Source organism: Shinella sp. JR1-6 (assembly GCF_004284735.1).
Lineage (GTDB): Bacteria > Pseudomonadota > Alphaproteobacteria > Rhizobiales > Rhizobiaceae > Shinella.
The window spans coordinates 164,882-220,953 of record NZ_SHMI01000003.1 but is presented as its reverse complement, the minus strand read 5'-3'; the positions used below and the strand labels follow the sequence as shown (position 1 = coordinate 220,953).

General features: G+C 63.8%; 51 protein-coding genes, 1 tRNA gene and 1 pseudogene (1 of these 53 cut by a window edge). 35 read left to right on the top strand and 18 right to left on the bottom strand.

The window, feature by feature from the left end; translation table 11 throughout:
• Nucleotides 1-46: 46 nt before the first annotated feature.
• Nucleotides 47-451, bottom strand: coding sequence for a DNA-directed RNA polymerase subunit omega (gene rpoZ / locus EXZ48_RS06295; protein ID WP_024269988.1), 405 nt, complete (start codon nt 449-451; stop codon nt 47-49).
• A gap of 411 nt (nt 452-862) precedes the next feature.
• Here rpoZ and EXZ48_RS06290 point away from each other — a divergent pair, with 411 nt between their 5' ends.
• Both EXZ48_RS06290 and EXZ48_RS06285 read left to right on the top strand, forming a co-directional pair.
• A complete protein-coding gene (locus EXZ48_RS06290) occupies nt 863-1,438 on the top strand; it encodes an NYN domain-containing protein (RefSeq protein ID WP_024269987.1) in 576 nt (191 codons plus the stop codon).
• Between the two features lie 255 nt (nt 1,439-1,693).
• Complete coding sequence (locus tag EXZ48_RS06285; protein WP_130514891.1) at nt 1,694-2,170, top strand: hypothetical protein; 477 nt, start codon at nt 1,694-1,696, stop codon at nt 2,168-2,170.
• 29 nt (nt 2,171-2,199) lie between these two features.
• Here EXZ48_RS06285 and smpB read toward each other — a convergent pair whose 3' ends face one another.
• On the bottom strand, nt 2,200-2,679 hold the full coding sequence (smpB, locus tag EXZ48_RS06280; protein ID WP_023515412.1) for an SsrA-binding protein SmpB: 480 nt from the start codon (nt 2,677-2,679) through the stop codon (nt 2,200-2,202).
• 1 nt (nt 2,680) lies between these two features.
• Nucleotides 2,681-3,565, bottom strand: coding sequence for a 4-hydroxy-tetrahydrodipicolinate synthase (gene dapA / locus EXZ48_RS06275; RefSeq protein WP_130514889.1), 885 nt, complete (start codon nt 3,563-3,565; stop codon nt 2,681-2,683).
• Between the two features lie 324 nt (nt 3,566-3,889).
• Here dapA and EXZ48_RS06270 point away from each other — a divergent pair, with 324 nt between their 5' ends.
• Nucleotides 3,890-5,959: a lytic transglycosylase domain-containing protein gene (locus EXZ48_RS06270; RefSeq protein WP_130514887.1), complete on the top strand. Its 2,070-nt coding sequence runs from the start codon at nt 3,890-3,892 to the stop codon at nt 5,957-5,959.
• 376 nt (nt 5,960-6,335) lie between these two features.
• Nucleotides 6,336-7,211, top strand: a complete 876-nt coding sequence (locus EXZ48_RS06265; RefSeq protein ID WP_130514885.1) for an alpha/beta fold hydrolase — start codon at nt 6,336-6,338, stop codon at nt 7,209-7,211.
• Between the two features lie 139 nt (nt 7,212-7,350).
• Here the strand turns inward: EXZ48_RS06265 and EXZ48_RS06260 are convergent, their stop codons facing one another.
• Nucleotides 7,351-8,406 (bottom strand): porin, encoded by a 1,056-nt coding sequence (locus EXZ48_RS06260; protein ID WP_024269985.1) that lies wholly within the window; start codon nt 8,404-8,406, stop codon nt 7,351-7,353.
• Nucleotides 8,407-9,187: 781 nt separating this feature from the next.
• On the opposite strand from EXZ48_RS06260, the gene EXZ48_RS06255 reads away from it, so the two are divergent.
• Together EXZ48_RS06255 and EXZ48_RS06250 are read left to right on the top strand one after the other, a co-directional pair.
• A tRNA-Ser gene (locus EXZ48_RS06255) sits at nt 9,188-9,277 on the top strand.
• A 310-nt stretch (nt 9,278-9,587) separates the two neighbouring features.
• On the top strand, nt 9,588-10,700 hold the full coding sequence (locus EXZ48_RS06250; RefSeq protein WP_130514883.1) for a calcium-binding protein: 1,113 nt from the start codon (nt 9,588-9,590) through the stop codon (nt 10,698-10,700).
• Between the two features lie 76 nt (nt 10,701-10,776).
• Here EXZ48_RS06250 and EXZ48_RS06245 read toward each other — a convergent pair whose 3' ends face one another.
• The 3 genes from EXZ48_RS06245 to EXZ48_RS06235 all read right to left on the bottom strand — a co-directional run bounded on the left by EXZ48_RS06245 (nt 10,777) and on the right by EXZ48_RS06235 (nt 16,415).
• Nucleotides 10,777-11,712 (bottom strand): MerR family transcriptional regulator, encoded by a 936-nt coding sequence (locus EXZ48_RS06245; RefSeq protein WP_130514881.1) that lies wholly within the window; start codon nt 11,710-11,712, stop codon nt 10,777-10,779.
• A 136-nt stretch (nt 11,713-11,848) separates the two neighbouring features.
• Nucleotides 11,849-15,196 carry a caspase family protein gene (locus tag EXZ48_RS06240; protein ID WP_165909291.1) on the bottom strand — a complete coding sequence of 1,116 codons (3,348 nt, stop codon included), beginning with the start codon at nt 15,194-15,196 and terminating at the stop codon, nt 11,849-11,851.
• A 97-nt stretch (nt 15,197-15,293) separates the two neighbouring features.
• Nucleotides 15,294-16,415, bottom strand: a complete 1,122-nt coding sequence (locus EXZ48_RS06235) for a Gfo/Idh/MocA family protein (RefSeq protein ID WP_130514877.1) — start codon at nt 16,413-16,415, stop codon at nt 15,294-15,296.
• A 212-nt stretch (nt 16,416-16,627) separates the two neighbouring features.
• On the opposite strand from EXZ48_RS06235, the gene EXZ48_RS06230 reads away from it, so the two are divergent.
• From EXZ48_RS06230 to iolB, 5 genes are all read left to right on the top strand, one after another.
• Nucleotides 16,628-17,485: a MurR/RpiR family transcriptional regulator gene (locus tag EXZ48_RS06230; RefSeq protein WP_023513771.1), complete on the top strand. Its 858-nt coding sequence runs from the start codon at nt 16,628-16,630 to the stop codon at nt 17,483-17,485.
• Nucleotides 17,486-17,606: 121 nt separating this feature from the next.
• Nucleotides 17,607-19,541 carry a 5-dehydro-2-deoxygluconokinase gene (iolC, locus tag EXZ48_RS06225; RefSeq protein ID WP_130514875.1) on the top strand — a complete coding sequence of 645 codons (1,935 nt, stop codon included), beginning with the start codon at nt 17,607-17,609 and terminating at the stop codon, nt 19,539-19,541.
• An 80-nt stretch (nt 19,542-19,621) separates the two neighbouring features.
• Entirely contained in the window at nt 19,622-21,472 is a 1,851-nt protein-coding gene (gene iolD, locus EXZ48_RS06220) for a 3D-(3,5/4)-trihydroxycyclohexane-1,2-dione acylhydrolase (decyclizing) (RefSeq protein WP_130514873.1), read from the top strand.
• 116 nt (nt 21,473-21,588) lie between these two features.
• Nucleotides 21,589-22,506, top strand: coding sequence for a myo-inosose-2 dehydratase (gene iolE / locus EXZ48_RS06215; protein WP_130514871.1), 918 nt, complete (start codon nt 21,589-21,591; stop codon nt 22,504-22,506).
• 35 nt (nt 22,507-22,541) lie between these two features.
• Complete coding sequence (gene iolB / locus EXZ48_RS06210; protein ID WP_130514869.1) at nt 22,542-23,336, top strand: 5-deoxy-glucuronate isomerase; 795 nt, start codon at nt 22,542-22,544, stop codon at nt 23,334-23,336.
• A gap of 7 nt (nt 23,337-23,343) precedes the next feature.
• On the opposite strand, the gene EXZ48_RS06205 is transcribed toward iolB, so the two are convergent.
• Complete coding sequence (locus tag EXZ48_RS06205) at nt 23,344-24,372, bottom strand: PHB depolymerase family esterase (protein WP_165909290.1); 1,029 nt, start codon at nt 24,370-24,372, stop codon at nt 23,344-23,346.
• A gap of 229 nt (nt 24,373-24,601) precedes the next feature.
• Between EXZ48_RS06205 and EXZ48_RS06200 the strand changes: the two genes are divergently transcribed.
• From EXZ48_RS06200 to EXZ48_RS06185, 4 genes are all read left to right on the top strand, one after another.
• Nucleotides 24,602-25,825 carry an acyl-CoA dehydrogenase gene (locus EXZ48_RS06200; protein WP_023513777.1) on the top strand — a complete coding sequence of 408 codons (1,224 nt, stop codon included), beginning with the start codon at nt 24,602-24,604 and terminating at the stop codon, nt 25,823-25,825.
• 118 nt (nt 25,826-25,943) lie between these two features.
• Nucleotides 25,944-26,300, top strand: a complete 357-nt coding sequence (locus EXZ48_RS06195) for a hypothetical protein (RefSeq protein WP_024270735.1) — start codon at nt 25,944-25,946, stop codon at nt 26,298-26,300.
• A 127-nt stretch (nt 26,301-26,427) separates the two neighbouring features.
• The gene (locus tag EXZ48_RS06190; protein WP_023512392.1) at nt 26,428-26,859 is read left to right on the top strand and encodes a PilZ domain-containing protein; all 432 of its coding nucleotides are present in this window, start codon (nt 26,428-26,430) and stop codon (nt 26,857-26,859) included.
• 121 nt (nt 26,860-26,980) lie between these two features.
• Nucleotides 26,981-28,102, top strand: a complete 1,122-nt coding sequence (locus EXZ48_RS06185) for a pyridoxal phosphate-dependent aminotransferase (protein ID WP_130514865.1) — start codon at nt 26,981-26,983, stop codon at nt 28,100-28,102.
• A gap of 75 nt (nt 28,103-28,177) precedes the next feature.
• Here EXZ48_RS06185 and EXZ48_RS06180 read toward each other — a convergent pair whose 3' ends face one another.
• A complete protein-coding gene (locus EXZ48_RS06180) occupies nt 28,178-28,447 on the bottom strand; it encodes a sel1 repeat family protein (protein ID WP_024270734.1) in 270 nt (89 codons plus the stop codon).
• A 466-nt stretch (nt 28,448-28,913) separates the two neighbouring features.
• On the opposite strand from EXZ48_RS06180, the gene EXZ48_RS06175 reads away from it, so the two are divergent.
• The 7 genes from EXZ48_RS06175 to EXZ48_RS06155 all read left to right on the top strand — a co-directional run bounded on the left by EXZ48_RS06175 (nt 28,914) and on the right by EXZ48_RS06155 (nt 32,725).
• Complete coding sequence (locus EXZ48_RS06175; protein WP_130514863.1) at nt 28,914-29,252, top strand: DUF2147 domain-containing protein; 339 nt, start codon at nt 28,914-28,916, stop codon at nt 29,250-29,252.
• 355 nt (nt 29,253-29,607) lie between these two features.
• Nucleotides 29,608-29,772: a hypothetical protein gene (locus EXZ48_RS34790; protein WP_023516590.1), complete on the top strand. Its 165-nt coding sequence runs from the start codon at nt 29,608-29,610 to the stop codon at nt 29,770-29,772.
• 31 nt (nt 29,773-29,803) lie between these two features.
• The gene (locus EXZ48_RS34785; protein WP_023516589.1) at nt 29,804-29,980 is read left to right on the top strand and encodes a hypothetical protein; all 177 of its coding nucleotides are present in this window, start codon (nt 29,804-29,806) and stop codon (nt 29,978-29,980) included.
• A gap of 115 nt (nt 29,981-30,095) precedes the next feature.
• Nucleotides 30,096-30,416, top strand: coding sequence for a YnfA family protein (locus tag EXZ48_RS06170; RefSeq protein ID WP_023516588.1), 321 nt, complete (start codon nt 30,096-30,098; stop codon nt 30,414-30,416).
• Between the two features lie 125 nt (nt 30,417-30,541).
• On the top strand, nt 30,542-32,044 hold the full coding sequence (locus EXZ48_RS06165; protein ID WP_023516597.1) for an AMP nucleosidase: 1,503 nt from the start codon (nt 30,542-30,544) through the stop codon (nt 32,042-32,044).
• 64 nt (nt 32,045-32,108) lie between these two features.
• Nucleotides 32,109-32,339 (top strand): type II toxin-antitoxin system VapB family antitoxin, encoded by a 231-nt coding sequence (locus EXZ48_RS06160; RefSeq protein WP_130514861.1) that lies wholly within the window; start codon nt 32,109-32,111, stop codon nt 32,337-32,339.
• Nucleotides 32,336-32,725, top strand: coding sequence for a PIN domain nuclease (locus EXZ48_RS06155; protein WP_130514859.1), 390 nt, complete (start codon nt 32,336-32,338; stop codon nt 32,723-32,725). The genes EXZ48_RS06160 and EXZ48_RS06155 overlap by 4 nt, the downstream gene beginning before the upstream one ends.
• A 9-nt stretch (nt 32,726-32,734) precedes the next feature.
• Here the strand turns inward: EXZ48_RS06155 and EXZ48_RS06150 are convergent, their stop codons facing one another.
• Entirely contained in the window at nt 32,735-34,108 is a 1,374-nt protein-coding gene (locus EXZ48_RS06150; RefSeq protein WP_130514857.1) for an aspartate aminotransferase family protein, read from the bottom strand.
• A gap of 149 nt (nt 34,109-34,257) precedes the next feature.
• Between EXZ48_RS06150 and EXZ48_RS06145 the strand changes: the two genes are divergently transcribed.
• Entirely contained in the window at nt 34,258-35,616 is a 1,359-nt protein-coding gene (locus tag EXZ48_RS06145) for a glutamine synthetase family protein (protein WP_130514855.1), read from the top strand.
• Between the two features lie 165 nt (nt 35,617-35,781).
• Here EXZ48_RS06145 and EXZ48_RS06140 read toward each other — a convergent pair whose 3' ends face one another.
• A complete protein-coding gene (locus EXZ48_RS06140; RefSeq protein WP_050746572.1) occupies nt 35,782-36,720 on the bottom strand; it encodes a diacylglycerol kinase family protein in 939 nt (312 codons plus the stop codon).
• A gap of 353 nt (nt 36,721-37,073) precedes the next feature.
• Here EXZ48_RS06140 and EXZ48_RS06135 point away from each other — a divergent pair, with 353 nt between their 5' ends.
• The gene (locus tag EXZ48_RS06135) at nt 37,074-38,312 is read left to right on the top strand and encodes an MFS transporter (RefSeq protein ID WP_245461961.1); all 1,239 of its coding nucleotides are present in this window, start codon (nt 37,074-37,076) and stop codon (nt 38,310-38,312) included.
• 20 nt (nt 38,313-38,332) lie between these two features.
• On the opposite strand, the gene EXZ48_RS06130 is transcribed toward EXZ48_RS06135, so the two are convergent.
• Nucleotides 38,333-38,737, bottom strand: coding sequence for a helix-turn-helix domain-containing protein (locus EXZ48_RS06130; RefSeq protein WP_130514853.1), 405 nt, complete (start codon nt 38,735-38,737; stop codon nt 38,333-38,335).
• A 101-nt stretch (nt 38,738-38,838) separates the two neighbouring features.
• Between EXZ48_RS06130 and EXZ48_RS06125 the strand changes: the two are divergent.
• A pseudogene (locus EXZ48_RS06125) lies at nt 38,839-39,851 on the top strand (zinc-binding alcohol dehydrogenase family protein).
• A 193-nt stretch (nt 39,852-40,044) separates the two neighbouring features.
• Complete coding sequence (locus EXZ48_RS06120; protein ID WP_130514851.1) at nt 40,045-40,461, top strand: DoxX family protein; 417 nt, start codon at nt 40,045-40,047, stop codon at nt 40,459-40,461.
• Between the two features lie 108 nt (nt 40,462-40,569).
• Here EXZ48_RS06120 and EXZ48_RS06115 read toward each other — a convergent pair whose 3' ends face one another.
• Nucleotides 40,570-41,040, bottom strand: coding sequence for an Lrp/AsnC family transcriptional regulator (locus EXZ48_RS06115; RefSeq protein WP_130514849.1), 471 nt, complete (start codon nt 41,038-41,040; stop codon nt 40,570-40,572).
• A 140-nt stretch (nt 41,041-41,180) separates the two neighbouring features.
• Between EXZ48_RS06115 and EXZ48_RS06110 the strand changes: the two genes are divergently transcribed.
• On the top strand, nt 41,181-42,089 hold the full coding sequence (locus tag EXZ48_RS06110) for a DMT family transporter (RefSeq protein ID WP_023517248.1): 909 nt from the start codon (nt 41,181-41,183) through the stop codon (nt 42,087-42,089).
• A gap of 63 nt (nt 42,090-42,152) precedes the next feature.
• Here EXZ48_RS06110 and EXZ48_RS06105 read toward each other — a convergent pair whose 3' ends face one another.
• The 4 genes from EXZ48_RS06105 to EXZ48_RS06090 form a co-directional block, all read right to left on the bottom strand.
• A complete protein-coding gene (locus EXZ48_RS06105) occupies nt 42,153-43,040 on the bottom strand; it encodes a proline/glycine betaine ABC transporter permease (protein WP_130514847.1) in 888 nt (295 codons plus the stop codon).
• 157 nt (nt 43,041-43,197) lie between these two features.
• Complete coding sequence (locus EXZ48_RS06100) at nt 43,198-44,196, bottom strand: ABC transporter substrate-binding protein (RefSeq protein WP_023512014.1); 999 nt, start codon at nt 44,194-44,196, stop codon at nt 43,198-43,200.
• 374 nt (nt 44,197-44,570) lie between these two features.
• A complete protein-coding gene (locus EXZ48_RS06095; protein WP_130514845.1) occupies nt 44,571-45,200 on the bottom strand; it encodes a L,D-transpeptidase in 630 nt (209 codons plus the stop codon).
• A gap of 239 nt (nt 45,201-45,439) precedes the next feature.
• Nucleotides 45,440-47,104, bottom strand: coding sequence for an electron transfer flavoprotein-ubiquinone oxidoreductase (locus tag EXZ48_RS06090; RefSeq protein ID WP_130514843.1), 1,665 nt, complete (start codon nt 47,102-47,104; stop codon nt 45,440-45,442).
• Nucleotides 47,105-47,367: 263 nt separating this feature from the next.
• Here EXZ48_RS06090 and EXZ48_RS06085 point away from each other — a divergent pair, with 263 nt between their 5' ends.
• The 7 genes from EXZ48_RS06085 to EXZ48_RS06065 all read left to right on the top strand — a co-directional run bounded on the left by EXZ48_RS06085 (nt 47,368) and on the right by EXZ48_RS06065 (nt 54,338).
• On the top strand, nt 47,368-48,783 hold the full coding sequence (locus tag EXZ48_RS06085; RefSeq protein WP_130514841.1) for an FAD-binding oxidoreductase: 1,416 nt from the start codon (nt 47,368-47,370) through the stop codon (nt 48,781-48,783).
• 11 nt (nt 48,784-48,794) lie between these two features.
• A complete protein-coding gene (locus EXZ48_RS06080; RefSeq protein ID WP_023513477.1) occupies nt 48,795-49,583 on the top strand; it encodes an SDR family oxidoreductase in 789 nt (262 codons plus the stop codon).
• A 290-nt stretch (nt 49,584-49,873) separates the two neighbouring features.
• A complete protein-coding gene (locus EXZ48_RS06075; RefSeq protein ID WP_023513476.1) occupies nt 49,874-51,166 on the top strand; it encodes an Hsp70 family protein in 1,293 nt (430 codons plus the stop codon).
• Nucleotides 51,167-51,216: 50 nt separating this feature from the next.
• Entirely contained in the window at nt 51,217-52,089 is an 873-nt protein-coding gene (locus tag EXZ48_RS06070) for a uracil-DNA glycosylase family protein (protein ID WP_024270729.1), read from the top strand.
• A gap of 213 nt (nt 52,090-52,302) precedes the next feature.
• Nucleotides 52,303-52,479, top strand: a complete 177-nt coding sequence (locus EXZ48_RS34780; protein WP_023517454.1) for a hypothetical protein — start codon at nt 52,303-52,305, stop codon at nt 52,477-52,479.
• Between the two features lie 58 nt (nt 52,480-52,537).
• Nucleotides 52,538-52,681: a hypothetical protein gene (locus EXZ48_RS34775; RefSeq protein WP_023517455.1), complete on the top strand. Its 144-nt coding sequence runs from the start codon at nt 52,538-52,540 to the stop codon at nt 52,679-52,681.
• 376 nt (nt 52,682-53,057) lie between these two features.
• Nucleotides 53,058-54,338: an MFS transporter gene (locus EXZ48_RS06065; RefSeq protein ID WP_130514838.1), complete on the top strand. Its 1,281-nt coding sequence runs from the start codon at nt 53,058-53,060 to the stop codon at nt 54,336-54,338.
• Between the two features lie 66 nt (nt 54,339-54,404).
• Here the strand turns inward: EXZ48_RS06065 and EXZ48_RS06060 are convergent, their stop codons facing one another.
• Nucleotides 54,405-55,337 carry a DMT family transporter gene (locus EXZ48_RS06060; RefSeq protein ID WP_165909289.1) on the bottom strand — a complete coding sequence of 311 codons (933 nt, stop codon included), beginning with the start codon at nt 55,335-55,337 and terminating at the stop codon, nt 54,405-54,407.
• Nucleotides 55,338-55,665: 328 nt separating this feature from the next.
• Between EXZ48_RS06060 and pepN the strand changes: the two genes are divergently transcribed.
• Nucleotides 55,666-56,072: the 5' end (the start) of an aminopeptidase N gene (gene pepN / locus EXZ48_RS06055; protein ID WP_130514835.1), read on the top strand. Its footprint extends 2,242 nt past the window's final position; only the first 407 of its 2,649 coding nucleotides appear in the window; it begins with the start codon at nt 55,666-55,668; its stop codon lies off the right edge, out of view.

The following is a 56,072-nucleotide window of genomic DNA, read 5'->3' as shown; positions in this document are numbered from 1 at the left end:
CGCACCGACATTCGCAATATCAAAGGCTTCGGTAAAGTAACCGAAATCAGTAATCGTCGCTCTTTTCCGGCGGCACGAGGCCTTCGATGCCGGCCAGCAGCTCTTCTTCCGACATGCGGTCGAAGGCGATGGTTTCCGGCTGGTCCTCGTCCTCTTCGATCGCAACCGTACCGGTGGCGGCATCGACGACCATGCTGGCCGGATCGGGCTCGGGCTCGTCCACTTCAACATGCTTCTGCAGCGAATGGATCAGGTCTTCCTTGAGGTCATCAGGCGAAAGGGTTTCGTCGGCGATCTCGCGCAGCGCGACGACGGGGTTCTTGTCGTTGTCGCGGTCGATGGTGATGGCGGCGCCCTGCGAGATGAGGCGGGCACGATGGCTTGCAAGAAGAACCAGCTCGAAGCGGTTGTCTACCTTGTCAATGCAATCTTCAACGGTGACACGGGCCATTGCCTGTCCTTTGTGATCGAGAATTTCATGAGTTTGCATGCCCGATACAGGCAATGGACGGCAAATTCAAGTTTTTCCTTCCCCAAGGCGCTGTGGCGCGTGTCGTAAGGCTGCCCATGTAACTTCTGATTTAGCCCTCACGTTACGGAAAGTAAAAAGCCGAAAGATCGGACAAATAGGGTAAAGCGCGGGAACTATTCCCCAATTCCGACGCCTTTGATTTTTCTGAAACGATGCCGGGGGGAAAAATGGCCTTCGCAACCTAGGTTTGCTTGGAAAGCCGGGCCCTCTGCCCTAAATGAAGATTATATGAAAAAGAGTTAATTCAACCGGATAGTGCATCCGGCCACCTCGGCACTCGGCCAAAACTCAACCGTTTGTATCCACTTCTATTTAAAAGGATTGCACAGTATGTTCGACCCCCGCGAGAAAATCGCCCTCTTCATCGACGGTGCAAATCTCTATGCGGCTTCCAGGACACTCGGGTTCGACATCGACTACAGAAAGCTCCTGAAGGCCTTCCAGAAGCGTGGTTATCTGCTGCGCGCCTATTACTACACGGCTCTGATCGAAGACCAGGAATACTCTTCGATCCGCCCGCTGATCGACTGGCTCGACTACAACGGCTACAAGGTCGTCACGAAGCCTGCCAAGGAATTCACCGACTCGCTCGGCCGCCGCAAGATCAAGGGCAACATGGACATCGAACTCGCCATCGACGCGATGGAGCAGTCCGAGACCGTGGACCACCTTGTCATCTTCTCAGGCGACGGCGATTTCACCACGCTCGTCGAGGCGCTGCAGCGCCGCGGCCGCAAGGTTTCCGTCGTCTCGACCATGCAGACACAACCCCCGATGATTGCCGACGACCTGCGCCGCCAGGCCGACTACTTCATCGACCTCGGCTCACTGAAGGCCGAAATCGGCCGCGATCCTTCTGAACGCCCGCAGCGCGTCGTCGAGCCAGTGGAAACCGTTGGCGAATAAGGCAGCCCTCCGCCCTTGTTCCAGGTGCAGATGTCAATCCCCGGCACAGGGCCGGGGATGACGGCAACGAGCGGGGCGATGCTCACCTGACAAGGATTTCGTCTGTGGCCGCACGAGGGAGAAGTGCCGAAATCCGGCCTTTTCAAGCTTTCCTTAAACATTGAATCAAATACCCTTGCCGGGTCTTAAGGTTCTTCAAGACTCCCCTGCTATTCCCGATATCGGACAGTCATTTCGCATTGGGACATCGGGACGATGGTGGACGCAGTATCGCTTTCGGCAAACAGCTACCGGGGAGCATCGAGCACGCTGGACGCGCGCGCACCGGCCATGGCGGCGGAAACCCGCCCGGCGGTCTCGGCCCTTGCCGCGCTTGCAGCGCCGCAGCCGGTCACCCAGGTATCGACCCCGTCCGACATCGCCGAGGAGATTGGCGATCTCAGCTTCCTCTATACGTCGAACGGGCTACCGGGCATCTCCGCCCTGCCCTCCTACGCCGTCCCACCGTCGCAGGCGGCGGCGGATGAGCGTGTTGCCAACGGCCGCAACCCGACCGCACGCCTTGCCATCGAGAGCAACGATCTCAACAGCCTGATGGCAAGCTTCCTGACCGCCCGCACGCCGAGCGCCAACCCGGCCGCGTCGCCGGACGTGCCTGCGGATACCGGCAACCAGCAGGCCGCCCGCAGCGCGCACCAGTCGGTCATCGCACAGCTCTACAGCCAGTTCTAAGGAAAAGACGTCGAAGAAGAAGGGTCGCCTCAGCCGCGTTCGCGCAGCAGGCGGCCCTTCTGGCGATTCCAGTCGCGTTCCTTCTCGGTCTCGCGCTTGTCGTGCAGCTTCTTGCCCTTGGCAAGCGCGAGTTCGAGCTTGGCCCGGCCGACATCGTTGAAGTAGACCTTCAAAGGCACCAGCGTCATGCCCTCTCGGTTGATCGCGATGCGCAGGCGATGGATCTCACGCTTCGAAAGCAGGAGCTTGCGCCGCCGGCGGGTCTCGTGGTTGAAGCGATTGGCCTGCAGATATTCCGGCAGATAGGAATTGATCAGCCAGATCTCGCCGCCCTCGTCCGAGGCGTAGGATTCCGCGATGTTCGCCTTGCCTTCGCGCAGCGACTTGACCTCCGTGCCGGTCAGGACAAGACCGGCCTCGTAGGTGTCGATGATCTCGTAGTTGAAGCGGGCCTTTCGGTTCTCCGCTACAATCTTCTTGACCGTCGTCGGGCGGGCTTTCGTCGCCATGTCAGTTCAAGAGGCCGGCGTGGCGAAGCGCCGCGTCGATGGCCGCCTCCGTCGCCGGCTCCAGCGAGGACAGCAGCGGCGAACGGACGAACCGGTTCATGCCGCGCGTGCGGTTCAGCGCATATTTCGCACCGCAAAGGCCGGGCTCGAGGAAGATCGCCTTGTGCAGCGGCATCAGCTTGTCCTGGTATTCCAGCGCCGTTGCATAGTCGCCGGCAAGCGTCGCCTGCTGGAACTCCGCGCACAGGCGCGGGGCGACATTGGCCGTCACCGAGATGCACCCCGTCCCGCCATGGGCGTTGAAGCCGAGCGCGGTCGCGTCCTCACCGGAGAACTGGATGAAATCCTTGCCGCAGGTGATGCGCTGTTCGGACACACGCTCGATCTTGCCGGTTGCGTCCTTGACGCCGACGATCGAGGGATAGGCCTTGTGCAGCGCGCCCATCGTCTCCGGCGACATATCGACCACCGAGCGGCCGGGAATGTTGTAGATGACGATCGGCAGCTTCACGCTTTCGGCAATCGCCGCGAAATGCGCGAAGAGCCCCTTCTGCGTCGGCTTGTTGTAATAGGGCGTGACGACGAGAATCGCATTCGCGCCCGCCTTTTCGGCGTGCTGGGCGAGGTCGACCGCTTCCTTCGTGTTGTTCGAGCCTGCGCCGGCGATCACGGGCACGCGGCCGGCCGAGACCTTGATGCAGAGTTCCACCACCCGTTTGTGCTCGTCATGCGACAGCGTCGGCGATTCGCCGGTCGTGCCGACCGGGACGAGGCCATGGCTGCCTTCGCCGATCTGCCATTCGACATGCGCGGCAAAGGCGTCTTCATCGACGGCGCCGGCATCGGTGAACGGGGTGACGAGAGCGGGAAAGGATCCCTTGAGCATCGAGAACTCCTGAGGCCAGAGCCGCCCGTGGGCTTACATGCTTTGGCCGTATTCCGTGGTTAAAAACGCCCGCACAATAATCATGTGACAGTCATGCGGCAAGCGGCGCGAGGGGCGTTTTTCATGCATGATCAAGGCGGAAGGGCGGCGGATGCGCGAATATTCGCGTCCCCTGATCCGTCGCCTGGAAAGCGGACGCCTTCACGGCTTAGTGAGCGCGGCGCTTAAGGTTTCGTTAAGGCAACAAAGGGTTAACTGATTGTCAAGGATCTGGCGGAAAATGACGGTCGAAATGCACCGCCGGTCAGGCACCCGGGATGTGACATGATCTCGCGAAACAGTTTTGCCCTTTGCGCCTTGCTCCTAGCCGGTGTGGCCGGCTTTGCGCTGCGCTCTTCGCCTGTCGAGGCCGACAACGCCGGCGTGCCGGCGGTGAAGCCGCTCGGCTTTGCTGCGGATATGCCCTCGAAGGACATCATCACCAATGCCATTCCGCGCACCGACAGCGTGCAGCCGGCAAGCATGGAACTGCGCGAAGGGCTCGATGCGCTCTCCAACCGTGACGCGGCCACCGCCATTGCCGCCCGCAACCGCCTGCCGAAGGACAACCTCGACCGGCATATCCTGACCTGGGCGATCGCCGTTTCCGGCCAGCGCGGCGTCCCCTCCTGGGAAATCGCCGCGGCCCAGAACGAACTGAAAGGCTGGCCGGGCCTGAAGGCGCTGCGCGCCAACTCCGAGCGGGCGCTTTCCCGTGAGAACCCGCCGACCGCTGACGTCATCGCCGCCTTCGGCACGACACGCCCGGAAACGGTGGACGGCGCCATCGTGCTCAGCCGCGCGCTCGTCGCGAGCGGCAATGCCGCGCGCGCCGGCGAGGTGCTGCGTTCCTTCTGGCAGAAGGAAACACTTTCCAAGGATGTCGAGACGAAGATCCTCGACGAGTTCGGCACGCTCCTGACGGCGGGCGATCATAAGATGCGCATGGAGATGCTGCTCTATCGCGACCGCGCCGACCAGGCGCAGCGTTTCGGCGATCTCGGCAAGGCGCAGTCGCTCTACCGCGCCTGGGCGGCGGTCATCCGCAAGAACAAGACGGCGGGCACGCTGATCAAGACCGTCGATGCGAGCTGGCAGAAGGACCCGGCCTACACGTTCCTGCGCATCCGCCACCTGCGCAACAACGAAGAATACCGCGCGGCCGGCAAGCTCTTTTCCGCCATGCCGGAGGACCCGGCACGACTGGTCAATCCCGGCGCCTGGTGGAACGAGCAGCGCATCGTCAGCCGCGGCCTCGCCGATCTCGGCGACGCCCGCGATGCCTATCGCGTGGCGGCACGACACGGTGCGGACGATCCGGCCGATATCGTCGAGGCGGAATTCCATGCCGGCTGGTATGCGCTGCGCGACCTCGACGATCCCAAGACCGCGGCCGGCCATTTCCAGCGCATCCTGCAGGTCTCCGACCGGCCGCTCTCCGTCTCCCGCGCCTGGTACTGGCTGGGGCGGACGGCGGAGAAGGGCGATGCGAAGGCGGCGAAGGACTATTTCGCCAAGGCGGCAAATTTCCCCGGCACCTTCTATGGCCAGCTTGCCGCCGCACGGCTCGGCCGCACGGCACTGAACGTCGCCTATCCGAAGCCGAGCGCCGAGGAGCGCACCCGCTTCAACCAGCGCGAGGCGGTGCAGGCGATCGCCCGCCTGCAGGCCGCCGGCCACGGTTGGCGCGGCGACAGCCTCTATCGGGCGCTCGCCGGCGAGCTGATGAGCCCGGGCGAACTCGCCCTGCTTGCGGCGCAGGCGGAGAAGGGCAGCAATCATCAGCTTTCCCTGCAGATCGGCAAGATTGCCTTCGGGCGCGGCATCGATGTGGCCGCGCTCGCCTTCCCGATCGGCGTCATCCCCGAAAGCGCCAACATTGCCGGTTCCGGCAAGGCGCTGGCCTACGCCATCGCCCGGCAGGAGAGCGCCTTCAACCCGGCGGCCGTTTCTCCCGCCAATGCCCAGGGCCTGCTGCAGCTGATGCCCGGCACGGCGCAGGGCGTGGCGAAACGCTATGGCCTTGCCTATTCCAAGGAGCGGCTGACGACGGATGCCGCCTACAACGCCACGCTCGGCGCTCACTATCTCGGTGAGCAGATCAGCGATTTCGGCGGCTCCTACGTGCTGACCTTCATCGCCTACAATGCCGGTCCCCGCCGCGTGCCGCAGTGGATCGCCCGCTACGGCGACCCGCGCGGCAAGCCGATCGATGAGGTCGTCGACTGGATCGAGCGCATCCCCTTCTCCGAAACCCGCGGCTATGTGCAGCGCGTGATGGAGAACTACCAGGTCTACAAAACCCGGCTCGGCCAAAAGGCCGATATCGTCCACGATCTGAGTGTCGGTCGCTGAGGCGGCCGGCCGATCGCGCACCTGCCTTTGTCGGTCCGCTCCCGCATGCGTGCGCTGCCGCTCGGATCGTTAAAGCGCTTCGCCCGTTTGCGTATGGCTCAGACGCGGTTCATGCCCCCGCAGCGGCGGGAGCTGCCGCCGCAACGCATCTTTTCCAAAGTTATCCAAAGCCACGGCGATCCCGTTTCGCCTGGAACTAGGGTCTGTCAACTTCATACTCAATCTGGCAGACTCCAACGTTCTTTGTTTTCGTTTGTTTTTTCAGGAAAACCGGGTTTCACTTTTCCCTAACAAACTCTAGGCTTCCCTTCCCTCACCCGTTCGACGCGCACCACGCTCGAACGCCCCTCCCTGACCGCAAGGCGAGTGCATAGCGATGGATGGATTTGAGAGCCGCTTCTTTTCAGCTGAAGACGGACTGCGGCTGCATGCGCGCGACTATGCACCGGTAGAGGCGGGCGACCGGCTGCCGCTCGTCTGCCTGCCCGGCCTCAGCCGCAACGGGCGCGACTTCCATCCGCTCGCCCTGCGCCTTGCGCGGGATGCCGAGCGGTCCCGCCGGGTCATCACCCTCGACTATCGCGGGCGTGGCCAGTCCGGCCGTGACAGCGATCCTGCCAACTACAACGTGGTGATGGAGTGTCGGGACGTCCTGACGGTCCTCTCCGCTCTCAATCTCCCCTGCGCACTCTTTGCCGGGACCTCGCGCGGCGGCCTCATCCTGCATGTCATGGCGGCCGCGCAGCCCGATCGCATTGCGGGTGCTGTTCTCAACGATATCGGGCCGGAAATCGAGGCCGATGGACTAAGGGACATTCGCGACTATCTCGTGCGCGCGACGGCTCCCGCCAGCTTCGACGCGGCGGCCATGGACCTGAAGGCGATTCACGGCTCCACTTTCCCCGCTTTGTCCGATGGCGACTGGCGCGACATGGCCGACGCGATCTATGCCGAGCGCGAGGGGCGGGTCGTTGCAGACTTCGACCCCAGGCTGACCGAACAGTTGCAGGCGATCGACTTTTCCAAGCCGCTGCCGACGCTCTGGCCGCAATTCGAGCTTCTGGCGAAGACACCGCTGCTCGTGGTGCGCGGCGAGCATTCCCGCCTGTTCTCCCGCGAGACGCTTGCCCGCATGGCTGCCCAGGCGACGACCGTGCAGACGATCACCGCGCCCGGTCAGGGCCATGCCCCGCTGCTGCATCACGCCGATGTCTTCCCATCGGTCAGGGCATTCCTCGCCGGCCTCGGCTGACCCCTTCCCGATTTCCCGGATCCATCCACCTTACGCAAGGCGCAGAAGAGCTGTGCACATTTTTCAATCACGTATTCCAAAACGAAAAAAACCCGGCTCGAAAGCCGGGTCTCCCGTCACTGACAGAGGTCAGATCAGATTAGAACGAACGCTGCAGACGGACGAAGCCGCCCCAGTTGTCGTCGCCAGCGCCCTTGTTGCCAGCGCCGTTGTCGATGTCCGTGTACTGCAGGCTGACCTTGGTGGTCAGGTCCGTAACGATCGTGTAGTCGAGCGTCAGGCCAGCGCGCCATGCATCGCGGCTGCCGCGGTAGTCGCCAGCTGCGTCATAGTCGATCGTGCCCCAGTACTGGAAGCCGGGGGTGATTGCCAGCTTGTCGGTCAGGTTAGCCTTGTACGAGGCAGCAACCGACCACTCGGAAGCGTCCCAGTAACGGCTTGCGCCCGACGACCAAACAACTGCGCCCTGCAGGGTGCCCGGACCGACGTCAGCGGAAACGAGACCGCGGATCGCGCCGTTTTCGTTGTCGAAGTCGTAGGAGCCGAGCAGGTCAACGCTGACAGCGCCGAACGAGCCGGTGACAACACCAGAGATGCCGAGGCCGTCTTCGAAGCGAACGAAGCCAGCATTGGCGTTGGTGAAGGACTCGAGAGCGACCGTAGCGGAGAAGGCGCCGCCTTCATACTTGTACGATACAGCGTTCAGGAGGCTTTCGCCGCCGATGACATTCAGGAAACCGCTGTCGAGAGCGTCGGTTTCGCCGTTGATGCCCTTATCCCACTCGGTGTAGAAGTAACCAGCCTTGAAGCCGCCGAGCTGGATCCATGCGCCGTCGAGGAAGACGTCCTGGTGGGAGTCAGCCTGGAGGTCGATGTGACCGGTCAGCGTGCCGAGCTCGGTGTCGCTCTTGGCGTCAAGCGAGAGGTAACCACGGGTACGAGCGCGGTAGCCCCAGTCGTCGCCACGCGTGCCGGCCGAGTCTTCTTCGAAGTTAACCTGGAAACGGACGTAGCCGCTGATCTGCAGGCAGGTTTCGGTGCCCGGAATGTAGAAGTAACCCGTGCCGAATGCGTCGCAAACGCGAACGTATTCCATCGGCTCCGGCTCGGCGGCAACGATAGCGTCGGCGGCCTGAGCGCCGGAGACTGCTGCGAGAGCAGCAGCGGAGCCGATGAGAAGGCTCTTGATGTTCATTTTCTGACCTCCAGTCAAAAAGTTTCAAACGGGTCTGGGTTTTTTGCTGAAGGACAGCGTTCCCTGCCCCATCCCCAAGTTCAGGAAGCGGACGATCAACCGCCCCTGCTTCCGAAAGTGAAAATACAAGACGCGCTTCCGTAAGCAATCTCCAAACTGAAAGGAGGCAGGGTTTGTGTCAGCCTTCGCCCAGCGCTGTTGCGGAAAGGACACAAAATGGCGGGGCAGATCGCTAAAAGTTTATGGATCATTAACAAAAGGCCTTATGAAGCGGGCACTTAGCAAAGAGGCACCCTGCAATTGCCCTGCCACAGACCGGGCAAAACAGGGGCAAGGACCGCTCTTTCGCATGGCATTTGGGCGATTTCCGCGCTGTCCCTTCCCTGCCGGGGACGCGGCGGCAGCCCGAACCGGAGGGCGAGGCGCTCGCTTTTCCCACGTCGATTCGGGGAATCACGCGACGGGATTTCCGGCCATGGCCGCGAGCCCAAAACAAGTCCTCCTCTGCAAGGCCCTATATATAGAGTACGCCAGCCACGTCCCCACCGAGTTGGAAAACGCAATCTGCCGGCCTTGCTCTCATCGGGAATCACGCGCTCGCGACCGCCACCATCGATCCGCCTTGCACCGTTTTTACAAACGGCATCACGAGGAGAAGCTCGAATTCGGCTGCAGCATCACACGGCTTTCAACCCGAAGGCCCGGTCCTGTCATCAAAATGTGGGCGAAAAACAAAAAGCCCTTGCAATCGCAAGCTCTGCCGCATAGTGAAACCGCGAGCGGAGAGGTGGCCGAGTGGTCGAAGGCGCTCCCCTGCTAAGGGAGTATACCGGAAACGGTATCGAGGGTTCGAATCCCTTCTTCTCCGCCAGTTTCCCCCACAGGAATAGGACCTTGCGGCACGAGACGCACCAGACGGTGTGCCCGCGCCTCTTCCCGGAAGCCGCGCCACACCAGCGGCCTCCCAAAAAGCGAAATTCCCTGAATATGCCGGCTGCCCCGATTCCCCGGGAATTTGCCGATTCGCACACCGTTTGATGGGCCTTTGCCGGCTTGCGCCCTCAATTTTTTTTCGGCCGGCCTCGAAAATGCCTTCTGCCTCCCCATTTTGTTCAACGGCGGTTCAGCTTGCCGGCGCTAAAAGTCGGACAACAGCACGTGGTACAGAAAGGAACGAGGACATGGCCTATGTATACAAGGGCACGAATGGAGATGATTACGTCGTCCAGAACTCCCGCACCGAGGTGGAAATCTACACCTATGGCGGCGATGACGAAATCGTTCTGAACCGTACCGACAGCCGGGGCGGCCTCAACTATGTGGAAGCCGGCAGCGGCAACGATCTCGTGCGCAACAGCTTCGAAGGCGGCAACGATATCTTCCTCGGCTCGGGCGACGACGTCTACAAGCACAGCGGCGCGGCCAAGGCCAGCGGCGAGTATGACAAGGTCAGCGGCGGCGACGGCAACGATCGGTTCGAAGTGAAGACCCTGTCCAGCGACTACTGGGGCGATAGCGGCAACGACACCTTCTACTCGGTCGGCTACCGCAACGCGTTCAACGGCGGCTCCGGCACCGACACGGTCAACTATTCGCTGCAGGATTCCTCCAGCGAGAAGGGCCTTGGCATCTATGTCGATCTGGACAAGGGCTTCGCGAAGGCCGTCGATGGACGCAACGAGGAACTGACGAGCATCGAAAACGCCACGGGCACCCGCTCCAATGACACGCTGATCGGCACCGGCGGCAACAACACGCTGCGCGGCGGCAACGGCAACGACCGGCTGGAAGGCCTCGGCGGCAACGACCGGCTCTATGGCGGCTCCGGCAAGGACATCCTCTACGGCGACAGCGGCAATGATGACCTTTACGGCGACAGCGGCAATGACCGGCTCTACGGCGGTTCGGGCAATGACGACCTTCTGGGCGGTTCGGGCAATGACCTGCTCGTCGGCGACAGCGGCAACGACTTCCTCGTCGGCGGCACCGGCGCCGATACGTTCCGCTTCATCAAGACATCCGACAGCAAGGTCGGCTCGCAGCGCGACGTGATCGACGACTTCAAGCCGGAGAGCGAAGACGACGTCATCGACCTCAAGAGCATCGACGCCGACACCGGCCGAAGCGGCAACAACGCCTTCCACTTCATCGGAAAGAGTGCGTTTTCCGGTGAAGCGGGCGAGCTGCGTTATTCGGGCACGATCATCTCCGGTGACGTCAATGGCGACGGGCGGGCTGATTTCGAGATTGACGCCGGCCTCACACGCTACTATTCGAGCGACTTCCTGCTCTAAGCTCCGCCCCTGGCACAGGGGGCGCTCCCGAGCTTGTCATGCCGCACGCGCCAGCAACGCGTGCGGCATTTCTGTTTCAGGGCCGCGCGGACGGCAGCGCATGCAGCGCCGCGTTCAACCAGCTCCATGCCTTGTCCGATGCAGCCGTATCGACGTCCCCGCGCAGGACGGCGAGCAGCTGCCGGTAGCGGCCCATGCGGCCAGACTGGTTGTCATACTGGGCAAAGTGCCAGTCGAGAAACGCCCCGTCGGGTACGCGGCCCATTGCCCGCGCCGATTCGATGAGCCAGGCGGACGCGATCGCCTGCCCTTCCCTGCCGGTTGGCGACTGATTCGCGGCGATCGCCGCCTGGACGGCCTCATAGGCGCGCAGCGAAGCCTCCCGGTATGCATCCGAATCAAGGGCGCCGTCCCAGAACGCAGCCATCTGCGCCTGCAACTGGTGACCGAAATCCTCGTCTTCGAGCATGCCCGCAAGATCCGTCCAGGCCACGACCTGCTCCGGCGTCGGATCGTCGGGCAGTTCCGGAACGCTCGTTTCGATCATGCGCTGGCGCCATTGCGCATCCATCTTCGCGCCGTCGGCGATTCGATCGACGAATCGCTCGACAAGGGCCTGCATCTGTCTGTTGCTCACATTCGCCATGGTCCAAAGCCTCCTCAGGTCATCATCGGCGGGATTGGGCAGACGAAGTGTTGCACGAAACACGGCGGCCATGCGCCGTTTGGCTGATATCTCCGCCTCGAGAACATCGAGCCGGGCGCTCAGCACATCCGACAGGGTCAGCCGGCGGGCAAGCAACCGCGCGATGGCGGCAAGGCCGACGCCCGCTTCGCGCAGGGCGCGAATGAGGTCGAGCCGGGCGACATCCGCCTCGCTGTAGATCCGGTAATTGCCAGCCGAGCGATCGCTTGGCGGCAGGAGACCCTTGTCGGAATAGTAGCGGATGCGGCGGACGGATTGCCCCGAAAGCCGCGCCAGTTCACCGATCGTGTAAAACTTCGTTCCCATGGCAGTCCTATTGCGGCCTCCACCCGGTGGAGGGTCAACGGCGTTTCCTTAAGTGATTTTTCCCGCCAAACGAAAACCGCCAGCGCCCTTTCGGGCACTGGCGGTTTTCTTTCCGGATGCTGGGCCGGCGCTGTGTTTACGTGCGGGCGGCCAGACGGTCGATCGCGTTCTGCGTCGAGGTGCCGAAGTCGCCGTCGATCGGGCCGCTATAGTAGCCGCGATCCCTGAGGATCTGCTGGAACTCCTTGCGGAACTGCGGCGTGAAGTTCGCCGGCGAGCCCTTGAGTTCCTGCAGCTTGCCCTGGTCGCCGCCCTCGACGCTGGCGGCGGCCCAGCGGGCGGCCTCCTTGGCGTTGGCGCGGGTGCCGAGGCCCTGGTCGTAGAGGCGGGAGAGATTGCCCATGGCATAGGTGTTGCCGCCATTGGCCGCCTTCTCGTACCAGTCGCGTGCCTGGACGTAGTCCTGCTTCACGCCGTTGCCGACGTCGTAGAGCCAGCCGATCGAGGCCATCGAATAGTAGTCGTTGAAGGCCGCGGCCTTCTCGTACCACTTGCGCGCCTCGGCATAGTCGACCGCGACGCCGAGGCCGGACTGATAGGCATAACCGACGGAAGACATCGCGTTGACGTCACCGCCCTCGGCACCCTTCACGTACCAGTCGAGCGAAGCGTTGTAGTCGCGCGCCGTACCGAGGCCTTCGCGGTAGAACCAGCCCATGGTGGCCTGTGCATTGGCATAACCCTGTTCGGCCGCCTTGCGATACCACTTGATGGCCTCTTCATAGTCCTTGCGCGTGCCGTTGTAGCCTTCGCGGTAGAGCCAGCCGAGCGAGGCCTGGGCATAGGGGTTGCCGGCATTCGAGGCCTGCTCGAACATGCGCGTGCCCTTGGCCATGTCGACCGGGCCGTCCGTGCCGTAGATCGAATACCAGGCAAGATTGGTCAGCGCATAGAGGTTCCCCTCGTCGGCAGCCTTCTGGTAGTGCTCGCGCGCCTTCGGGAAGTTCTTTGCCGCGTCGTGGGCACGACCCAGCATGTTGCGGATCGAGTTGTCCGACGGGGAGGCATTGAGCGCCGCCTCGCAGACCGGAATCGCACGGCCGTAGTCGATCTGTGCGAAGAGCTTTCCGAGGAAGCCCGGGCGCAGGTTCGGTTCGCCGGCAAGTTCATAGCACTGGTCGGCGTCCGAACCGCTGAGGGTCACCGTCGACTGGCTGTTGTCGGTGGTGGTCGTGTTGGTGTTCGTCAGCGAGCTGCTGTCGTTGCGGCCGGTGGCCAGCTTGTCGATGGCAGCGAGCGTCGCGGCGCCGAACTCACCATCGGAGGAACCGCTGTAGTAGCCGCGCTCCTTCAGGAGGTTCTGCATTTCCTTGCGGAAGGCGACCGTGAAGTTGCCCGGGTTGTCCTTCAGCTCCTTCAGCTTGTTGGCGTCGCCGCTTTCGACCGAGGCAGCGGCCCAGCGGACGGCCTCCTTGGCATCGGCCGGTGTGCCGAGGCCCTGGTCGTAGAGGCGAGACAGGTTGCCCATGGCATAGGCGCTGCCGGCATTGGCGGCCTTTTCATACCAGTAGCGGGCTTCGACATAGTCCTGCTTCACGCCGTTGCCGACGTCATAGAGCCAGGCGAGCGAGGCCATCGAGTAGGAATCGCCGATATTGGCGGCCTTCTCGTACCAGACCTTGGCTTCGGCATAGTCCTGCGACGTGCCGAGGCCGTTCTGGTAGGCCCAGCCGAGCGAGGACATGGCGTTGGCGTCGCCGGCGTCCGCCGCCTTGCGATACCAGTTGAGCGACTGGACGTAATCCTGCGAGACGCCGAGGCCCTCGCGGTAGAACCAGCCCATGGTGGCCATGGCGTTGGCATAGCCCTGGTTGGCCGACTGCTGGTACCACTTCACCGCCTCGTTATAGTCCTGGCGGGTGCCGCCATAACCTTCGCGGTAGAGCCAGCCGAGCGACGCCTGGGCATAGGAATTGCCGGCCGTCGAAGCCTTTTCGAACATCGACAGGCCCTTGGCGACATCGACCGGGCCATCCGTGCCGTAGACCGAGAACCAGGCGAGGTTCGTCAGGGCATACATGTTGCCGAGCTCGATCGCCTTCTCGTAGTTGCGGCGGGCTTCGACATAGTTGCGGTCGGCGTCATGCGCGCGGCCGAGCAGGTTGACGAGCATGCCGTCGGACGGGTTCTCGTTGACGGCCTGCGCGCAGGCGGCGAGTGCCCGCTTGGCATCGATCTTCAGGAAGTTGACACCCATGAAGCCGGGCAGCGACTGCGGCTCGCCGGCAAGAAGGAAACAGTCGCGCGAGGCGGGTGTTTCCTTGCCGGCCACGTTGACGCTCAGGCCTTTTTTGGGCTCCAGCGCGGCAATCAGCGTTTCGGCGTCGCTGCGATGGCGGCTATCGGGATAGCGCTCGATGAAGCGCTGCAGGGCGGCCGCGTCCGTTGATTCCTTCAGGGCCTCCCATGCGATGCCGGCCGCATCCTGCCCATCGTTCTGGGTGGCCTCCTTGAGGCTGGCGAGCTTCTTTTCCGCCAGCATCTTGTAGACCGGATCCTTGCCGTGCTTTTCGATGAAGGCGTTGATCAGGTCTTCGTCGGCGAGGTCGCGGATGTTCTGCCAGTCGGCAGCCGCTTCGGACTGGCCGTTGGGCGAGATCTCCTGCGTGTTGCCGCTGTTGGTGACGTTGATGTTCACTTCCTTGATGTTCAGGAAGATCTGCGCGCCGCCGAGAGAACCATAGACGAAGGGTTCCTGCTCGCGGTTGGTGGCTTCCACCACCTCGTCGCGCACCTTGCCGAGCGCGATGCGCACGTCGAGGCCCGGTTCCGTCAGGTATTTCGAAAGCGCGGTGGCAAACGGGCTGTTCTTGCCCTCGCCGTCCAGCGCCACCGTGCCGGCCTTGGAGGCGAAGGCGATCAGCGTGTCGGCCGATTCGGGCTCGACCCGGGCAAGGCCGCGCGTGACGGCGCGGGTGCCGATCGAGCGCGTCATCGAGGCGGAGAACGGATTGTTGCGGCAAGCATCGAGGATGAAGAGCTTGAGCTTCTTGGCGCCCTCCAGCGAGCGCTGCACGCGGTCGATGGCGACGCTCTCGTCCTCGACGTCGCGGTCGCTCTTCAGCGCTGCATCGACGGGGATCAGGTAGTTGATCCCGTTCATCTCCATGGCGTGGCCGGAGTAGTAGACCACGGCCATGTCCGCATCGACGGACTCGTCCTCGAACTCGCGCAGCGCCTTCACCATGGCGGAGCGGTCGAGATCCAGAACGGTCTTGACGTAATCGAAGCCTGCGCTCTCGAACGAGGCGCGCATCAGCTCCACATCGTTCGCAGGATTGTTGAGCTGGGCGGTCTCTTCGTATTTCTGATTGCCTATCAGCAGTGCAACGCGCTTCGCCTCTGCGGCGTTCGCGTTGAAAACGACGACAGCAATCGAGACGAAGAGGACCGGCGCCCAGCGTCTCTGTATTTGCTTTCTCATGCCCTTCCCTCCGGCATTATTGCCGAGAGTATTACGTATGGCCCCCACCGTTTCAATGTGCGGGCGGCCGGATTTTTTTGGTCCGGCCGCCGAAAGGTCACGCTGCGGCGATCTCGACCCAGCGGCTTTCGCGGAAAGATTGCGCCATGGCATGCACCGACTTCTCGATGCGCAGGCCGTGGTTGAAGTCGATGGAATGCGAGGCCATGCCCGCGATGGCGGCAACCAGCTCGCGGCACTCGATGATCTTGAGATCGTTGAAGCCAAGGCCATGGCCGGGGGCCGGAATGAACCGGTCATAGGGCTTGTGGTGCGGGGCCGTCAGGATTGTGGAAAAGCCCTGCTCGGTGGCACGACCGTCCACCGTATAGAGCTGGAACTCGTTCATGCGCTCCTGGTCGAAAAGGATCGACCCCTTCGAACCGTAGATCTGCAGCGCGATGCGGCCCTTGCGTCCCCAGGCCGAGCGGTTGGCCATCAGCACGCCGGAAATGCCGCCGGGAAGGCGCATCAGCACGCTGGCGATATCGTGGTTCTCCACGGCGCGGCGGCCGCCCTCCTTGAGCGGACGGTCGGCATAGGGCTTTGCCAGCGAGGCGATCACCGCCTCGACATGGCCGAACAGGCTCCAGAGCAGCGAAAGCGGGTGCACGGAAAAATCGTCGAGCGCGCCATACCCGGACGAAGCCTCGCTTTTCCAGTAGAACGGCGCCTCGGGATCCGCCATGAAATCCTCGTCCATCTCGACGCGGACATGGTTCACCGTGCCGATCACGCCCTCGTCGATGAGCGAGCGGATGTGCCGCAGGACCGGGTTCTGGATATAGTTGTAGCCCATGACCGCGACCTTGCCGGAAGAACGCTGGGCGGCAAGCATGCGCTCGGCATCGGCCAGCGCCGGCGCCATCGGCTTTTCGCACCAGACGTGTTTTCCCGCTTCCAGCGCGGCGATCGCCATCTCTGCGTGGAACTGGTTCGGCGTCGTCACCGAGATCACGTCGACGTCGGGATCGGCAAGCAGCGCGCGCCAGTCGGCAGTGGATTTCGCAAAGCCGAATTCGCGGGCGCGGCTGGCGGCAAGCTCCGCATTGGCTTCCGCCAGATGCACGAGACGCGGGCGCTCAACATCGCCGAAGACCGCGCTGACATTGTTCCAGGCGAGCGCATGGCACTTGCCCATGTAGCCGGTACCGATCAGTCCTATTCCCAAGGCCTTCATGCCGTCTCCTCCACCTGCCAGGGTTGCCTTTCCACGCGAATGCGGCCGCAAAACCGTTACGCATTCGCGCCGGATTTGCTCTATATCTCGCCGCATGGCGTCTTCGGCTCCATGCATAGCGGGAAAGATTTGGAACGAAAACTATCTTTTCTAAAAATATGGAATATTTATTTCGTTTGTCGCAGAATGGCCGCACGAGGGAGGATAGAACCATGAACAGCACCGAAGCGGCCCTTGCGCGTGTACCGCGCGATTTCGACAGCCTGCGCAGCGTCATCATCGAGCGCAAGGTGAGCATGCCCAAGCGCCTGGCGCAGGTGGCGGCCTATGCGCTTTCCAACCCGGACGAGATGGCCTTCGGCACTGCGGCAAGCATCGCGACGGCGGCCGACGTGCAACCTTCCACGCTGGTACGTCTCGCCCACCATCTCGGCTATGAAGGCTTTTCCGACCTGCAGAACGTCTTTCGCGCCCGGCTGCGAGACCGTACGCTCTCCTACGAAGAGCGCCTGCTCTCTCTCGAGGCGGGGCCGGCATCCAACAGCGACACGGAGCTGCTTTCCGGCTTCCTGACCGCCGCCAGCCAGTCCGTCGCGCGGCTTGCCAGCACCATCGACGGCGAAACCTTTTCGAGATCGGTCGATCTCCTGGCGCGGGCCGAGACAATCTATCTCGTTGCCAAGCGCCGCTCCTATCCGCTGACGGCGCATATCGCCTATGCTCTCGGCAAGCTCGGCATCCGCCATCAGATCATCGCCTCGCCGAACGGCATCGATGCCGAGATGGCGCAATTCGCTACCGGCAAGGATGCGGTGATCGCCGCGAGCTTCGCCCCCTATGCCGCCGAAAGCCTGACGCAGGCACAGGAACTGGCCGCCCGTGGCGTGCCGATCGTCGCCATCACCGACTCGGTCTTCTCCCCCCTCGCCGCGTCGGCCACCCACTGGTTCGAGGTTTCCGAGGCGGACTATGCCGGCTTCCGTTCGCTCTCGGCCTCCATGGCGCTTGCCATGGCGCTGCCGGTCGCCATTGCCGAGAAGCGGCGCAGCCTCATGCGATCCTCGAAGTGAAATGCTGCAGAATGGAAACGGAATGAATATTCCGAATTGACATAATAATGGAATTCATGTTTCATTTTCTTCACGGACCGCCGCACTCCGAATGACGGCGCCGCGAGACCGGGAGGAAGACATGCCGCACACTGACCGCGACCAGGGCCAGGACAAGACGCTCGACGTCATCACGATCGGCCGCTCGTCCGTCGATCTCTACGGCCAGCAGCTCGGCACGCGCCTGGAGGATACCGCCTCCTTCGCCAAATCCGTCGGCGGCTGCCCTGCCAACATCGCCATCGGCACTGCCCGCCTCGGCCTAAAGTCCGCACTCATCACCCGCGTCGGCGACGAGCAGATGGGCCGCTTCATCCGCGAACAGTCCGCCCGCGAAGGCGTCGATGTCGGTGGCATCAAGACCGACAAGGCGCGGCTGACGGCGCTCGTGCTGCTCGCCATCGAGGCCGAAGGCGTCTCGCCGATGATCTTCGTGCGCACCGACTGTGCCGACATGGCCCTCGACGAGGGCGACGTCGACGAAGCCTTCGTACGCTCCTCCCGCGCGGTTCTCGTTTCGGGCACGCATTTTTCCCGCCCCAACACCGAGGCTGCCCAGCGCAAGGCGATCCGCATCGCCAAGGAGAGCGGCGGCAAGGTCATCTTCGACATCGACTACCGCCCGAACCTCTGGGGCCTTGCCGGCCATGCAGAAGGCTTCGAGCGCTATGTGAAGTCCGATCGTGTCTCCGCCATCATGAAATCCGTGCTGCCGGATTGCGATCTCATCGTCGGCACCGAGGAAGAGATCATGATCGCGTCGGGCGCCGACGACGTGCTTTCGTCACTGAAAGCCATCCGTGCCGTCTCGGCCGCGACGATCGTGCTGAAGCGCGGCGCCATGGGCTGCATCGTCTATGACGGCCCGATCTCCGACGATCTGGAGGACGGCATCGTCGGCCAGGGTTTTCCCATCGAGGTCTACAACGTGCTCGGCGCGGGCGATGCCTTCATGTCGGGCTTCCTGCGCGGCTGGCTGAAGGGCGAGGATCACAAGACCTCCGCCACCTGGGCCAATGCCTGCGGTGCCTTTGCCGTCTCGCGCCTGCTCTGCTCGCCGGAATATCCAAGCTGGGATGAGCTGACCTACTTCCTGGAAAACGGCAGCAAACACCGGGCGCTGCGCAAGGACGAGGCGATCAACCACATCCACTGGGCGACCAACCGCAAGCAGGACGACATACCGCTGCTGATGGCGCTTGCCTGCGACCATCGCATGCAGCTCGTCGACGTCGCCGACGAACTCGGCGTGCCGCACGAGAAGATTTCCGAATTCAAGCGCCTGACCGTCCAGGCCGCCGCACGGGTCGCCGACGGCCGCCCCGGCTACGGCATGCTGATCGACGAGCGCTTCGGCCGCGACGCCTTCTTCGACGCGGCGACCCAGAACTTCTCGTGGCTCGGCCGGCCGGTGGAACTGCCGGGCTCCAAGCCGCTGCGCTTCGAGTTCAGCCAGGATATCGGCTCGCAGCTCGTCGAATGGCCGCTCGACCATTGCATCAAGTGCCTGTGCTTCTATCATCCCGACGATCCGGCCGCGCTCAAGACGGAACAGCAGGAGAAGCTGCGCACGCTTTTCGAAGCCGCGCGCCGCGTCGGGCGTGAACTGTTGATCGAGATCATCGCGGGCAAGAACGGGCCGCTCAAGGATGATACAGTGTCGAGGGCGATGCAGGAGCTCTACGATCTCGGCATCAAGCCGGACTGGTGGAAGCTGGAACCGCAGGCGTCCAGCCGCGCCTGGGAGAACATCGAGACCGTCATCGCCGAAAACGACAGCTATTGCCGCGGCATCGTGCTGCTCGGTCTCGAGGCGCCGACGGAAGAGCTGGTGAAGGCCTTCGAGGCGACCAAGGTGGCGCCGGCCGTCAAGGGTTTTGCCGTCGGCCGCACGATCTTCGTCGATGCCGCCCGCGCCTGGATGGCGGGAAAGATCGACGACGAGGCGGCGGTGTCGGATATGGCCGACCGCTTCCGCGCGCTGACCGACGCCTGGCTGCGGACCCGCGGCCTTTAAAGACAGGGCAATCCCGGAAGACCCGAGGCGGTTCGCCCGGTCAGGGATTGCGGCAAGCAAGAGAATTCGGGAGGAACACCATGGCAAAGACGATCCGGCTGACGATGGCGCAGGCCATCGCACATTTCCTGAAGGCGCAGATGACGGTCGTGGACGGCAAGACGGTACCGATCTTCGCCGGCGTCTGGGGCATTTTCGGCCACGGCAACGTCGCCGGCATGGGCGAGGCGCTGTACCAGGTGCGCGAAGACCTGCCGACGCTGCGCGCCCACAACGAACAGGGCATGGCGCATGCCGCGGTCGCCTTCGCCAAGGCGAGCTTCCGCCAGCGCTTCATGGCCTGCACGACCTCGATCGGTCCCGGCGCCCTGAACATGATCACCGCTGCCGGCGTCGCCCATGTCAACCGCCTGCCGGTTCTGTTCCTGCCCGGCGATGTCTTCGCCAACCGCATTCCCGATCCCGTCCTCCAGCAGATCGAGAACTTCGGCGACGGCACCGTCTCCGTCAACGATGCCTTCCGCTGCGTCTCGCGCTATTTCGACCGCATCACCCGGCCGGAGCAGATCATCCCCGCGCTGAAGCGCACCATGCAGGTCCTCACCGATCCGGTCGATTGCGGCCCGGTGACGCTTTCGCTCTGCCAGGACGTGCAGGCCGAAGCCTATGACTATCCGGCAAGCCTCTTTGCGCAGAAGGTCTGGACGCAGCGCCGGCCGCGACCGGACAGCGACGAGCTAGCCGCCGCCATCGCCACGCTGCGCAAGGCGGAAAAGCCGCTGATCATCGCCGGCGGCGGTGTGCTCTATTCGCAGGCGACCGCCGAGCTGAAGGCCTTTGCCGGCATGCACGGCATTCCGGTCGCCGTCACCCAAGCTGGCAAGTCGGCGCTGCCGGACGACCATCCGCTCTGCATGGGTTCGGTCGGCGTCACCGGCACCTCGGCCGCCAATGCCTTTGCCGAAGAGGCGGACGTCATCCTCGCCGTCGGCACCCGTATGCAGGACTTCACCACCGGCTCCTGGGCGCTGTTCAAGAACGATGCCGTGACGATGATCGGCCTCAACACCACCGCCTTCGACGCCGCCAAGCACAACAGCCAGCCGCTCGTCGCCGATGCGCGCGAGGGCCTAACGCTGCTCTCCGAGGCGCTCGGCGGCTGGAAGGCCCCGGCAGCGGTGGAGGCGGCCGCAAAATCCCGCAAGGCGGAATGGATGGCCGCCGCCAACCGGGCAACCGCCGCCACCAATGCGGCCCTGCCCTCCGATGCGCAGGTCATCGGCGCGGTGCAGCGGTCGATCGGCGGGGAGAATTCGGTTCTCGTCTGCGCGGCCGGCGGCCTGCCGGGCGAATTGCACAAGCTGTGGCAGGCCGTGAAACCGGGCGGCTACCACATGGAATACGGCTTCTCCTGCATGGGCTACGAGATTGCCGGCGGCCTCGGCGTCAAGCTGGCACGGCCGGAGGCCGATGTCGTCGTCATGGTCGGCGACGGCTCCTACATGATGATGAACTCCGAGCTGTCGACCTCCATCATGCTCGGCCAGAAACTGACGATCGTCGTACTCGACAACCGCGGCTATGGCTGCATCAACCGGCTGCAGATGGCGACCGGCGGCGCGAACTTCAACAACCTCCTGAAGGACTCGATGATCGAGATGATGCCGGATATCGACTTCCGGGCGCATGCCGAAAGCATGGGCGCGGTCGCCGTCAAGGTCTCCTCCATCGCCGATCTCGAGACGGCCATCCAGCAAAGCAAGGGCAACGACCGCACCTCCGTCATCGTCATCGACACCGACCCGCTGATCACCACAAAGGACGGCGGCCACTGGTGGGATGTCGCGGTTCCCGAGGTGAGCGCGCGCGACGAGGTCAACACTGCACGCGAGGCCTATGTGAAGGCGCTCGAAGCCCAGCGGATCGGATAGGACAGACAACGCCCTCCCTCGCTTCGGTCATCCTCGGGTCAAATCCGGGGATGACCGAAGCGAGGGAGGGAGCAACAAGGACAAGGGAGGCCGTTGCCTCCTGCAAGGAGACGATAATGAAAGCCAAACTCGGCATGTCGCCCATCGCCTGGTGGAACGACGACCTTCCGGAGCTCAGCGACGACGTATCCCTGGAAGAATGCCTGCGGCAGTCGCGCAGCGCCGGCTTCACGGGCATGGAGAAGGGCCGCCGCTTCCCCGAGGACCCGGCCGTCATGCTGCCCATCCTGCGTGCGGCCGACGTGACGCTGTGCGGCGGCTGGTTCTCCGGCACGCTGGTCGACGAGGCGCTTTCGGCCAACAAGGATCGCATCCTGCCGATGATCGACCTGTTCAAAGCGGTCAATGCGCCCTGCATCGTCTATGGCGAAGTCGGCCGCTCCATCCAGGGCGACCGCTCCAAGCCGCTCGCCACCAAGCCAAAACTCTCCGACGACGAGATGAAGGCCTATGGCCGCCGCCTCACCGAATTCGGCGAATGGTGCGCTGACCAGGGCATGCCGCTGTCCTATCACCACCACATGGCCGCCGTCGTCGAGACCGAACCGGAACTCGACGCCTTCATGAAGAATTCGGGCGAAGGCATTCCGCTGCTGCTCGATGCCGGCCATCTCGCCTTTGCCGGCGGCGATGTGCTGCGCGCCATCGACAACCACCATGCCCGCATCAACCATGTGCATGTCAAGGATATCCGCCGTTCCGTCGTCGACGGGCTCGACCGCACGAAACAGTCCTTCCTCGATGCCGTGGCGCTGGGCGCCTTCACCGTTCCGGGCGACGGCTCGCTCGATTTCGGCGCCATCGTGCAGCGTTTCGCCGACTATGGTTATGAAGGCTGGTTCGTCGTCGAAGCCGAGCAGGACCCGCGCACGGCACCGCCGCAGAATATGGCCGAGGTCGGGTACGCGGAATTGATGCGCGTCATGACGGCGGCAGGTTATACCGTGGAGACGGAAGGGTTTCCGAAAGGATAACCCTTCCCCCGATGCCGACTGAAAGGAAGAAGCCCATGTCGACCCTGCTCATCAAACCCGAAGGCTACCATGGCCGCGTCAGCCATGTGACACCCGAAAGCGCCGGCTGGACCTATGTCGGCTTCGACGTGCACCGCATGAAGCCGGGTGAAATCCTGGCCGCCGAGACGGGAAGCCGCGAGGTCTGCCTCGTGTGGATATCCGGCAAGGGCAAGGCGACGGCGGCGGGCCAGGATTTCGGCATCCTCGGCGAGCGCACGAGCCCGTTCGAGGGCGCGCCGCATGCACTCTACATCCCGGCAGATTCCAACTGGTCGGTGACGGCGGAAACGGATCTCGAACTTGCCGTCTGCTCGGCCCCGGGCGGCGGCAACCACAAGGCCAAGGCCATTCCGCCGGGCACGCATCCAAAGGTCAGCCGCGGCAAGGGCTCGAATGTCAGGCATGTCCACAACATTATGCCGGAAGACGACAATTCGGCCCATTCGCTGCTCGTCGTGGAGGTGATCACGCCGAGCGGCAACACCTCGTCCTACCCTTCGCACAAGCACGACCAGGACAATCTTCCGCACGAAAGCTTCCTGGAGGAAACCTATTACCACCGCCTCAACCCGCCGCAGGGTTTCGCGTTCCAGCGCGTCTATACGGACGACCGTTCGCTCGACGTGGCGATGGCGGTGGAGGATGGCGACGTGACGCTGGTGCCGAAAGGCTACCATCCCTGCGCCACCATCCACGGCTATGACCTCTATTATCTCAACGTGATGGCCGGGCCGAAGCGCGTGTGGAAGTTCCACAACGCCAAGGAGCACGAGTGGCTGCTGGCGTAGGTGCCGCCTACCGCTTCCACTTGCGCGTCAGGCCCCAGGCTTTCGCAATCTCCAGCGTCGAGGAAAAGCCGGTTTCCAGCATGAAGGGTTCGATGGCAGCGGCGTAACCGCCGCCCTCGCCGCGCTCCACCGGCGTGCCGTGCCCCATGCCGTCGATCTCGTGGAAGGTGACGAGCGGCTTGCCCTCCTTGTCGGGCCAGATGCGCGTGCGACGGCCCTTCATGCGCTTTTCCACGAAGGCCTCCTTCGGCAGGCGGTAGAGGTCGCGCCATTGCTCGACCAGCGCGAGGCCGTTCGACAGCGCGACGGTTTCGTCCGCCGTGCCGTGCCAGATCGAGATGGCCGGCTTGCGCGCCATGCGCGGGGAGACGGCACGCACCAGATCGCTCCATTCGCGCGGGCTCCTTTCCGGCGCCTCGCCCATGGCGTCGAAGGCGCGGGTGGCGTCGCGCGCGGCACCGAAGGGCAGTCCGGCGATGATCGCACCGCCGGCAAAGAGCTCGGGATAGTTGGCGAGCATCGCCGCCGTCATCGCGCCGCCGGCGGAAAGACCGGTGATGAAGATGCGCTCCGGATCGCTTGTCGCGCGTTCGGCCGTATGGGCCACCATCTGGCGGATCGACATCAGCTCGCCGCGGTCGCGCGTCACCTCGCTCGGCCGGAACCAGGTGAAACAGAGCCGCGGGTTGTTCGCCTCGCGCTGCTGGGCATAGACGACCGAAAAGCCGCGCTCTTCGGCAAGCGACGCCCAGCCGGCTGCCCGATCATAACTTTCGGCATCCTGCCGGCAGCCGTGCAGCACCAGAACGAGCGGCCGGCCGGCCGGAAGCCCCTCCGGAATATGCTCGAACATCAGAAGGCAACCCGGATTGCTGCCGAAGCCGGTGACTTCGACGAGCCCGGAGGAGCCGGCCGGACGGCGACGGGTGGCGGGCGCCTTGCGCTCCGGACTGCGCTGGAACGGCCAGAACAGGTCACCCAGCCGCGCTTCGGTCGGCAGCAGCCGTTCGACCGATCGCTTGAAGCGGTCCCGCATGCTTGGCCTCTCTTTCGTGGAATTGCTCATCGTCAGGTTACTTGCTCATCCGGCGCGGCAGGATCAAGGCAAAACGGGAAAAATGCGGGGGACGGCTCATTCTCCAGGCTCATGAGGGCATTCATAAATAGCCAAAGCGTTTGCCGATCCGGTTCGTTCCCGGCCTTTCGGAGAGGGGCAAGCTGATGTAGCACTTCTGCAACGACAAAACCGCGACAGGAGGACATCCATGAGCGAGCATCACAGCGCCACCCCACAGCAGGCCCGCGCCAAGATGGCGCCCTTCGACTGGGCAGACCCCTTCCTCCTGGAGGACCAGCTCACCGACGAAGAGCGCATGATCCGCGACACGGCCCGCGCCTATTGCCAGGACAAGCTCGCTTCGCGCGTCACCGAAGCCAACCGCCACGAGATCTTCCACCGCGAGATCATGAGCGAGATGGGCGAACTCGGCCTGCTCGGCCCGACGGTTCCGGAAGAATATGGCGGCGTCGGCGCCAACTACGTCTCCTACGGCCTCGTCGCGCGCGAAGTCGAGCGCGTCGATTCGGGCTACCGCTCGGCCATGTCCGTGCAGTCCTCGCTCGTCATGCATCCGATCTTCGCCTTTGGCACGGAAGAGACCCGCAAGAAGTACCTGCCGAAGCTCGCCTCCGGCGAATGGGTCGGCTGCTTCGGCCTCACCGAGCCCGACCACGGCTCGGACCCCTCCTCCATGATCACCCGCGCCAAGAAGGTCGACGGCGGTTACCTCATCTCGGGTGCCAAGAACTGGATCACCAATTCGCCGATCGCCGATGTCGCCGTCGTCTGGGCGAAGTCCGACGCGCATGACAACAAGATCAAGGGCTTCGTGCTGGAGCGCGGCATGAAGGGCTTCGAGACGCCGAAGATCGAGGGCAAGTTCTCGCTGCGCGCCTCGGCGACGGGCATGATCATGATGCAGGACGTCTTCGTGCCCGAGGAAAACCTGCTGCCCGAGGTCGCCGGCCTTGCCGGTCCCTTCGGTTGCCTCAACCGTGCCCGCTACGGTATCGCCTGGGGCGCCATGGGCGCCGCCGAATTCTGCTGGCATGCCGCGCGCCAGTACACGCTCGACCGCAAGCAGTTCGGCAAGCCGCTCGCCGCCACCCAGCTCATCCAGAAGAAGCTCGCCGACATGGAGACCGAGATCGCTCTCGGCCTGCAGGGCGCGCTTCGCCTCGGCCGCCTCTTCGACGAGCACCGCGCCCCGGCCGAACTCATCTCGCTGATGAAGCGCAACAATTGCGGCAAGGCGCTCGACATCGCCCGCGTCGCGCGCGACATGCACGGCGGCAACGGCGTTTCGGACGAATACGGCGTCATCCGCCACGTCATGAACCTCGAGGCGGTCAACACCTACGAGGGCACCCACGACATCCACGCCCTCATCCTCGGCCGTGCCCAGACGGGTCTCCAGGCCTTCCAGTAAGCCATTCCGGCTTTTCCGGCTCCGACGGCCGCTTGCTCGAATGCAAGCGGCCGTCTTCACGTTTTGTCCATCCCGTTTCGGTACACTCGGTCACGAGCCACAGGAGCGGGAGGGAGCCATGCCCCTCGAACACATCCACGACCAGCTTCGCCTGCGCCACCCCAAGCGCAGCTTCGTCCAGTATCGCATCGACAGGCCGGGCTTCGTCACGCCGATCGGCCATCACCTCAGCACGGCGATGCGTTACACCTGCCTCATCCGCAGCATTTCCAGCGCCGGCGCGGTGCTTTCGATCAACAAGGCGCTGACCCTGCCGGAGAACTTCTATCTGGAGATCCACGGCATCCGCGACGAGATCCCCTGCACGGAGTTCAAGCGCGACGGCGAGGAGCTGGTGGTGCGCTTCAACATGTTCCTCGATGCGGATTTTCTCGACCTCGTGCTCGGCCGGACGCCCCAGGACCACGACGCCTGAGCGGCGGCTGTGCCGAAAAGCGGAACACTTAAACTTTTAAGCATTTGTTTTAACGAAACAAAATAATCGCCTGCGACACTCTGCCCGTCTCTGTCGGACATGACGTCCTCTTTGGGAGAAAGCGGCAATGAGTGACGACGCAAAGCAGCGCATAGGCGCAGGCCTCTACGAACGGAAATGGGAACGGTTCGCGGTCAACCGGCAAGGCATGCTGATGACGGTCGGTTTCGACCTGATGGCGCCCAAGACACGCACATGCAAGCTGATCGACATATCACTCGGCGGCGCGAGTTTCATCGTCAACACGACGATCGGCCTGCCGCTGCACTATTACCTTTCCATCGTCGGTGTCACCTCACGCATCGGCTGCGCGGAAGTCTACCGCAACGACAACCGCATCGGCGTGCAGTTCATCAAGGAGATCGACGAAGAACTCCTGCGCATGATCGTGCGGTCGGATTACTTCACCGGCGGCATTACCGGCCGCCTCAAGCAGCCGGAGCGGCGTTACATGACAGGCGTGGAGAAGAAGGCCGGCATCGGCTCGGCAGCCAACTGAGCGTTTCCCCGCCCCGCATTATTGGCTAGGCTGCCGCCGGGAAACCGATTCCGGCGGCGTGGTCTTGCGGCGCATCGGCAGCGGCCTCCCGCATCCGTGTCGATCGATCCCAGCAGGTCCCATGTCCGCATTCTCCCGCTTCACCGCCCTCGCCCAGTCCCTGCCCGCAACGGTGCCCTTCGTCGGGCCGGAAGCCATCGAGCGCAACCGCGGCCTTGCCGTGCGCGCCCGCATCGGCGCCAACGAGAGCGGCTTCGGCCCGGCACCGTCCGTGCTGGAGGCGATGAGCGCCGCCGCCGGCACCACCTGGATGTATGCCGACCCGGAGAATTTCGAGCTGCGGGAGGCGCTTGCCCTGCATCACGGCATTTCGCGCGACAACATCGCCATCGGCGGCGGCATCGACGGGCTGCTCGGCGAGATCGCACGGCTGGTCATCGAGCCGGGCACGCCGGTCGTCACCTCGCTCGGCGGCTATCCCACCTTTAACTATCATGTGAACGGGTTCGGCGGGCGGCTCGTCACCGTGCCCTATGTCAACGACCGGGAGGACCTCGACGGCCTGCTCGAAGCCGTGCAGCGGGAAAACGCGCCGCTGGTCTATTTCGCCAATCCGGACAATCCGATGGGAAGCTGGTGGGACGCCGACAGCGTCGTCTCCTTCGCGCGGGCGCTGCCGGAAACGACGCTGCTCATTCTCGACGAAGCCTATGGCGAGACGGCACCGATGGGCACCATTCCGGCGATCAGTGCACTGATCGGCCAGCCGAACATCCTGCGCATGCGCACGTTCTCAAAGGCCTACGGCCTTGCCGGCGCGCGGATCGGCTACGCGATCGGCACGCTCGGCAATGCGCAGGCCTTCGACAAGATCCGAAATCATTTCGGCATGGCCCGGATTTCGATCGAGGCGGCACTCGCCGCGCTGAAGGATCAGGCCTACCTTGCGGACGTCATCGCCCGTATCGCCGCGTCCCGCGAACGCATCTCGCAGATCGCGCGGTCCAACGGCCTCTCTCCCCTCGCCTCCGCCACCAATTTCGTCACCATCGATTGCCGCCGGGACGGCACCCACGCCCGGGCCATTGTCGATGGTCTGATGGAACATGGCGTCTTCATCCGCATGCCGGGCGTTGCCCCTCTCAACCGATGCATCCGCATCAGCGTCGGGCCGGAAAACGATATGGCGTTGCTCGAGGAAGCGTTGCCGCAGGTTTTGAAGCAAATAGCGAACAGTGAATAGCAAATTGGGGCGTTGCCGTTTCCACGGTCTTCTTGACGCTTGCCTATTCGCTGCTCCCTGTTCGCCAGTCGCCTGTCAATGAACTGTCATCCACTCGCGGGCGGCGCGCAGCGCCAGGGCGAGGTCGGTCTTCGTCATCGTCGCGGCAAGGTCGGCGCGCAGCTCCGCGGCGCGTTCGCAACCCTTGATAGCGGCGATGTTGAGCCATTTGTGCGCCTGTACCACATCGACGGCGCAGCCGCGGCCGGTGGCATACATGAGGCCCATGTCGCAGAAGATTTCGGCGCGGTTCTCGCCGCCCGTCATGGCGGCCGTTTCGGTGTTCTGAAAGTCAAAGCGTGCCATTTCGATTGTCCCTGTCTACCTGGTTTTCTGCTCGTATTGTCCTGTTTTACCTGCCCTTTCGGGCCTCTTCCGGCGCCTGCCGTCTTGTGCGGCCTTGGTCTTCCGTCAGAGTTTTGCCGGCGGGTTTTCCCTGCTCGTCTTATGGCTCCACTATGCCGCGGGCCTTTCAAAATGCGCTTAAAATGCATGCTTAATTTGAGACAAACAAAGTCCAAACGCTTGGTAAAATTGGGTTTTCGTTAAACATCGAAAGCGCTGGAAACCGCGGCATTTGCTTCAAAATTTACCGATTGTTCAACCGCCGATTTCAACCTTTCGCTAACCACGCAAACCGGTCGGATTTTTCCAGGGCGCATTTTTCCACACCGCCAGCATCAAAGACCGCGCACGAATCCGCCTTTCCAGCATGTTTACTTTTACGTTCGCGTAAGACAATATTCCCACCGCATTCTGGAGGAGGAAGCACATGAACCTGAAGACATGGATCGCCGCGGCATTGCTCGCCGTTCCCGGCACGGCCCTCGCCGCCGAGCCGATCGAGGGCAACTGGAAGACCGCCAGCGGCGAGACCGCGGCAATCGCCAAATGCGGCGGCAGCTTCTGCATCACATTGAAAACCGGGAAATTCGCCGGCAAGCGCATCGGCAAGCTGGACGGCGCCGGCGTGGACTATTCCGGTTCGATCACCGACCCGGCCGCGGACAAGACCTATAGCGGCTCCGGCGCGGTCAGCGGCAATTCGCTGAAGATGAAGGGCTGCGTCCTGAAGGTGCTCTGCAAGTCGCAGACCTGGTCGCGGCTTTGAACGGACAGGGGTGAAGAAACCGGCCGGCGCCCCGGCGCCGGTATACCCGCCCGACTGCGGCTCTGTGCAGAGGCCCTCCGCCCTTGCCGCTGCCGATTTGCATTCCCAGATGAAAACAGCGGCCTTTCAGGCCGAACACGGGCTTCAGAACCGCTCGGTGTATGCCAATCGCCTCGCGTGATGGGCGACGGCATTCTGGACATGCGCCGCGCCTGCCGCCGCTCCGCGCGGCCTGCCCCCCCTTTTGGCGCGATCACAGCTTTCCTGAACGGGAGATGAACCGACCTCTCAGGGAGCGTTCAGTCCCGCAATGCGACAAGGGCCACACTGAAACATTTCACTGAGGGACGACACCATGGACATCCTCGCACGCCGCCTGACGATCATCACCCTGCTGATGGCCATTTTCGCGATCATGCTCGCCGCCGCTGTCGAAACCGACTACCGCCGCAGCACGCACAACACCACGGGCAAGCTCGTCGCCTGCATGGCGCCGGACATGTGCCGCGCCTCGCTCTGATCCTTTCCCCAAGACGCCGGAACACGCCGCGATGACGACCGCCCTGACCCATACCTGCGCCACGGCCCTGCGCATTCTCGCCCTCTCGGCGATGCTGATCACCCCGGTCGGCGCGCTCGCCTGGAGCAATGCCGGCGGCCTCGGCATCGAAAAGCAGGGCGCAGGCCTCGTGCTCTTCGTCACGCTCCAGCGCCAGTCGATGAGCTGAGAATACGCTTTCCCCTTCTGCCGTCCGTGCTAAACCGGTCAGGCCAGCGCACAGCCTTTCGGTAAAATCCGGGAGCGAGCCGAGCGCAGACCGAATGCCTGTCCCTGGAGCCCGGATGAAATCCCTTCTCGTCTTTTCCCTTGCGGCCCTCGCCGAGATCGCCGGATGTTTCGCCTTCTGGGCGTGGTGGCGGCTCGACAAGTCCATTCTGTGGCTCGTGCCCGGCATGGTCTCGCTCGCGCTTTTCGGCTGGCTGCTGACGCAGGTCGACAGCGCCTTTGCCGGCCGCGCCTATGCGGCCTATGGCGGCGTCTATATCGCCGCCTCGCTCCTCTGGCTCTGGCTTGCCGAGGGGCTTCGCCCCGACCGCTTCGATGCGGCGGGCGCGGCGCTGGCGCTGGTCGGTGCCGGCATCATTCTGGCAGCCCCGCGCTAGGACCGATCGACATTCAGCCCGTACCGGCCTGCAAACGGCACGGGTTGAATGTCGATCGGTCCTGAGGCTTGCGGGCGCGCTGAAGTTGTCGTTTGCTTGTCAAACAACAACACTTATAGTGATTCATGAGCAAACGAATCTTCTCCCCCAGGCCCCTTTCCTTCGCAACGCCCGAGCCCTATGAGCCCCGTTCCTTCGAGGATCCGGTGGCCGCGGTCGATGCCCTTCAGGCCCTTTACGACCGCAACACGACCTTTCTGACGAATGCCTTCGTCTCGCTCGGCAAGAACGGTACGCCCGACAAGCGGTTCCGCGCCTGCTACCCGCAGGTCTCCATCGAGACGACCAGCTTCGGCCATGTCGATTCCCGGCTCTCATACGGCTATGTCGCCTCGCCCGGCGTCTACACGACCACCATCACCCGTCCGAAGCTCTTCCGGCACTATCTCAAGGAACAGCTCGGCCTCCTGATGCGCAACCACGGCGTTCGCGTCGTGGTATCGGAATCGACGACGCCGATCCCGCTGCATTTCGCCTTCGGCGAAGGTGCCTATGTCGAGGCGGAGATCGCCGAGGGCATCGAGCTGCCATTGCGTGATCTCTTCGACGCGCCGGACCTCACCACCACCGACGACGAAATCGCCAACGGCGCCTATGAGCCCGGTCCCGGCGAGCCCTCGCCGCTCGGGCCGTTCACCGCGCAGCGCATCGATTATTCGCTCGCCCGTCTCAGCCACTATACGGCGACGAGCGCCAACCATTTCCAGAACTTCGTGCTCTTCACGAACTACCAGTTCTATGTCGACGAGTTCTGCGCCTGGGCACGCCTGCAGATGGCCGAAGGTGGCAACGGCTACACGGCCTTCGTCGAGCCCGGCAACATCGTCACGCCCGCCGGCGCCGACAAGCCGGAGACCGATCTGACGCTCGCCCGCCTGCCGCAGATGCCGGCCTACCATATCAAGAAGAAGGGCCATGGCGGCATCACGCTCGTCAATATCGGCGTCGGCCCCTCCAATGCCAAGACGATCACAGATCACATCGCCGTGCTGCGTCCGCATGCCTGGCTGATGCTCGGCCATTGCGCAGGCCTCAGGAACAGCCAAACGCTCGGCGACTACGTGCTCGCCCATGCCTATGTGCGCGAGGACCACGTTCTCGACGACGACCTGCCGGTCTGGGTGCCGATCCCGGCGCTGGCGGAGGTGCAGGTTGCGCTGGAAAGCGCCGTGGAAGAGGTGACGGGCCTTGAGGGCTATGACCTCAAGCGCATCATGCGCACCGGCACCGTGGCGACGATCGACAACCGCAACTGGGAACTGCGCGACCAGCGCGGCCCCGTCAAACGCCTCTCCCAGTCCCGCGCCATCGCGCTCGACATGGAATCCGCGACCATCGCCGCCAACGGCTTCCGCTTCCGCGTGCCCTACGGCACCCTGCTCTGCGTGTCCGACAAGCCGCTGCACGGCGAACTGAAGTTGCCCGGCATGGCGACGGCATTTTACCGGACGCAGGTGAACCAGCATCTGCGGATCGGCATCCGGGCGCTGGAGAAGCTCGCAGGCATGCCGACGGAGAAGCTGCATTCACGCAAGCTCAGGAGCTTCTTCGAGACGGCGTTTCAGTGATTTTATTGTAAGCGACCTCGCCATGGTGTATGATTTTCGTGTTTCATACACATGCGAGGTTGCCGTGCGCACGAACATCGATCTCGATGATGCCTTGATCGCTGAAGCGATGGAACTCAGCGGCTTGTCGACAAAGAAGGCAACCATCGAACTGGCACTTCGCGAGCTTGTCGAGGAAGGCCGTCGCCGCAAGGCTCTGGAAGAGCTTTGGGGAATGGGCTGGGAAGGCGATCTCGATGCAATGCGCACAGATTGGGGACCGCCTGAAACGCTGCGGGATGACACTGCCGAATGATCGTCGTCGATAGCTCGGTGTGGATTGCGGCATTCCGGGGGATCGTCACACCGCAATCCATGCGGCTCAAGACGATATCGCGAGCGAGGGACATCCTGCTCGGCGATATTGTCCTTCTGGAAATTCTGCAAGGCGCTCAGAGCAACGGGAATGCCGCCAGCCTTCAAAAGCGGCTGGCCCCATTCCAGGTCGTTCCGATGCTGTCTCCCGACATTGCAATCAAAGCCGCCGCGAATTTCCGCCTTCTTCGCTCAAAAGGCATCACCATCCGCAAGACCGCCGATCTCATCATCGGCACCTATTGCATGGAGCATGGCCACAGCCTGCTCCATGCCGACAGGGATTTTAATCCGATGGCCGAGCATCTCGGCCTTCGGATCGCGTGATGAGGCCGATCAGGCCGTCATCACCTTCCAGGCGTGCTCCAGTCCCTTGCGGGTGATGTCGATCATCTGGTCGACTTCCGCATGGGTGATGACGAGCGGCGGGGAGAAGAGCATGCGGTCGCCGGTGGCGCGCAGCACCAGGCCGTTTTCCAGGCAATGGTTGCGCACGGTGACGCCGGCCTTTTCCTTGTCCTCGAAGCGCTTGCGGCTCGACTTATCCTCGGCAAGCTGGACGGCGGCCATCAGGCCGACCTGCTGGACCTGGCCGACAATCGGCAGGTCTTCGAGCGACTTGAGACCCGCAGCGAGATAGGGGCCGATGTCGTCGTGAACGCGCTCGACGAGCTTCTCATCCTCGATGATGCGCAGGTTTTCCAGCGCCGCGGCCGCGCAGACAGGGTGGCCGGAATAGGTGAAGCCGTGGTTGAAATCGCCGACTTCTTCGACCAGCACGTTGCCGACGCGGTCGGACACCATGACGCCGCCGATCGGCAGGTAGCCGGAGGACAGGCCCTTGGCGATGGGCGCAAGGTCAGGCTCAACGCCGAAATGCTGATGGCCGAACCAGTGGCCGGTGCGGCCGAAGCCGCAGATCACTTCGTCGGTCACGAGTAGGATGTTGCGCGCCTTGCAGATGCGAGCGATTTCCGGCCAGTAGGTGGCCGGCGGCACGATGACGCCACCCGCGCCCTGGATCGGCTCGGCGATAAAGGCGGCAACGTTGTCCTCACCGAGCTCGTCGATCTTCTCTTCGAGCTGGCGGGCCATCTTCAGGCCGAACTCGTCCGAGGTGAGATCGCCACCCTCGGCATACCAGAAAGGCTGGTCGATATGGTGGATGCCCTCGATCGGCAGGTCACCCTGTTCATGCATCCATTTCATGCCGCCGAGCGACGCGCCGGCAACCGTCGAGCCGTGATAGCCGTTCTTGCGGGCGATGATCGCCTTCTTGGTCGGCTTGCCCATGGCGCCCCAGTAGACGCGGGCCATGCGGAACCACGTATCGTTGGCCTCCGAACCGGAGCCGGTGAAGAAGACGCGGTTGATGTTCGGGCCGGCATGCGACGTGATCTTCTGGGCGAGCAGCACGGCCGGCGGCGTCGTGGTGCCGAAGAAGGTGTTGTAATAGGGCAGCTCGTTCATCTGGCGCACGACGGCGTCCGCGATTTCCTTGCGGCCATAGCCGATGTTGACGCACCAGAGGCCGGCAAAGCCGTCGAGATAGCGCTTGCCGTGGTTGTCGAAGATGTAGCAGCCCTCGCCTCGTTCGATGATGCGGGTGCCGGTCGCGTTCAGCTTCTTCATGTCCGAGAAGGGGTGAAGATGATGGGCGGCGTCGAGGGCTCCGAGGTTGGAAACGGCTGCTGCACTGCTGTTCGACATTTGACTACATCCTTGGGGGTAGATCCCGCCTTATTGAACGGCGGGACAGAATGGGTTACGAAAATGCCCATACAACAGGCATTTGGCAAGAGATCGAGCGAAAGCAAATTTTCTTGTCCATGCTTCCCGCCAAACCAAAAGCAGGCACCATGACAAACCACAAGACGGCAGCCGGTTCGCCGCCCGCCAATGCCCCACCCCGTATCGAAATCCTCCTCGTCGGCATGAACGGGGACCTCCGCGGCAAGCAGGTTCCGCCCGAAGGCGAGAAGAAAATCTGGGATGGTTCGGTGCGCCTGCCCTCCTCCACCCAGTCGCTCGACATCTGGGGCGACGACAATGACGACATCACGGGCCTCTCGCTTTCCGTCGGCGATCCCGATGGCGTGTGCATTCCCGACCGCCGTTCGCTGACCGCCATGCCCTGGGCGCCCGAGGGATCGCGCCAGGTGCTCGCCACCATGCACGAATTCGACGGCACGCCCACCTTCATGGACCCGCGCGCCATTCTCGCCCGCATGCTGAAGCGGTTCGAAGACAGGGGGTTGACGCCCGTCGTCGCGACGGAACTGGAGTTCTACCTGGTCGAGGACGATTTTCGCGTGACCGGCAAGCCGCGTCCGCCGGCGGCGTTGATGTACCGCGACGAGCCGAACGGTTTCCAGCTCTACGACATGCGGGCGACGGACGCGCTCGACGACTATCTCCAGACCGTGCGGACCTGGGCGAAGGAAATGGACCTGCCGGCGGATGCGACGACGGCGGAGTTCGGCCCCGGCCAGTTCGAGATCAATCTCCTGCACCGGCCGGACGCGCTCGCCGCCGCCGACGACTGCATCTACTTGAAGCGCATTGCCGAACAGGCTGCACGCCGCTTCGGTCTCAAGTCCACCTGCATGGCAAAACCCTATGCCGACCAGGCAGGCTCCGGCTTGCACGTCCATTGCAGCGTCATCGACAAGGACGGCAAGAACATTCTGGATGCCAAGGGCGGCGATCCGGTGAAGCTGAAATCGGTTTGCGCCGGCATGTTGCAGACGATGCGCGATGCGCAGCTCGTCTTCGCGCCCTTCGCCAATTCCTACCGCCGCTTCCAGCCGGGTTCGTTCGCGCCAGTCGATCTGACCTGGGGTTTCGGCCACCGCGGCACCGCCATCCGCATTCCGGACAAGGATGGTCCGGCGGCGCGCGTCGAGCATCGTGTGGCGGGGGCGGATGTGAACCCCTACCTGCTGCTGACCGCGATCCTCGGCGGCATCCTGCTCGGGCTCGACGAGACGCTCGATCCGGGTCCGGTAACCGAGCCGGGCAAGGACGCGCCGGACGCCAAGCGCCTGACGCACGACTTCCTGACGGCTGTCGAGGAGTTTTCCGCTTCGCCCTTCATCAAGGATGCGTTCGGGGCGGAGTACCAGAAGCTCTACGGCGACACGAAGCGCAAGGAGGCAATCGTCTACCTGCGCACGGTGTCGGATTTCGACTACCAGACCTATCTGCCGCGGATTTAGCGATCCACCCCTCATCCGGCCTGCCGGCCACCTTCCCCCCGCAAGCGGGGCAAGGGATAGGCCGATCCGCTTTCCTCAACCAACAGCCCGCCCGTGGGGCAAGTCCCCTCTCCCCGCTTGCGGGGAGAGGGTTAGAGTGAGGGGCAAACGCCGCGCATCCCGCGCTCAGGCCGCCGCCGGCTCCGTCGTGGCCATGGCCTTCGCCTGGACTTTCGGCACCATCACCTTCAGTTCGCCCGGATGCAGCCGGATCGAGACGTCGCGGTCCATCGGCAGCAGCTCGCCGTCGATGACGCAGTTGATCGCCCGGTCGACCTTCGGAAAATGCAGGTCGACGGCCGTGCCGGTCATTTCGGTAACGTCGGCATTTTCCCGCAGTTTTCCGCGCAGGATATCGAAGGCGAGCTTGGCCACGCCCGTCGGCTTCAGCGGCTTCGTCGTGTAGAAACCGAGATGGCCGCCGGTGAGGTCCTCGGCATAGAGCAGGCCGTTTTCGCCAAACCGGTTGTTCGAGACATTGATGGCGGAGACCATGCGATGCTCCTCGACGCCGTCGACATTGAACTCCACCTCGAATTCCGGCGGATCGAAGATGACGCCGACGGCCGCCCGGGTGTTGGCCGCGATCTTGCCCATGCGCGAGCGGTAGGTCATGGCATTGCGCAGGCGCACCATGCGGGCGTGCAGGCCGGCGGAAAACTGGTGCACGAAGGCCCGGTCGTCCGCCGTGCCGATGTCGGCCGCCGCGATGTCGCCGTCCGCCAGCGCATCGATCGCCTGCCAGATGTCGAGCGGAATGTTCAGCGAGCGGGCAAAGAGGTTCATGGTGCCGGCAGGGACGATGCCGAGCGGCATCCTGCTCTGCCAGGCAAGCCCGGCCGCGGCTGAGACCGTGCCATCGCCGCCGCCGGCCAGCATGGCGTCGAGATCCGTCCGGTCGGAACAACGCCGCAGCGCCATTTCGATATCGGCCCCTTCGACGATATCGCAGTCGAGGTGGTGCCCTGCCTCGTAGAAAACCCTCTCCGCGTGGCGGGCAAAGGCCTCCATGTCGGTGGTGCGGAACGTCCCCCCGTCCCTGTTGAATATCGCCTGTACTCTCATTCGCATACTCCGCGTCTAGGCCGAGAACGCCTGAAGGGTGATGATCGATCCATTAGATAAGAGAGAAAGCGGCGATTAACAGGCGCCCGTGAAATACGGCGCAAGAATTCGTGCGCGCCGGCCCCGCGGCCAAATGCGGGATGGGTGAAAAATCGCAGTAGGCAGAGCGCCCTTCTTTGATATATTGCCGCCCGGTCGCCTGCGTCGGGAGTACGCATGCTGGCCGCATTGTACCTTCCCCATCGTGGCCTTTCCGGCCGGACCATACCGCATCAGCAGCCAGGAGGAGTGGCCGCCCGTGCAGGGTCTGTCGCCGATTGTCCGCGTGTGGACCATTCCTGCGGAGCCATCCCGTGTCCGAACATGCCTTGCCCCATGCCGCCCTCTCCTCCGGGCAGCCGCCGCTTTCGGCGCTCACCGTCACCCTGATCATCCTGGCGCTCGCCGTCGGCAGTTTTGGCATCGGCACCGGCGAATTCGCCATCATGGGCCTCTTGCCGGACGTCGGCACCACTTTCGGCGTGACGACGGCCGAGGCCGGCTATGTCATCAGCGCCTATGCCCTCGGTGTGGTGGTCGGTGCCCCGATCATCGCGGTCGTCGGCGCCCGGTTCCGCCGGCGCGACCTGCTCCTCGTGCTGATGGGCCTCTTTGCCGCCGGCAATCTCGCCAGCGCGGTCGCGCCCACCTTCGAAAGCTTCATCCTCTTCCGGTTCCTCTCCGGCCTGCCGCACGGCGCTTACTTCGGTGTCGCCGCGCTCGTCGCCGCCTCCATGGTGCCGGTCAACAAGCGCACGCAGGCGGTCGGCAAGGTCATGCTGGGCCTCACCGTCGCCACGCTGATCGGCACGCCGCTCGCCGCCTTCTTCGGCCAGCTGTTCGACTGGCAGTTCATGTTCGTCGCTGTCGGCATCACCGGCCTGCTGACGGTCGCACTCATCGCCGTCTTTCTGCCGCGCGACAGCGTGCCGAAGGGCATCAATGCCCTCACAGAACTCGGCGCGCTGAAGCGCAAGCAGGTCTGGCTGACGCTCGGCATCGCCGCCAGCGGCTTCTGCGGCATGTTCGCCGTCTTCTCCTATATCTCGCCGATCGTTACCGAGGTCGCCGGGCTCCATGTCGGCATGGTACCGGTCATCATGGCGATCTTCGGCTGCGGCATGATCGTCGGCAACATCTTCGGCGCCAAGCTCGCCGACCTCTCGCTGATGCGCACCATCGGCTGGTCGCTGGTGCTCTATTTCTTCGTGCTGATCAGCCTGTCGCTGACGGCGGCAAACCCGATCCTGCTCGGTATCTGCTGTTTCCTCATCGGCTGCAGCTTCGTCGTCGGCCCGGCGCTCCAGACACGCCTGATGGACGTGGCCGGTGATGCGCAGACGCTCGCCGCCGCCCTCAACCACTCGGCCTTCAACGTCGCCAACGCGCTCGGCGCACTCTTCGGCGGCATGGCGATCAGCGCCGGCTACGGCTACGGCTCGATGGGCTTTGTGGGGGCGGCAACCGCCGTCGTCGGCTTCGGTGTCTTCCTCGTCTCCCTGGCGCTCGAAAAGACCGAGCGTGCGGCAACGCCGGCCTGCCCGGCCGAGTGATCCCCCTAAGGCTCAACCGATCAGACGGCGTCCTCTTCCGGGGGCGCCGTTTTCGTTTCATGAGCCAGGCGGATGACCGTTTGTCCATCTTCGCGGGTGACGTTTTTCGAACCCCAGGCAGCAAGCACGCTGATCACCGGCTCCAGGCTGCGGCCCGCGGCCGTCAGCTCATAATCGACACGGGGCGGCACGACGGGAAATACCGTGCGTGACAGGATGCCCGCATCCTCCAGCTCGCGCAGCTGCTTCGTCAGCATGCGCTGCGTGACGCTCGGCAATTTGCGGCGCAGTTCGTTGAAGCGCAGCTTTCCCTCCAGCAGATGAAACAGGATCACGCCCTTCCATTTGCCGTCGAGGAAACACAGCGTCGATTCCACCGGGCAGCCCGGGAAATCCTTCGTGAGCTTGGCGCGCGGGCGGGACATTCACGGTATCCTTTTCGACACTATGGGCATTAAATGTGCATTCTTGCGGATGGTGAGATTACTATTCATCTAGGCTCCATTCAACGCGAAAGGAGACCCAGATGCGCGCCATCGCCTACCAGACCTCGCAGGAAATCACCTCCGAAACGGCCCTCGTGATATCGAGCAACCCGTGCCCGAGCCGAAAGGCCGCGACCTCCTCGTCGAGATCAAGGCCGTCTCCGTCAACCCCGTCGACACCAAGCTTCGCCGCAACGCCGCGCCGGCCGGCGGCGAATGGCGCGTGCTCGGCTTCGATGCGGCCGGCATCGTGAAAGCCGTCGGGCCGGAGGTCACGCTGTTCAAGGCGGGCGACGCCGTGTTCTATGCCGGCGCCATCGACCGGCCCGGCACGAATTCCGAGTTTCACCTGGTGGACGAGCGCATCGTCGGCAGCAAGCCCGCCTCGCTCGATTTCGCCGCCGCTGCCGCGCTGCCGCTGACGGCGATCACCGCCTGGGAAATGCTGTTCGATCGGCTGAAGGTTCGCGATGCCGTGCCGGGTGCGGCAAACGCCATCCTCATCGTCGGCGGTGCCGGCGGCGTCGGCTCGATCGCCGTGCAGCTCGCCCGAACCCTGACGGACCTTACCGTCATCGCAACGGCCTCGCGGCCGGAAACGGCGGACTGGGTCAAGAGCCTCGGCGCGCACCATGTCGTCGACCACAGCAAGCCGCTTGCCGCCGAGGTCGCGGCGCTCGGCATCGGCGCACCGGCCTTCATCTTCTCGACGACCAATTCGGTGGACCATCTGGCGGAGATCGCCGAGGCCATCGCGCCGCAGGGCCGCTTCGGCCTCATAGACGATCCGAAGGCGCTGGATGTGCTGCCCCTCAAGCGCAAGTCCGTTTCAACGCATTGGGAGATGATGTTCACCCGCTCGCTTCTCCAGACGTCGGACATGATCGAGCAGCACAAGCTGCTGAACGCCGTCGCCCGTCTCGTCGATGACGGAAAAATCCGCACGACGCTGGCCGAGGTCGTCGGTCCGATCAATGCCAAAAACCTCAGGAAGGCCCATGCGATGATCGAAAGCGGGCGCACGCGCGGCAAGCTGGTGCTCGACGGTTTTTGAGCCCGCGCACGCCCTTCGTCGCCCCCGAAAATGGGCGGCGAAGGGTGTTACCAGGGTGACACGGCCGCACCCGAACTCTGATAGACATAAGCCATCGCAGCACGCCGGACAGGGACAGAACAACCGGCGGGCGGCAGGCGGGGACAGCCTGAAAGACGCCCCGCGGGTCCATGTCATCTATCGGAGACTATCCATGTCCGCCCTCGTCGAAAGCATCACCGGCAGCCGCGTCTTCGGCTTCCTCGCCCGCACGATCCTCACCTCGATGTTCTGGCTCTCCGGCATCGCGAAACTGGCCGATTTCAACGCCGGCGTGGCCGAGATGGCGCATTTCGGCCTGGAGCCGGCGACGGGTTTCAACATCGCCGTCGCCATCACCCAGCTTGTCGGCTCGGCGCTGATCATCGCCAACCGCTGGACCTGGCTCGGCGCCGGCATGCTTGCCGTCTTCACGGCGCTGACCATCCCGATCGCGCATAATTTCTGGACCATGCAGGAGCCGATCCGCACGATCGAATTCTACGTGGTGATGGAGCACATCACCGTCATCGGCGCGCTCATGGTCGTCGCCTGGAAATCCGCGAAAGCGCCTGTCGCCTCTGCGCATTGACGACAGGCCGGACGTCGTCCCTCTCTCCGGGGGTGGCGTCCCCGGACGGCCCCGCCTCTCCGGCCGTCCCAACCGCCCCGACGCCTCTCGTCGGGGCGGTTTTCCACGTCAGAGCGACGGCAGCTTCAGGGGGCCGCCGGTCTTGATGCTGCGGATCGCGAAATTGGAGCGGATATCGGTGACGCCGGGCATGGCGAGCAGCGTCTCGGTCAGGAGCCGCTCGTAGGCCGAGAGGTCCTCGACCACCACCTCCGCCAGGAAATCGGCATTGCCGGAAATCAGGAAGCAGGACACCACTTCGGGAATGGCGAGCAGCGCCTCCTGCTGGGCCATGGCATTTTCCTTGCTGTGCCGCCCCACCTTGATCTCGACGAAAACGGTGAGGCCGAGGCCGACCTCCTTGCGGTCGATATCGGCGCGGTAGCCGCGAAGCACGCCGGATTTTTCCAGGTTGCGGATACGGCGCAGGCACGGCGACGGCGAAAGGTTCACCCGCTCGGCGATTTCGACATTCGTCGCGCGCGCATCCTCCTGGAGCACCTTCAGGATGGCGATATCGAATTTATCAATATTTGGCATTTTCCGAAACTTTCCCCGCCTATTTTGGCATAATCCTGCGCATTCTACATTTCAAGGGGCATAAGTCGCAAGGACATGCCTCGACCTCCGGCGCTAGAGTCTGGCCATGAATTGCGCCAACGCCGGGAAGGAACATCGCCATGGCCATGATCTCGCTTTCGTCCGAAGGGAAATCCAATCCGCAGGTCGCCGGCTATGCCGGCGCGGTCGTCACGGTGCTGATCTGGGCGACCTGGGTGCTGGCGACGCGGCACACCGCGGCAACGCCGCTCGGCACCATCGATATCGGCCTCATTCGCTACGGCGTGCCGGCCATCCTGCTGGCGCCGATCTGGCTGAAGACCGGGCTGCTGCCGAAGGGCGTGCCGCTGAAACTCGTCGTCGTCATGGTGGCGGGCGCTGGGGCGCTGTTCTTCCAGGTCACGGCCGCGGCCCTGCATGTGACGCCCGCCGCACCCGGCGGCATCCTGCTCGGCGGCTCCATGCCACTGGCGACCGCCGTCATCGGCATCGTGCTCTTCGGCGAGCGGCCGGACCGCATGCGCCTTGCCGGCCTCGCCGCCATCGTCGCGGGTGTCGTCATCCTTTTGGCCGCCAGCCTGCAGAAGAGCGGTATGACGATGACCGGCTTCCTGCTCCTGCCGCTCGGCGCCGTTCTCTGGGCCGGCTTCACCCATGCCTTCCGTCGCTCGGGGCTGAGCGCGCTGGAAGGGGCTGCCCTCATCGCCGTCTGGTCGTTCCTGATCCATCTCGTGCTCGCCGCCATCTATGGCACGCATCTCGGCCAGGCCTCGCTGTCCGACCTCGCCCTTCAGGTCACCAGCCAGGGCATCCTCTCCGGCCTCATCGCTACCTTCGCCTATGGCACCGCCATCCGCGCGCTCGGCGGCAGTCAGGCCGCCGCCTTCACCGCCATCACGCCGGTGCTGGCGACACTCGGCGGCGCGGTCTTCCTCGGTGAAAGCTTTGGTGCGGCGGAAATCACCGCGGCGCTGGTCGTCGGCGCGGGCGTGGTGCTTTCGACCGGATTGTTCTCGCGCAAGCACTAAGATCCAAACAAAAGGGGCGCCCGCGGCTTGTCGCCGGGGCGCCCTTTTTCACGTCCGCGCGAATCAACCGTGAATGATCTCGCGGTGTTTCTGCAGGCGCTTGCCGAAGGCCTGGCTGACGCGGTCGAAGATGATCGCGATGCCGACGATGGCGAGGCCGTTGAAGATGCCGAGTGTGAAATACTGGTTGGAGATGGCCTTCAGCACCGGCTGGCCGAGACCTTGCACGCCGATCATCGAGGCGATGACCACCATGGCGAGCGCCATCATGATGGTCTGGTTGATGCCCGCCATGATGGTGGGCAGTGCCAGCGGCATCTGCACGTTCTTCAGCTTCTGCCAGCTCGAAGAGCCGAAGGCGTCCGCCGCTTCCAGCACATCCTTGTCGACGAGGCGAATACCGAGATTGGTGAGGCGGATCATCGGCGGGATGGCATAGATGACGACGGCGATGAGCCCCGGCACCTTGCCGATGCCGAGCAGCATGACGACGGGGATGAGGTAGACGAAGCTCGGCATGGTCTGCATGACGTCGAGAACCGGGTTGATGACGTTCTGCACCCGGTCCGAGCGCGACATGAGAATACCGATCGGAATGCCGATGACGATGGACAGGACGGTACAGACGAAGATCATCGAGACGGTCTTCATCGTGTCGTCCCACATGTCGAAATAGCCGATGAGAAGCAGCGTGCCGACAGCACCGGCGACGATCTTCCAGTTGCGGCTGGCGAACCAGGCGACGAGCGCGATCAACACAAGGATGATGGGCCAGGGCGTCTTCGTCATGAAGCGCTCGGACCAGATGAGAAAGTGCTGCAGCGGCTCGAAGATCGATTCGATGCCATCACCATAGGCGCGGGTGAAGGTACGGAAGCCCTCATCGATCGTCTTCTTGAGATCGCGCAAGGTATCCGCGTCCATCGTCGGAAATTTCGTGAACCATTCCATATCGATCCCCTTCCGGCTCTGACCAATCTGCGCCGGTCTTCAAGCCAACCCTGATAGATGTTGCGCTGATATGCGCAGCGATTTGCGCCAGCGACATGCGATAAAACGAAGGCAGGACGGCGCGCCCGAAGACGCGCCGCCCGTTTCGATCAGCCGCTCAGAGCGCAGCCTTGATCTTCTCGGCCGCTTCCGGCGAGACCCAGTCCTTCCAGAGGGCTTCGTTCTCTTCCAGGAAGTGCTTGGCACCATCGTCGCCGCTCGCCTGGTTGTCGGTCATCCATGCCATCAGCTTGTTGACCGTGTCGTTGCTCCACGAACGCTTGTTCAGGTAGCCCATGACATCGGCACCGGCGCGCTCGGAGAAGGTCTTGGTCACCAGCGTCTGGACCTTGTCCTTCGGCCAGTCGTTCTTCTTCGGATCCGGGCAATCGGCAACCGTGTTGCAGCGCTTCCATTCGGCGGCGTCATAGGGAACGCCGTGCTCGAGCTTCACCATCTCGTACTTGCCGAGAAGGGCCGTCGGTGCCCAGTAGTAGCCGACCCAGCCTTCCTTGCGCTCGTAGGCCTTGGCGATCGAGCCGTCGAGGCCGGCGGCCGAGCCGGTGTCGACCAGCGTGAAGTTCGCCGCTTCGCCGCCATAGGCCTTGTAGAGCTGGCCGGTCACAACCGTGCCGCCCCAGCCCTGCGGGCCGTTGTGCACGGCGCCCTTCGACTTGTCTTCCGGATCCGGGAACAGTTCCGGATGCTTCAGCGCGTCGTCGATCGTCTTGATGTCCGGATTGGCGTCGGCGATGTATTTCGGGATCCACCAGCCCTGCACGGCGGCGTCGGAAAGGGCAACGGCAGCACCGATCAGCTTGCCTTCCTCGATGCCGCGGTTGACGACGTCCGGCAGCAGGTCGACCCAGCCTTCCGGCGCAAGATCCGGCTCACCCTTCTCGATCATCGAGGTGATGGTCGGAACCGTGTCACCGACGATGACTTCGGCATTGCAGCCGTAACCTTCGGTGAGGATGAACTTGTCGAGCGCAGCCAGAACCTCGGCGCTCTGCCAGTTCATGCTGGCAATGGTCACGTCGCCACATTCGGCGCGCGCCGCACCCGTCATGGCCAGAAGGCCGGCGACGAGGCAGGTGGAAGCAAGAAGATGTTTCATATCCGTTCCCTCATTTCGGCGGTGTCATTGTGCCGACAAGGGCCCGCTGCACCGCCGGCGCCGGGCCCGTGATCCCATGCGGATCCAATCTTGGACAGGGCCAGTCGAGGGCCTTCTCTTTCCACGATACCGCAGCCTCGACTTTTGCAGCTACGGAGTCGAATGCCGGTACGAATGCGTCTGCCATTGACCCCTATGCGTCATGGAACGGCCAAATCCGCAAGACGGCCCCGACTTTGTCCAAACTTGGGGTCGCGACGGCAATGTTATGATACAGTTCAGCTTTTTCAAAGAATGAAAACGCCGAAAGGGCCGGCGAAAGCCGACCCCTCTTCCCGCACCGGCCCGGCGCGATGTCGCATCCGCGCCGCCCGTCAGGCTTGACGGCGCCCCTGGATGACGTGGACGCGGCCGCCGGGCTGCACCCGGGCGTAAAGGTCGATCACGTCTTGGTTGAGCATGCGCACGCAGCCGCTCGACATGGCCTCGCCGATCGACCACGGCTGGTTGGTGCCGTGGATGCGGAACATGGTGTCGTTGCCGTTCTGGTAGAGATAGATGGCGCGGGCGCCGAGCGGGTTGTTGAGCCCGCCGGGCACGCCGCCGGCATATTTCAGGTTCTTCTTCGGGTCGCGGCGGATCATGTTCGGCGTCGGCGTCCAGGTCGGCCACTCCGCCTTGCGGCCGATGGTGGCGCTGCCGGCCAGCGAATAGCCCTGACGGCCGACACCGATGCCGTAGCGCATCGCCCGGCCGTTGCCGAGCACGTAGTAGAGCCTGCGGGCCGGCGTGTCGACGACGACGGTGCCGGCCGCATGACCGGTGTCATAGGCGACTTCCTGGCGGCGCAGGTCGGGCTTGATCTTGTCAATCGGGATCGCCTTCAGCGGGAATTTCTCGTCCAGCCGGTCGCCGTAGTTGGCGCGGTCGCTGGTGCCGTTCGTCGCACAGCCAGCGAGCAGTACGGATGCGCCGAGCAAGAATCCGCGGCGGGAAATCGACATGGTTAAAGCCCCTTGAATTTTTCGTCCTCGGGGCGGGAAATTATGCGGTTATGGTTAATCGAGGGTTAAGCGGCGCGTCGGGGCTGCGGGCAACGTTAAGGTGCATGGCAGGAAAAAGGCCGGGCAATCCGCCCGGCCTTTTCGTTCATCTCGATGCGATCCGCATCCCGTAGTGGGATAAACGGCCCCTCACCGCGCTTTTTCCTGCGGGGGTCCTTGCGATCCGGCCTCTTCGATCATCACATATTGGGATAGACGGGCCCTTCGCCGCCCTGCGGGGGCACCCAGTTGATGTTCTGGTTGGGGTCCTTGATGTCGCAGGTCTTGCAGTGCACGCAGTTTTGCGCGTTGATGACGAACACGTCCTTGCCGTCCTTCTCCACCCATTCGTAGACGCCGGCGGGACAGTAGCGGGTGGACGGGCCGGCATAGATGTCGAGCTCGGACGTCTTCTGCAGCTCCGGGTTCTTCACCTGCAGATGGATCGGCTGGTCCTCCTCGTGGTTGGTGTTCGACAGGAACACCGAGGAGAGACGGTCGAAGGTCAGGACGCCGTCCGGCTTCGGATAGTCGATGCGGCTGTGCTTTGCCGCCGGTTCGAGCGACTGCGCATCCGTCTTGCCATGCTTCAGCGTGCCGAAGAACGAGAAGCCGAACAGCGTGTTCGTCCACATGTCGAGCCCGCCAAGCGCCACGCCGATGGCCGTGCCGAACTTCGACCACAGCGGCTTGACGTTGCGCACCTTCCTGAGGTCCGAGCCGATCGCGCTGTCGCGCCAGCCCTGCTCGATCTCGATCGGCTCGTCATTGGCCCGGCCGGCGGCAATCGCATCCGCCAGCTTTTCCGCCGCGAGGATGCCCGAGAGCACCGCATTGTGGCTGCCCTTGATGCGGGGAACGTTGACGAAGCCGGCCGAGCAGCCGATCAGCGCGCCGCCCGGGAAGGACAGCTTCGGCACCGACTGGTAGCCGCCCTCGGTGATGGCGCGCGCGCCGTAGGAAAGCCGCTTGCCGCCCTCGAAAGTGCCGCGGATCGCCGGATGCGTCTTGAAGCGCTGGAACTCCTCGAAGGGGAAGAGATAGGGGTTCTTGTAGTTGAGATGCACCACGAAGCCGACGGCGACCATGCTGTCCTCCAGATGATAGAGGAACGAACCGCCGCCGGTCTTCATGCCGAGCGGCCAGCCGAAGGAGTGCTGCACGAGACCAGGCCTGTGGTTCTCCGGCCTGACCTGCCAGAGTTCCTTGAGGCCGATGCCGAACTTCTGGGGTTCACGATCCTTCTGGAGGTCAAACTTTGAAATCAGCTGCTTGGCGAGCGAGCCGCGCACGCCCTCGGAAATGAGCGTGTACTTGCCGAGAAGGGCCATGCCGCGGGTGTAGTTCGGGCCGGGCTCGCCGGTGCGCTCGATGCCCATGTCGCCGGTGGCGACGCCGATAACGGCGCCCTCGTCATTGTAGAGCACCTCTGTGGCAGCAAAGCCGGGATAGATCTCGACGCCGAGCTCTTCCGCCTTGGTCGCCAGCCAGCGACAGACATTGCCGAGCGAGACGATGTAGTTGCCGTGGTTGTTCATCAGGGGCGGCATGGCAAAGTTCGGCAGGCGCACCGAGCCGGCCGGGCCGAGCAGCAGGAAATGGTCGTCCGTCACCGCGGTCTTGAAGGGATGGTCGGCGTCCTCGCGCCAATCGGGCAGGAGGCGGTCGATGCCGATGGGATCGACGACGGCGCCGGAGAGGATATGCGCGCCGACTTCCGAGCCCTTTTCGAGCACGACGACGGTGAGATCCGGATTGACCTGCTTCAGCCGGATCGCCGCAGACAGCCCCGCAGGACCAGCCCCCACGATCACAACGTCGAATTCCATGCTCTCGCGTTCGGGGAGTTCCATTTCTTCGCTCATTCGTCTCTCCACCCCGCAACCCCTCAAAAGCCGCGGCAATTCCCTCGGGTCGGCCTGTCATGACAAATGCCGAAAGCCTTGTCGAGCCGTTCTGCGACAGACTTTCCCTGCATTTGCGCATGACATCATGACAGGGTCGAAAGTTTATTGACTTTCACGTAAACGTCAATCGAATGCTGCCCGTATCATCCGTTGTCCGCTTGATTCCGCCTCTCCGCCGCACTACGCATTCCAGCCGGCCCATCGGCAGAGGAAACGGGAACATGTCCGAGATTATCCGATCGCTCGAACGCGACTTGAACGATTTCGGCGATGATCTCCACCTTGTCGGAAGCGACCGGCTGGCGAACCGGCACCCCGGTGAACATGCCGGCAATTTCGGCGCGGGCGCCATGGCCGAGCCGGCGACGCCCGAGGCCGCGGCCGCCGTGGTGCGCTGGTGCTCCGAAAACGACGTGCCCGTCGTGCCGCAGGGCGGACGCACCGGCCTTGTCGGCGGCGGCATCAGCCGGCCGGGCGAGCTCATCCTTTCCACCGCCCGTCTCAACCGGATCGAGGCGATCGATCCCCTCGCCCGCACCGTCACCGTCGGCGCCGGCGTCACGCTGCAGGCCCTCCAGGAGGCAACCGCCGAAGTCGGCCTCATTCCCGGCATCGACCTTGCCGCCCGCGGCAGCGCCACCATCGGCGGCATGATCGCCACCAATGCCGGCGGCATCCTCGCGTTCCGCAACGGCGTGATGCGCCACCAGGTACTCGGCATCGAGGCGGTGATGCCGGACGGCAGCCTCGTCAGCGACCTGACGCGTGTGCTGAAGGTCAGCGCCGGACCCGACATCAAGCAGCTTCTCATCGGCTCGGAAGGCGCCTACGGTTTTGTCACCCGCGCCGTGCTGAAGCTCGAAAGCTTCAATCCGATGCGCGCCACCGCGCTTGTCGGCGTGCCCGACGCGACGGCCGCCCTCTCGCTGATCGCCCATTTCCGCAGCCAGCCGGCCCTGCAGCTGGAAGGCGCGGAACTGATGTGGCAGCGTTATCTGCGCGACAGCGCTGCGGACAAGGGCTTCGACCTCGGCTGGCTGGAGACCGATACCCCCGCGATCCTCCTGATGGAAGTGTCCGCCGGCAGCGAGGCGGAGGCGCGCGAGGCACTGGAAGAGGGTCTTGCCGCCCTCTGGGAGGAACACGGGCTGACCAGCGGCATCGTCGCCGCCTCGCTCGACCAGGCCCGCCGTTTCTGGGCGCTGCGCGAGGACGGCGACTTCATGTACCGACATTTCCCGGCCGCCCCCTCCTTCGACGTCTCCGTGCCGCCGGGCGCGCTCGACGGGTATGTCGATGGCCTACGGCAGCGGCTGAGGGCGATCGATCCGGGTTTCGACGCCTATGTCTACGGCCACATTGCGGACGGCAACCTGCACATCTCCGTCATCGGCAACGGCGTAGCGGCCCCGGGCGCGAAAGAGCCGATCGAGGATGCCGTCTATACCGGCGTCGCCGAACTCGGCGGCAGCTTTTCCGCCGAGCACGGGGTGGGAACGGAGAAGCGCCGCGCCTATCTCAGCTATGGCAATGCATCGCGCCGCGCTGTGGCGCAGGCGATCAAGGCCGCGCTCGACCCGAAAAACCTCTTCAATCCGGGCAAGGTGCCCTACCGCACCGACACGCCCCGCGCATAGGACACATCACGATGGATCTCGGAATTGCCGGCAAACGCGCCCTCGTCCTCGCCTCCTCCCGCGGCCTCGGCAAGGGCATTGCCGAAGCGCTCGCCCGCGAGGGCGCGCATGTCCTCCTGTGTGGGCGCAGCGCCGAGACACTGGCAGCCAATTGCGAGGCCATCAATGCGGAAGGCCCCGGCCGGGCCGACTGGGTGCAGGCGGATCTCGGCGACGAGGACGTCGTCGAGACGCTCGTGAAGGCGACCCGGGAAAAGCTCGGCGGCGTGGATATTCTCGTCAACAATTCCGGCGGACCGACGCCCGGCTCCACCGAGGACATGAGCGCGGAAAAGCTGGCGACCTACTTCCAGTCCATGGTGCTGCGGATCATCACCCTGACCAACCAGCTGCTGCCGGTCATGAAGGAGCAGCGCTGGGGCCGCATCCTGACGGTCGCTTCCTCCGGCGTCATCGAGCCGATTCCCGGCCTGGCGCTGTCCAACACGCTGCGCCCGGCACTGGCCGGCTGGTCGAAGACGCTGGCAAGCGAGGTCGCCGAGTACGGCGTGACCAGCAACATGCTGCTGCCCGGCAGCATCATGACGGACCGGCTGAAGAGCCTCGACACCGCTGCCGCCGAGCGCAGCGGCAAGAGCGTCGCCGAGGTGCGCGCCGCCTCGGAACGGGCCATCCCGGCCCGGCGCTACGGAGCCGTGGAGGAGTTCGCGGCGACCGCCGCCTTCCTGTGCAGCGCGCCGGCAAGCTACGTTACCGGCAGCCTCATCCGCTGCGACGGCGGGGCGGCGCGGTCGGTCTGAGGCACAGGGGATAGCCCCTCATCCGCCTGCCGGCACCTTCGCCCCGTAAACGGGGAGAAGGAAATATGCCGCGCCAATTTCTCCAACCAACACCCGTTCGTGTGGCAAGTCCCCTCTCCCTGCCTGCGGGGAGAGGGTTAGGGTGAGGGGCAATCATACCTTCCCCCTTGCCTTCCCCGCCCGCCTGTGCGATCTGGCGCGCTCTCCAATTTCCGGGCGCGCCGATGCGCCTTTCGCGCGGGGCCTTCGCTCCGCTTCAACACATTTTTGACGATCGAAGGGGCACGGCGATGGCACGGGCACTCGGGCTTGATTTTGGCACGACGAACACGGTTCTGGCGCTTTCCGAAGACGCCGGGGCGACACAGTCCATGACCTTCACCAGCAGCGTCGGCGTCACCGACACGATGCGCACGGCGCTCTCCTTCATGAAGGATCCGGTCGTCGGCGCGCAGGCGCTGAAGGTGGAGGCCGGACAGGCAGCGATCCGCCAGTTCATCGACAATCCCGGCGACTGCCGTTTCCTGCAGTCGATCAAGACCTTTGCTGCGAGCGCCCTTTTCCAGGGTACTCTGGTCTTTGCCCGCCGCCATGCCTTCGACGACCTGATGGAGGTGTTCCTGCGCCGGCTGAAGGCCTATGCGGGCGATGGGTGGCCGACGGACGTCTCACGCGTCATCACCGGCCGGCCGGTGCAGTTCGCCGGTGCAAGCCCCGACCCGGCGCTCGCCCTCGAACGCTACAACGCGGCGCTGACGCGGCTCGGTTTCCCGGAAATCCACTATGTCTACGAGCCCGTTGCGGCGGCCTACTACTTCGCCCAGACGCTGAAGAGCGACGCCACCGTGCTGGTCGCCGATTTCGGCGGCGGCACGACGGACTATTCGCTGATCCGCTTCGAACGACAGGCCGGCCGGCTGACCGCAAAGCCGATCGGCCATTCGGGTGTCGGCATCGCGGGCGACCATTTCGATTCCCGCATGATCGAGCGCCTCGTCGCGCCGGAAATCGGCAAGGGCAGCTTCTTCAAGAGCTTCGACAAGGTCCTGGAGGTGCCATCGGGCTACTACGCCAACTTCGCCCGCTGGAACCAGCTGTCGATCTTCAAGACGACGCGCGAATTTTCCGACCTCAAGTCGCTGGTGCGTGCCTCGCTCGAGCCGGAAAAGCTCGAGCTCTTCATCGATCTCGTCGAGCACGACGAGGGTTACCCGCTCTACCAGGCGATTTCGGCCACCAAGATGGCGCTGTCGGCGGCAGACGAGGCGGAGTTCCATTTCGCCCCGCTGGGCGCGGCCGGCCGCAAGACGGTCAAGCGCAGTGATTTCGAGGACTGGATCGCGCCGGACCTCGCCCGCATCGAGGGCGCGCTGGACGAGGTGCTGGAGAAGACCGGCACCGCGCCTGGCGCCATCGACAAGGTGTTCCTGACCGGCGGCACCTCCTTCGTGCCGGCCGTCCGGCGCATCTTCACCCGTCGCTTCGACGCCGACCGCATCGAGAGCGGCGGCGAACTGCTCTCGATCGCCCACGGCCTCGCGCTGATCGGCGAAAGCGACGACGTCGCGCAATGGGCGGCATGAAGATGGTGGCGGCGCTTTCCTCCGCGAAGCCGCTTCGCTAAGGTGCAGCCATGAACGCCGCGAACGACCTCGACCCCGCACAGCTTCGATCGCTTCTGCATTTCTATGCGGATGCCGGCGTCGAATGGCTGCTGGAGGAAGAGGCCGTCGACCGCATCGCCGAATTCGAGGCGATGCGCGCGGCGCGCGGCGTGCAGGCGCCGCGGGAGACTGCCCCCTCCCCGCAGCAGGCCGCCCGGCCGGCGCCGGCCCGGCAGGAGCCGTCGCGCGCTGCGACCCCTGCGCCCCAGCAGAACATCCTGCCCAATGTCGCGATACCGGACAGCCAGGCGGTTGCGGAAGCCGAGCTTGCGGCAATCAGCGCCCGCACGCTGGACGAACTGCGCACGGCGATGGAGGCCTTCAACGGCTGCAACCTGAAGACCAGCGCCCGCTGCCTCGTCTTTGCCGAAGGCAATGCGAAGCCCGACGTCATGGTGATCGGCGCCATGCCGAATGCCGACGACGATCGGGACGGCCAGCCCTTTTCCGGCCGGCAGGGCGCGATGCTCGATCGCATGCTCGCCGGCATCGGGCTCGACCGGGCCGGCATCCTCTTGAGCAATGTCGTGCCCTGGCGTCCGCCGGGCAACCGCCCGCCCTCACAGCGCGAAGCCGATATCTGCCGACCCTTCATCGAGCGGCAGATCGCGCTTGCCGAGCCGGGCCACCTGCTGATTCTCGGCAATTTTGCCGCCCGATTCCTGCTGCGCTCCAACGACACGATCCACCAGTTGCGAGGAGAATGGCGGGATATTGCGATTTCCGGCCGCACCATCCCGACTTTTGCGACGCTTCATCCGCAGGATCTGGTAACGGCACCGGTCAGCAAGCGTCTCGCCTGGCAGGATCTGCTTGCCTTTCGTGCAGGGCTCAAAGGCTGATCGGCAGGACCACTTTCATATTTTTCAATGGCTTGCCGTTGGAGGCCTGTGGCCCGTCTGCAGAGGCCGCCGAAAATCTGCCGCAAGCATGAACAAAATGTTTCGCCAGTCATGCGATTTGCACATACCTGCCGGGCAGAATGTCGCATTGCAAAATCGATGCTGCGGCGCAATATATCACCACGGGAGGGACAGGATTTAAGGAATCGACCCATGACCGCCCGCTTTCGGCCCATCCATTCGAGCTTCGAGACGCTCCGCCATTCCGGTCTGCGCACCGGTCGCGGCTTCGGCGGCATCGCTGCCCCGGCCAACGAGCAGCTCACCGCCTCCGGCTTTGCCCGCATCAATCGCCCGGTCCAGCTCTTCGCCGAGTTCATCCAGCGCTAAGCCGATGCAAGGCGCCGACCGACGCCTTCCGATACAGACCCGACCCCAGGAGCACGCCATGGCCGCCCTTCGCAAGCTGATGTCCGATATCGCCGATATCCGCGCCGCCGTGAACGCTGCCCGGGAATATTCCGTGCTGGCCTCTCTGCCGCGCGATGCCGCGCAGCGCCGCGACCCGCTCAAGGCCTTCCTGCCGAACTGAGCCCGGCCGCGGCTTTGAAGCCGGCCGGCGCTGTGCTATTGTCTTCATCGTGAGGAGGTGAGACGCCTTTTCCTCCGGTGGAGACCGGGCCGAAGCCCGATCCCCGTTTTCTTAGCTGATCGTCAGGGTGAACCGCCAAGTCCTGAACCTGATCGTCAGCGTAAGCCGGAATTTCAAACGTCTCACCTCCTTTCGTTTTGCCGGTCATTCGCCCGGCACGCAACCATAGCACAACCCATCCGGGAATTCCTTCCGTTCACCGGGAGCGCTTCGGAAATCGGATTGCTTTACGCCAGCCACTGTCGCAGTGGACAGCGCGCGGCCGTCGCAATAGAGCGACACTCCGAAACAGATCATGCCTTCTCCCGGAGCCCCCATGCTGGCGAGCCTCGTCTCCATTCTCAGCCTGATGCTGTCCACCCTCCTGATGATGGTGGCCTTCGGGCTGCAGAGTTATGTCGTGCCGGTGCGGGCGGTGGCAGAAGGCTGGTCGACGCAGACGATCTCGATGATCGCGACGGGCTATACGATCGGTTTCACGCTCTCCTGCATCGTCACGCCGAAATTCGTGCTGCTGGTCGGGCATGTGCGCGTTTTCGTGGCGCTGATCACGCTGCTCGCCATCGGCATCCTGCTCTGCGCGCTCGTCGTCGACTGGCGCGCCTGGATGCTGTTTCGCGCGATGTCCGGTTTTGCCATTTCCGGCAGCTACCTCATCATCGAAAGCTGGCTGAACGAGCGCGTGACCAACGAGAACCGCGGCTCGATCTTCTCCGTCTACCTGATCACCACCATGGTGGGCACAATCGGCGGGCAATATCTCGTGCCGCTCGGCGACCCGTCCAATACATCGCTCTTCATTCTCTGCGGCATCATCTTCTCCGTCGCCCTCCTGCCGACGGCCCTCACCTCCTCGCCGTTGCCGGCTCCGCCGACGCAGGCGCGCTTCGATGTCGCCAAACTCTACCGCCGCTCGCCGGTCGCCGTCGTCGGCGCCTTCCTCGCCGGGGCGATGTCCGGCGCATGGCTCAATCTCGGCGGCGTGTTCACGCAGCGCAGCGGGCTTTCCACGGCGGAAGGCGCGACGCTGCTGGCCTGCGTGCTCCTCGGCAGTGCGCTCTCGCAAATCCCGATCGGCCGCGCCTCCGACCGGATGGACCGCCGCCTCGTCATGGTGGCCTGCGGTATCGTCGGCACGATCTCCTGCCTTGCCATGGCGGCAGTCGCCGGCGGGCCGCCGGTGCTGCTCTATATCGCCGCCGCCTTCGTCGGCTCGGTCATCTTCCCGATCTATGCGCTGAACGTCGCCCATGCCAACGACCGGGCGCAGCCCGACGAATATGTCGAGGTCTCCTCCGGCATGATGATCGTCTACGGCGTCGGCACCATTTCCGGCCCCATCGTGGTCGGCTCCATCATGGACCGGTTCGGGCCGGGTTCGCTCTTCGTCGTGCTGGCCGCCTATTTCGTGCTCTACGGAGCCTATGCCGCCTGGCGCATCAGCCGGCGCGAGGAAAATGACGGCCTCGTGGTCAAGACCGACTATCAGGCAATGGCGGTGCAGCCGCTTGGCGCGGATGTTGCCGCGGCTGCGCTTCAACCGGACATGGCGACCGATGACCGCATCGAGGATACGACGACACCGGAATGGCGGTAGCGCCGGCCCTGCCCGTCCGCACTGCTTGCGGGCACAAAGTCGCTCCGCATCCCTGCTGGTGCCGGCCTACCCCTGAAGGGCCTGGTGGCGCAGGGCCGCCCGACGTTTCAATTCGAGCTGATGCTCGCGCAGGATGACGAAGATGCCCGCGGCGACGACAATGGCCGTTCCGACGAGCATGGTCTCCGTCGGCACCTCGCCGAACACGAAATAGCCGATGATGAGGCCGAGCACGATCGAGATATATTCGAACGGCGCGATGGTGGAGACGTCGGCATATCGATAGCTCGCCGTCAGCAGCAGCTGCGCGATGCCGCCGCAGAAGCCGGCAAGCGCCATCAGGCCGAGCGACGGCCAGCCAAGCTCGATCCAGCCGAAGGGCAGCGTGCCCAGCGAGAAGACCGAGGCGAACAGCGAGAAATAGAGCACGATGGTCGGCGTGCGCTCGGTCTGTACCAGCTTGCGCACCAGCACCATGGCAACGGAGCCGAGCACGGCAAAGGCAAGCATGGCAAGCGCCCCTTTTGCTTCCGACGAGCCGAAACCGCCTTCGCGGAACAGGGTCAGCCGCGGCCAGCTGATGATAGCGACACCGAGAAGCCCCACCAGCACCGCCGTCCAGCGATAGATGCCGACCTTCTCCTTTAGGAAGACCGCGGCGACGACCACGGTGACGAGCGGCAGCGCATAACCGAGCGCGATCGTTTCCGGCAATGGCAGGTGCACGAGGCCGTAGAAGCCGAAGCCCATCGACAGGATGCCGACGAAGCCGCGCTTGAAATGACCGAAGATGTCATTGGTGCGGAAGGCATCGCGCAGCTGGCCCTGCACGGCAAGGAAAACGATGATCGGCACCATGGCGAAAGCGGACCGCAGGAAGGTGATCTGCCCTGCCGGAATTTCTTTGCCCGCCGCCTTGATAAGAGCGGACATGCACAGGAAGATCACCACGGAAATGACCTTGAGCGAAATGCCCCGCATGGGGTTGGGGTACGTCATGTCAATGGAGAACTCTGCACGGCCGGCGGGCCATGGCATCAGGCGTTGAAGAGAGACCGGAGAACCGATTCAGGCTGGTGCCGAGTTTACCCGGATCGGTTGCCGGATGGGATCAATTCTGGTGATGCGTCACGGATAATTTTGATCGGATCCGCGATGGGATAGACTGTGCCGGGAAAGCACAAAATCGCAATTGGGGGTCCCGTAGAAATGAGATGTTAAGCCAATAAGCTTATCAATCCATGGAATTTGGGGGCAGACTGTCCGCGCTTCCCGTAACGTTGTACGAAAACGATACGGCCCGGACGGCAACGAGCAGGACATATCCATGCGGACAGAGAACGGCCGGATCATTCATCTGGCAGATTATCGCCAGACCGACTTTGTTCTCGAGCGCGTCGATTTGACCTTCGAACTGGATCCGACGGAGACCAAGGTCGAGGCAAGGCTGATCTTCCATCGCCGCGAAGGCGCCGATCCCGCGGCACCACTGGTCCTTGACGGCGACGAGCTGGTGATGACCGGCCTGCTGTTCGACCAGATGGAGCTGGATGCCGCACGCTACGACGCCACGCCCGACAGCCTGACGATCCGCGACCTGCCGGCGACGGAACCCTTCGAAATCACCGTCACCACGATGATCAATCCGGAGGCCAACACCCAGCTGATGGGCCTCTACCGCACGAACGGCGTCTATTGCACCCAGTGCGAGGCCGAAGGCTTCCGCCGCATCAC

Excerpts from the sequence above, each read along its gene's own strand:
- rpoZ (WP_024269988.1), bottom strand. The coding sequence starts at position 451 with ATGGCCCGTGTCACCGTTGAAGATTGCATTGACAAGGTAGACAACCGC.
- EXZ48_RS06290 (WP_024269987.1), top strand. The coding sequence starts at position 863 with ATGTTCGACCCCCGCGAGAAAATCGCCCTCTTCATCGACGGTGCAAAT.
- EXZ48_RS06285 (WP_130514891.1), top strand. The coding sequence starts at position 1,694 with ATGGTGGACGCAGTATCGCTTTCGGCAAACAGCTACCGGGGAGCATCG.
- smpB (WP_023515412.1), bottom strand. The coding sequence starts at position 2,679 with ATGGCGACGAAAGCCCGCCCGACGACGGTCAAGAAGATTGTAGCGGAG.
- dapA (WP_130514889.1), bottom strand. The coding sequence starts at position 3,565 with ATGCTCAAGGGATCCTTTCCCGCTCTCGTCACCCCGTTCACCGATGCC.
- EXZ48_RS06270 (WP_130514887.1), top strand. The coding sequence starts at position 3,890 with ATGATCTCGCGAAACAGTTTTGCCCTTTGCGCCTTGCTCCTAGCCGGT.
- EXZ48_RS06265 (WP_130514885.1), top strand. The coding sequence starts at position 6,336 with ATGGATGGATTTGAGAGCCGCTTCTTTTCAGCTGAAGACGGACTGCGG.
- EXZ48_RS06260 (WP_024269985.1), bottom strand. The coding sequence starts at position 8,406 with ATGAACATCAAGAGCCTTCTCATCGGCTCCGCTGCTGCTCTCGCAGCA.
- EXZ48_RS06250 (WP_130514883.1), top strand. The coding sequence starts at position 9,588 with ATGGCCTATGTATACAAGGGCACGAATGGAGATGATTACGTCGTCCAG.
- EXZ48_RS06245 (WP_130514881.1), bottom strand. The coding sequence starts at position 11,712 with ATGGGAACGAAGTTTTACACGATCGGTGAACTGGCGCGGCTTTCGGGG.
- EXZ48_RS06240 (WP_165909291.1), bottom strand. The coding sequence starts at position 15,196 with ATGAGAAAGCAAATACAGAGACGCTGGGCGCCGGTCCTCTTCGTCTCG.
- EXZ48_RS06235 (WP_130514877.1), bottom strand. The coding sequence starts at position 16,415 with ATGAAGGCCTTGGGAATAGGACTGATCGGTACCGGCTACATGGGCAAG.
- EXZ48_RS06230 (WP_023513771.1), top strand. The coding sequence starts at position 16,628 with ATGAACAGCACCGAAGCGGCCCTTGCGCGTGTACCGCGCGATTTCGAC.
- iolC (WP_130514875.1), top strand. The coding sequence starts at position 17,607 with ATGCCGCACACTGACCGCGACCAGGGCCAGGACAAGACGCTCGACGTC.
- iolD (WP_130514873.1), top strand. The coding sequence starts at position 19,622 with ATGGCAAAGACGATCCGGCTGACGATGGCGCAGGCCATCGCACATTTC.
- iolE (WP_130514871.1), top strand. The coding sequence starts at position 21,589 with ATGAAAGCCAAACTCGGCATGTCGCCCATCGCCTGGTGGAACGACGAC.
- iolB (WP_130514869.1), top strand. The coding sequence starts at position 22,542 with ATGTCGACCCTGCTCATCAAACCCGAAGGCTACCATGGCCGCGTCAGC.
- EXZ48_RS06205 (WP_165909290.1), bottom strand. The coding sequence starts at position 24,372 with ATGCGGGACCGCTTCAAGCGATCGGTCGAACGGCTGCTGCCGACCGAA.
- EXZ48_RS06200 (WP_023513777.1), top strand. The coding sequence starts at position 24,602 with ATGAGCGAGCATCACAGCGCCACCCCACAGCAGGCCCGCGCCAAGATG.
- EXZ48_RS06195 (WP_024270735.1), top strand. The coding sequence starts at position 25,944 with ATGCCCCTCGAACACATCCACGACCAGCTTCGCCTGCGCCACCCCAAG.
- EXZ48_RS06190 (WP_023512392.1), top strand. The coding sequence starts at position 26,428 with ATGAGTGACGACGCAAAGCAGCGCATAGGCGCAGGCCTCTACGAACGG.
- EXZ48_RS06185 (WP_130514865.1), top strand. The coding sequence starts at position 26,981 with ATGTCCGCATTCTCCCGCTTCACCGCCCTCGCCCAGTCCCTGCCCGCA.
- EXZ48_RS06180 (WP_024270734.1), bottom strand. The coding sequence starts at position 28,447 with ATGGCACGCTTTGACTTTCAGAACACCGAAACGGCCGCCATGACGGGC.
- EXZ48_RS06175 (WP_130514863.1), top strand. The coding sequence starts at position 28,914 with ATGAACCTGAAGACATGGATCGCCGCGGCATTGCTCGCCGTTCCCGGC.
- EXZ48_RS34790 (WP_023516590.1), top strand. The coding sequence starts at position 29,608 with ATGGACATCCTCGCACGCCGCCTGACGATCATCACCCTGCTGATGGCC.
- EXZ48_RS34785 (WP_023516589.1), top strand. The coding sequence starts at position 29,804 with ATGACGACCGCCCTGACCCATACCTGCGCCACGGCCCTGCGCATTCTC.
- EXZ48_RS06170 (WP_023516588.1), top strand. The coding sequence starts at position 30,096 with ATGAAATCCCTTCTCGTCTTTTCCCTTGCGGCCCTCGCCGAGATCGCC.
- EXZ48_RS06165 (WP_023516597.1), top strand. The coding sequence starts at position 30,542 with ATGAGCAAACGAATCTTCTCCCCCAGGCCCCTTTCCTTCGCAACGCCC.
- EXZ48_RS06155 (WP_130514859.1), top strand. The coding sequence starts at position 32,336 with ATGATCGTCGTCGATAGCTCGGTGTGGATTGCGGCATTCCGGGGGATC.
- EXZ48_RS06150 (WP_130514857.1), bottom strand. The coding sequence starts at position 34,108 with ATGTCGAACAGCAGTGCAGCAGCCGTTTCCAACCTCGGAGCCCTCGAC.
- EXZ48_RS06145 (WP_130514855.1), top strand. The coding sequence starts at position 34,258 with ATGACAAACCACAAGACGGCAGCCGGTTCGCCGCCCGCCAATGCCCCA.
- EXZ48_RS06140 (WP_050746572.1), bottom strand. The coding sequence starts at position 36,720 with ATGAGAGTACAGGCGATATTCAACAGGGACGGGGGGACGTTCCGCACC.
- EXZ48_RS06130 (WP_130514853.1), bottom strand. The coding sequence starts at position 38,737 with ATGTCCCGCCCGCGCGCCAAGCTCACGAAGGATTTCCCGGGCTGCCCG.
- EXZ48_RS06120 (WP_130514851.1), top strand. The coding sequence starts at position 40,045 with ATGTCCGCCCTCGTCGAAAGCATCACCGGCAGCCGCGTCTTCGGCTTC.
- EXZ48_RS06115 (WP_130514849.1), bottom strand. The coding sequence starts at position 41,040 with ATGCCAAATATTGATAAATTCGATATCGCCATCCTGAAGGTGCTCCAG.
- EXZ48_RS06110 (WP_023517248.1), top strand. The coding sequence starts at position 41,181 with ATGGCCATGATCTCGCTTTCGTCCGAAGGGAAATCCAATCCGCAGGTC.
- EXZ48_RS06105 (WP_130514847.1), bottom strand. The coding sequence starts at position 43,040 with ATGGAATGGTTCACGAAATTTCCGACGATGGACGCGGATACCTTGCGC.
- EXZ48_RS06100 (WP_023512014.1), bottom strand. The coding sequence starts at position 44,196 with ATGAAACATCTTCTTGCTTCCACCTGCCTCGTCGCCGGCCTTCTGGCC.
- EXZ48_RS06095 (WP_130514845.1), bottom strand. The coding sequence starts at position 45,200 with ATGTCGATTTCCCGCCGCGGATTCTTGCTCGGCGCATCCGTACTGCTC.
- EXZ48_RS06090 (WP_130514843.1), bottom strand. The coding sequence starts at position 47,104 with ATGAGCGAAGAAATGGAACTCCCCGAACGCGAGAGCATGGAATTCGAC.
- EXZ48_RS06085 (WP_130514841.1), top strand. The coding sequence starts at position 47,368 with ATGTCCGAGATTATCCGATCGCTCGAACGCGACTTGAACGATTTCGGC.
- EXZ48_RS06080 (WP_023513477.1), top strand. The coding sequence starts at position 48,795 with ATGGATCTCGGAATTGCCGGCAAACGCGCCCTCGTCCTCGCCTCCTCC.
- EXZ48_RS06075 (WP_023513476.1), top strand. The coding sequence starts at position 49,874 with ATGGCACGGGCACTCGGGCTTGATTTTGGCACGACGAACACGGTTCTG.
- EXZ48_RS06070 (WP_024270729.1), top strand. The coding sequence starts at position 51,217 with ATGAACGCCGCGAACGACCTCGACCCCGCACAGCTTCGATCGCTTCTG.
- EXZ48_RS34780 (WP_023517454.1), top strand. The coding sequence starts at position 52,303 with ATGACCGCCCGCTTTCGGCCCATCCATTCGAGCTTCGAGACGCTCCGC.
- EXZ48_RS34775 (WP_023517455.1), top strand. The coding sequence starts at position 52,538 with ATGGCCGCCCTTCGCAAGCTGATGTCCGATATCGCCGATATCCGCGCC.
- EXZ48_RS06065 (WP_130514838.1), top strand. The coding sequence starts at position 53,058 with ATGCTGGCGAGCCTCGTCTCCATTCTCAGCCTGATGCTGTCCACCCTC.
- EXZ48_RS06060 (WP_165909289.1), bottom strand. The coding sequence starts at position 55,337 with ATGACGTACCCCAACCCCATGCGGGGCATTTCGCTCAAGGTCATTTCC.